This is a genomic window from Lacunisphaera limnophila (genome assembly GCF_001746835.1).
Classification (GTDB): domain Bacteria; phylum Verrucomicrobiota; class Verrucomicrobiia; order Opitutales; family Opitutaceae; genus Lacunisphaera; species Lacunisphaera limnophila.
The window spans coordinates 3,184,280-3,240,183 of sequence record NZ_CP016094.1; the positions used below are offsets into that span (position 1 = coordinate 3,184,280).

Sequence of the window (55,904 nt, forward strand, 5' to 3'; positions counted from 1 at the left end):
CAGGCCCGGATAAAGGCCGAGGGCCGGCTGCCCGTCACGTTTGTCACCTGGCGCGACGCCTCCGCCTATGCGCGCTGGGCGGGTAAGCGGCTGCCGACCGAGGCGGAATGGGAGAAAGCCGCGCGCGGCCCCGACCGTCGGGTCTATCCTTGGGGCAACGAGTGGGACCCCGCGCGGGCCCGGGCCGGGTTGGACGTGGATGCCGGTCCGGTGGCGGTCGGGCAATTTTCCCAGGGGGCCAGCCCCTACGGCTGTCTGGATATGGCCGGGAATGTCTGGGAATGGTGCGAGGACTGGTTTGGTGAATCCTATTATCAGGAATGTGCTGACGGTATCGTGAACCCGCGGGGGCCGGTCGGGCTGGCGAACGGCGAGCTGCCCGCGCCGGATCCCAAGGCGAATCACCTCCAGAACGCCCGCAAGCAGGGCCGCGAGCCCGACACGCGCAAGATTGTGCGCGGGGGCTGCTGGGCCGCCGGGGCCGGGATGATCGGTCAGACCGAATTCAACAACCGCAGCGCGCGCCGCCTGTGGTCCAATCCCGACTACTGGTCGCAGGACACGGGCTTTCGTTGCGCCCAGGACGCCCCATGAAGCCAACCCGCCAACCGCTCGTTGCCCTTGCCCTGTGGCTGATCCTGCAACTCGCCGGGACCGGCTGCGGCCAGTCCACGCAGGAAACCGCCTACCTGAACGCCGAGCAGCGCGAGCGGGAGGCCGCGGTGGAAGCCGCGCCCGAGGTCATCGCCGAGTACCGGCGCGTGATCGCCCTCGAGCCCGGTTCGCGCTGGGCGAAACAGGCCGCCACCCGCATTGCGGCGCTCGAGGCGCGGCATCAGGCGGAGGAAACCCGCAAATCCGTCTTTCAGGAACACGGCGTGGACTGAATCACGCCAGACCCGCGCCCTCGCTTTACCCCCAACGACACCATGAAAACGAACCTCACTCCCGCCGGCACCTGCCGGCTTGAGATCCGCGTCTCTGAACGCGAAACCTTCACGGAATACCACGTGACGGCTTCCCCTGAATCCCCCGTGGCGGCCGGACCGGCGGCGGAGCAACTGTTCGCGGCCGTGGCGGCCGCGCTGGTCGAGCACCGCATCCAGCCGGTGCAGGAAAAAATCTACGGCCTGACCGCCGTGCGCGAGGAAGTGCTGCGCCAGCGGGACAGCATCTACCGGCTGCGCGGCCTTGACCGCACGATGCCGGTCACCTGGATCGAAGGCACCCCGCTCCATGCGGGTGGCTTTGCCGGGGTGCAGATCTGGGGCGTGGCCTCCCGCGATGGGCAGGCCTGTGTCAGCACGGTCGAGAATGACGTGACGGGTCGGGCCCGGCTGTGGACGGGCGCCGGCTTTCGCATGCTGCACCTGCCCGCGGTCCGCGGCACGCGGCCGGGCGGCGCGCTCGCTCCGTCGCGGTTGGAGCAGGCTGCGCAGATGTTTGCCAATGTTGGCGCCGGGCTGGCCGCCCATGGCATGAAATACACGCAGGTGAAACGCACGTGGATCTACCTGGCGCAGCTGCTGGAGTGGTACCTCGACATGAATCGCGTGCGGACCGACCATTACCGCCGGCACGGCCTCGGGTGGAAGGCGGGCCGGACTTTCCGGCCAGCACCGGCATCATGGGCCGGAGCGATGGGGAAGAATGTGTGATGGACGTGCTCGCCGTGGAGAATCTCCTCCCGGGCGCCGTGGTGACCACCGCCCTGAACCGCAGCGCGAAGCAGCATTCCTCCTTCAACTACGGCTCGTCCTTCTCGCGGGCGATGGCCTTCGAAATCGAGGGTCGGCAGACCATCCATGTTTCCGGCACCGCCAGCATCAACACGGCGGGCCTCAGCACGCATATCGGCGATGCCGAGCACCAGTGCATCGATACCCTGCTGAGCATTTCGGCGCTGCTGGCCGAGCAGGGCGGGGGATTGGGGCATATCACGTCGGCGACCTTGTTCTGCAAGGACCGCGCGGCGTGGGAGGCCTGGGAGCGGACCACCCAGTTGCTCGGGTTGCCGAAGATTCCGAAGATCTGTCTGCTCGCCGACGTTTGCCGCGACGACCTGTTGGTCGAAATGGAGGCGGTGGCGGTGATCTGAGCCCAAGCGACGACAGCTTTTGTGCTGAAGGGCGGGGTCTCCGAACCCCGCCTCGAACACGTTATCACAATCGAATAAGGCGGGATCAGCGATTCCGCCATACAGCACAGAACGACATCGCTGCGGTGCCTCCACTCAACCCGTCCGGAGGCCGGGTTCCACCCCGAGGCACTGGTGCCAGCGGGGGAACATTACGCTAACATCACCGGCGGCAACCAGGGCGGTATGACCGCCGAGGTTGGATCGCGATCAACAAAAAGCTCCGGCAACTCGTTGAATTGCCGGAGCTTGAAAGTGGTGCGGGCATAGGGAGTCGAACCCCAAACCTTCAGATTCGTAGTCTGACGCTCTATCCAGTTGAGCTATGCCCGCACGAAGGAAGGGCGAATAAGCGAATTTCCCGGAGCAACAGCAAGCAGAATTTTAATGGGAAAACCCCGGTCGAAATTTTCGCGATGGGCGTAGGCAAAGGTCAGTCCGGCAGGCGCTTGACGCGGATGTGGCGGTAGCGGACGACGCTCTTGGGGTCGTGCGCCTGCAGGGCGAAGGTACCGGTGCCGAGTTTCCGCTCGAAGGCGGCGCCGGCCTGGGCGCCGGCGGGTTCCTTGTACTGCATCACGATCGTGTCATTCACCTTCACGGTCACCGTGTTGCCCTCAACGATGATGTGCTGGGTCCACCAGACGTTGTCCTGGGCGGCGACGAAGCCGACGCTGGCGAGGTCGTAGAGGCTGCCGGTTTTCTTCCAGTCGGACTGGGTGTTGTTGACCTGCGTTTCGAAGCCGGCCTGGGGCCAGTTGGTTTCCTGGTAGCGGGTGTGGAAGTAGATGCCGCCGTTCGCGCCGGGCTCGGTCATGACCTCGACCTTGAGCTCAAAATTTTTGAAGGGGACGGGATCGCCGGTATAAAACAGGTGGCAGCGCGGGCCGCGGGTGACGAAGGCGCCGTCCTCGATTTTCCAAGTGGCGGTGTTTTCGGTGGCGGGGGTCCAGCCGGCGAAGCTGGAGCCGTCCATGAGGCTGGTGAAGCCCTCCTCCGCCGCGGCGGCGAAGGCGGGGACGCTGACGAGCAGGGCGAGGGCGAACCGGAGGGGTAGGGGGCGCATGGCCGCAGTGAAGACAGTCGAAGGGAGCGGGGCAAACGGAAACAAAAAAAGGCCCGCGTTGCCGCGGGCCGGAAAAATCGAGGCAGACGAGGCTCAGATCGCCTTCGGCAGTTCCACGCCGTCGAATTCGATCGGGCGCGGGTGGTTGCGTTTGTCCTTATGCTGGCCGTGGCGCTTGTGGAGGACGTGGTCGACCTTGTCGATCAGCAGGTCCACGGACTTGTGCATCTCCTCGGACTCGGCCGAGCAGTTGATGTCGGGGCCCCGGACTTGGACGTGGGCCTTGGCGACGAACTTGTGCGCGTGGTCATGCTGGCGGTCGCACTCGAGTTCGACGCGGATCCTCACGATGTGCGTGTCGTGGCGAAACAGTCGCTCCATCTTCTCCTGCACAAAGGCTTTCAGCGAGGGAGTCAGATCGAGGTGGATGCCGGTCACGATGACGTCGTGGGAGTTGTTGGTTTTGTTCATGGTTATTCCTTCGGTTGGACTGAAACAAAGGGCGTGGAGCGGGAGGGGGCTCCCGGCGTTCCTTGAGGGGGTTCCGATAGTGCGGGCCGTTGACCAACCGGGCCGAGCGACACTGGGAACAAGCACTTCATTCGACAAAGAGGATTACTAGGCGGCATGGGCGGATTGGCAAATCTTCTCGGCTGCATATTCCGGGAAAATTATTGAACATGGGAGCATGACCCATGCCGACGAGCCCCTGCCGCCGACGATTCCGCCCCTGGTGAACCCGGCGGACCTGCCGGGTTGGGTCCTGCTCAGTGATGAGCGGCTGCTGGTGTTGGACAAGCCGGGCTGGCTGGTGGTGCATCCCTCGAAGAACGGCCCGTGGTCGAGCCTGGCCGGGGCGGTGCGCGAAGGCTTGGGTATCGAAACCATCCGCTTTGTCTATCGGCTCGATCGGGAGACATCTGGAGTGGTACTTCTGGCGAAGGACGAGGCGACCGGCCGCCGGCTGGGCAAGGCGGTGCTGGCGCGCCGGATCGGCAAGGCGTACGTCACGATCCTGGAAGGGGAACTGCCAGGGCCGGTCACGGTGGACCAGTGGCTGGGGCCCGACCTGACCGCCGGGGTGTCGGTCAAACAACAGGTGGTCCCGGCCGGCACGGCCGGGGCGCAGGCGGCGACGACGGTCTTTCATCCGTTGGTGGTGCGCGGAGGCTGCACGCTGGCGGGGGTGGAGTTGGTGACGGGCCGCAAGCACCAGATCCGGGCGCATGCCGCCTGGCTCGGCCATCGAGTGGTGGGGGACAAGCTCTACGGGCCGGATCCGCGGCTCTACCTGGAGTTCGCCGAGCAGGGCTGGACCGCGCGGCATTCGGCGCTGCTGCGATTCACGCGTCAGGCGTTGCATTGCGCGGCGATCGACCTGCGGCCGGCGCGGATGGATTACCTGCTGCGGGCGCCCTGGCCGGCGGACCTGGCGCGGTTTGCGGCGCGGGAGATGAGCCTGCCGGCGGTGGAGGCGGAGGCACTGATCGACGCGTTTATCGCGGAAAAGCTGCCCGCGCCGCCCGCAGGACAGCCGATAGAGTGGTGAGGCGCTCCGCGAACGGCCGGGCGGAGGGCGTCTCGAGCGTGTAGTGCAACGGCCCGTGGTGATGCCGCAGGTAGATGGCCTCGGGCCAGGTATCGCGCAGGAGCGGATCGTTGATGGGCCGGATGATGCCGGGCTCGGCGGCCTCCCGCCCATCAATCACGGCGGCCGACTCGATCGGGCCGTGGAGCCGGGCGGTCTCGATCATGACCGGGGCGAGGGACGGCTGGTTGAGGGCATTGAGTTCGTAGAGGTAGAAACCCTGCGCCTCCCAATCCTCGTGCAGGCAAATCACGAGGTCGAACTCGGGTTGGCGCTGTAACCAGCCGACATGGGCGCGGACCTCGGGGGACTGAGGTTCCTTGTAATCGCGGTTCAGGTCGGTGCCGGCGGCGTTCTCGCGGGTCTGCCGGAGGAATCCGGTGGGGTTGATGAGCGGGCACACGAACCAGGTGGCCGTGTCGTCGAAGAAGCCTGCTTCCATCAGGCTCAGCAAGGCCCAGGGCGGAGCCGGTTCGTCGCCGTGGATGCCGGCGGAAACGTAGATCCGGGGGCGGGTCGCCGCGGTGTGTTTGGTGTAGGCGATCAGCGGGTGGCCGTCGATCTCGCCAAAGGTCGTGGCCTCGAAACCGGCGCGGCGGGCCGCGGCGGCGAAACGCGGGGTGAAGACGGTGGGATCGAGCGGCAGGGGCGGGGCCATGGGCTGGGGGCAGCTTGCGCGGCCGGGCACGGAGCACAAGCCAAGCAACGGAAGGGTTGGCCACAAAGAGGCACAAAAAAGAGTTCTGCGCTGCGACGGGAATTAACCGCGCGCCTGTAGACGCATCGAGTGCTGCACTCGCTCCCTGTTTCTCGTGACTTTTTGTAGCCATGCCTGCGTTGGGACAGGGCGATAGCCGTATCGCATGGGGCGCTGGCTCAGGTTTTGACACGGCCCGGCGCTTCGGCCTAGCTGACCGTTCTCCCATGTCCAACGTCCGCGTCCGTTTCGCCCCCAGTCCCACCGGGTTCTTCCACATCGGCAGCGCCCGCACGGCCCTGTTCAACTGGCTTTATGCCCGGCACACGGGGGGCACGTTCGTCCTGCGGATCGAGGACACGGACCAGGCGCGCAACAGCGAGCAGTTCCTAAAGCTCATCTACGACAGCCTGACCTGGTTGGGCATGGATTGGGACGAGGGTCCGAACCCGGACGGGGTGGGCGAGCGCGGCGCGTTCGGTCCCTACCGCCAGAGCCAGCGCGGCGCCGTGTATGAGAAATACAAGCAGCAGCTTCTTGCCAGCGGCCGCGCCTACGAGAAGGACGGGGCGATCTGGTTCAAGCTGCTGGGCGAGCGCTACACGATCTTCGACGACCACCGGAAAAAAGAAGTCGAGAAGGTGAAGACCGCCCCCGTGTTGATCGACGACAAGATCCGCGGCCAGGTCGAGCGGCAGGAGGACGAGGATTTCGTGATATTCCGCTCGGACGGCAACCCGGTGTTTCATTTCGTGAACGTAGTCGACGACATCGAGATGAAGATCTCGCACGTCATCCGCGGCGAGGACCACCTGTCCAACACGAGCAAGCACGTGCGGCTGTACGAGGGTTTCGGCGTGGCCGCGCCGGTGTTCGCGCACATCCCGCTGATCCTGAAGTCGCCCGAGATGGGGCAGGGCAAGATGTCGAAGCGGGACAAGGGGGCGCTGATCGAGGAATACCAGCAGCGTTATTTCCTGCCCGAGGCGCTGGTGAACTACCTCTCCCTGCTCGGCTGGAACCCGGGCGACGACCGGGAGAAAATGCCGATCGCCGACATCATCCGCTTGTTCGACCTGCCGGCGGTGAACCAGAGCAATGCGAAGTTCGACGGGAAGAAGCTGGCGAACATGAACATGGTTTACCTGCTGGAGCAGCCGGCCGACCGGTTCGTGGCCTTGGCGAAGGATTGCTTCACGAAGCAGCCCGCCGGGACGTCGGTCATGGCGGACGAGACTTACTTCCGGACGATCATGCTGCTGGCGCAGCCGAAGATCAAATCGGTGGACGAGCTGGGAGCGTACACGGTCTATTTCTTCACGGAAGATTTCCCGGTCGATGCCAAGGTGAAGGACAAGGTCATGGCCAAGGGGGAGCCGAAGGTGCGCCTGGCGGAGTTGATCGCGGCGATACCGGGCATGGATTTCGCCAGCGACGCCACGGTGGAGGCCGGCATCAAGGCGCTCGCCGAGGGCAAGGGCCTGGGCTTCGGTGATTATCAGGCCGTCGCGCGCCTGGCGGTCACCGGCACCAACGCCGGCCCGAGCATCACGGCGATCTTCCGCGTGCTGGGGAAGGACAAGGTGCTGGCGCGCCTGAGCCGTTTCGCGGCGACGGCGTGAAATTATGTAGGGCGGGGTCGCCGAACCCCGCCTTCGTTCGAACGTGATATCGCCTTCGAGGCGGGGTTCGGCGACCCCGCCCTACACCCAGCAGATCTCGCTCAGGGATTTCACGGCATGGCGCTCCGTGGTCGAGGCGAACCGTGCGCTCAGAAGCCGACGGCGGACTTCGGGGGCGTCGCCTGGTAGCAGGTGGTGCGCTCGTGCGTCACCGGCGTGAAGATGTCGGTGACGGTCAGGGCGGACTCGGCGCCGCCGAGGAAGAAGTAGCCGTCGGGGGCGAGGTTCTTGAGCGCGTTCTGCATGATCTGGCGCTTGGTCTCGACCGTGAAATAGATCAGGACATAGCGCATGAAGATCAGGTCGAACTTGGAGAAGAAGGACCAGGGCCGGATCAGATTCAGTTCGCGAAACTCCACCTTGGCCTTGATGGCATCGGCCAGGTGCCAGCCATCGCTTTTTTGGCGGAAGTATTTGACGAGGTAGGACGCAGGCAGCCCGCGATTGACCTCGATCTGCGAGTAGATGCCGCGGCGGGCCTTGTTCACGACGGTGGGGGAAAGGTCGGTGCCGATGATCCGCACCTGCCAGTCCTGGAGCTGCGGGAAATGCTCGGTGAGGAGCATGGCGAGGCTGTAGGCCTCCTGACCGGTGGAGCTGGCGGCGGACCAGAGCGTGAGTTTCTTCTCGGCGGCGCGCGCGGCAATGAGTTTGGGCAGGACGTGCTTGCGCAGCGTCTCGAAGGGATGGATGTCGCGGAAGAAGAGCGTCTCGTTGGTCGTGAGGGCGTCGATGATCGCGGGCGTGACCAGGTGCGCGAAGCTTTGCTCGGACCGGATCTGTTCGACGAGGCCGTTGACACTCGCGTGATTGTGCCGGGTGGCGAGGCTGGCCAGGCGGGTCTCCACGAGGTATTCCTTGCCAGCCTCGAGGGAGATGGCGGCTTCACGCTGGAGCAGCTCGGCCACGAACCGGAAGTTGGAGGCACTCAGGGGGGTGGCGACGTCGGTGAGAAAATCTGCCATGGTTCAGGCGGGGACAAGGGTGAGCTGACGAGAGATCTGGGGGGCGATTTCCCCGAGGGGCAGGATGCAGCGGGTGAGGCCCGCGTGGGCGACGGCGCCGGGCATGCCCCAGACGATGGAGCTGGCTTCGTCCTGGAGGATGATGGAGCCGCCGGCCTCGTGGATGTGTTCACAGCCGCGCAGACCGTCATGGCCCATGCCGGTCATGACCACGGCGAGGACGTGGCCACCGGCGACCGCGGCGGCGGAGCGGAAAAGGACGTCGGCGGCCGGCCGGCAGGAGTTTTCCGGCGGGGTATCGAGCAGGCGGCAGACCAGGTCGCCGGCGGGTAGGCGTTCCAGCGCCAAATGGCGGCCGCCCGGGGCGAGGTAGGCGTGGCCGGCCTGCAGGATATCGCCTTCCGCGGCCTCCTTGCAGCGGAGATGCGGGGAGAGCGTGTCGAGCCGGTGGGCGAGGGTCTCGGTGAAGAGGGGGGGCATGTGCTGCACGATGGCGACCGGAACCGGGACGGGCCGGGTCAGGCCGGAGAAGACCTTGCACAGGGCGTTCGGGCCGCCGGTCGAAGTCGCGATCACCAGCAGTTCGGCCCCGCCCGCGGGACCATGCGGGCAGGCGGCGCCCGGACGGGTGCTGGCGGCGTGGCCGGGGGTGGCGGGGACCGGAGCCGGCGAGGCGATGCGGCAATGGGCGTGGATGCGCGGGAGCAGGTCGTGTTGGAGCAGCGCGATGCTCTGTTCGAGATTGGCGACGTCGGAGGGTTTCGTGACGTAGTCGCTGGCGCCGGCGGCGAGGGCATCGAGGGTGGCGACGGCGCCGCGGCGGGTGGCGAGCGAGAGCATGATGACCGGCAGCCGGGGATGGGTGCGGCGGATTTCACGCAGCGTGGCGAGGCCGTCGAGTTCGGGCATCTCCATGTCCAGGGTCACGAAGTCGGGATTCACCTGCGTGAGTTTCTGCAGCGCGATCCGCCCGTTGGCGGCGCTGCCGGCGACCTCGATGGCCGGGTCGGACTCGAGCACCGTGGCGACGAGCCGGCGCATGACGACGGCATCATCCACGACAAGGGCGCGCAGCTTGGGCATGGCCGGGCGGATTTAGAGGACCAAACCGAGGAGGCGCAGCTTGTCGGCGAACATTTCCCCATCAAGCGGCTTCATGAGGTAGTCGTCCGCGCCGGCGGAGAGGGCCTCGATGACGCCATCCTGGGTGCTGTTGGCCGTGACCATCATGATCTTCATGCCGTCGTACCGCGGCTCGGTGCGGATGGCCTTGAGGAGCTCGAGGCCGTTCATGCGGGGCATGTCCCAGTCGAGGAGGGCGGCGTCGAAGGGGGTCACCTGTTCCTCGAGCCGGGCCAGGGCTTCCAGGCCGTCGGCGGCCTCGACCGTCTCCCCCTGGATGTCCTGAGCATAGGAGCAGAGCAAGCTCCGCATGGTTTTTGAGTCGTCAACGATCAGGAGGCGCATGGGACGGTGGGTTGAGGGCGGGAGGAGGCGGTGGGAGCCGGGTCAGGCGGCGACGCGGTCGGGCGGGCGTTGGGTCGAACCGGAGCTGTGGCTGCGGTCCACGATGGCCTTGAGATCGGCGGCGAGCTTGGAGAGCTCCTGGGCGGCGCTGAGGGTGTTGCGGGCGCCCTCGGTGGTGGCGCGGGTGGCCTGGGAGATGCCCGTGATGTTCTTCGCCATATCGGCGCTGCCGGCGGCGGCCTCGCTGGCATTGCGGGCGATCTCGTTGGTCGTGGCGGATTGCTCCTCCACCGCGCTGGCGATGGTGGACTGGATATCGTTGATCTGGCCGATGATGCGGCTGATGTCACCGATGGCGGTGACGGCGCCCTTGGTGTCGGTCTGGATCGCCTCGATCTTGCGCGAGATGTCCTCGGTGGCGGCGGCCGTCTGGCGGGCGAGCTCCTTGACCTCGTTGGCCACGACGGCGAAGCCCTTGCCGGCCTCGCCGGCGCGGGCGGCCTCGATGGTGGCATTGAGGGCGAGCAGGTTGGTCTGCTGCGCGATGGAGGTGATGACCTTGATGACCTCGCCAATCTCGTTGGAGCTTTCGCCGAGCTTGGTGACGGTGGTGTTGGTGTCGGTGGCGGCCTTGACGGCGGCGGTGGCGACGCGGGCGGACTCGGCGGCGTTGCGGGCGATCTCCTTGATGGTGGCGTTCATCTCCTCGGCGGCGGTGGCGACGGTGCCGACGTTCTTGCTGACCTGCTCGGAGCCGGCGGCGACGACGTCGGACTGCTCGGAGGAGGCCGTGCTGGCCTCGGTCATCTGCTTGGCGGTGGCGGAGAGTTCCTCCGCGGCGGAGGCGACGGTCTGGGAGTGGGTGGTGACGGCCTCGAGGGTCTGCTTGAGGCTGGCTTCCGCGTGCTTGCGCGGCGTGATGTCGGACGCGAGCAACACGATGCGGGTGACCTTGCCGGTCACGTCCACGCGCGGGTTGTACGTGGCCTGGATCCAGACCTCGTGGCCGCCCTTGCCGACGGTGCGATACTCGGCGGTGATGAACTTGCCGGCGTTCAGGTCGTTCCAGAGCTGGCCATAGGCGGCGGACGCCGACTGGGCGGAGTCGAGCAGGATGCGGTGATGCTGGCCCTTGATCTCGCCGAGGGAGTACCCGTAGCTGCGGAGGAAGTTGTCATTCGCCGTAAGGATGGCGCCTTGGGCATCGAACTCGATGACCAGCTGGTTGCGATTGGTCTCGGCCAACTGGCGGTCGTTGTTGGTCGACTCCACCTTGGCGGCGGTGATGTCCGTGGCGATCTTCACGATCTTCGTCACGCGACCCACCTCGTCGAGCACGGGGGCGTAGACCGCCTGGATCCAGACTTCTTTGCCCTCCTTGTTGATCCGCTTGAACACATCGGAATTGCTTTTGCCGGCGTTCAGATCCGCCCAGAACTGGGCGTAGGTCGGTGTGCCACTGATGGCCGGGTCGACAAAGATGCGATGGTGGCGGCCCTTGATCTCATCCAAGGTGTAACCCAAGGTCTTGAGGAAGTTGTCGTTGGCGAGTTGCACGATGCCCTTGGTGTCGAACTCGATGTAGGCGTAGTTGGTGTTGATGGCGTCGAGGATGGCCTTGGCGTTCTGACGCTCGACCTCGCTGGCGGTGATGTCGTAGCGGATGCCGATGTATTTCACCGGCTTGCCATTGTCGCCGAGCACCGGGGCGATGACGGCATCGACGTAGTAGGGGGTGCCGTCCTTCTTGCGGTTCTTGACCACGCCGCGGAAGGTCTGGCCGCGACCGATGGTCGACCAGAGTTCCTTGAAGACCTCCTTGGCCATGTCGGGGTGGCGCACCTTGCTGTGGGGTTTGCCGATGAGCTCCTCGCGGCTGTATTGGGAGACCTCGGTGAACTTGTCGTTGCACCAGACGATGTCGCCCTTGAGGTCGGAGACGGAGATGATGCTGGTCTGGTTGACCATCTCGGACTGGACGCGCAGCTCGGAAATCTGGATCCAGTCGACCTGGTCGGCCTTGAAGTGCCGCTTGAGGCCCTCGCTGGTGGCGTTGCAGGCGCGGGCCATTTCGGCGACCTCGTCGCGGCCGCTGACCTGGATGGCCTGGCTGAGATTGCCCTGAGAAAGCGCGACGATGGCGGCCTTGACGTGGTTGACCGACCGCACGAGGTGACGGACGAGGAAGTACATGAGCGCCATGGCGAGGGCGAGGGCCACGACGCCGACGATCAAGACGGTGTTCTTCAAAGTGTGGGCAACGCGGAAGGCCTCGGCGGGTTCGGCGCGGACAAAGGTGGTGAAGCCGGAGCCGACGTAGCCGAGGGTCGGGACGCTGCGGGCGTAGCCGCCCACCTGGATGAAGTCGGTGCCGGCACTCCGGGACATGCGCTCGTTGCGACCGCTGACGACGGCGCTGTAGGGACTGCCGGGCTTGGCCGCGGCGATCGCGGCGCTCTCGTTCGTGCTGAGGAAGTTGACCTTGAACAGGTCGTCCGGACGCGTGTGCTCGTAGCCGGTCTCCGTGGGGTCCACGTCGATGACGAGGTTGCCGTGGCGGTCGATCACGCTGAGCTCCGCGGAGCCGAGCTCCTGGTTCTTGATCGTGCGGTAGGTCGAGGCGACGATCTCCTCGAGCATGGAGGCATTGAAGGCGTTGTGCCAGTAGCCCACGAGGTTGCCGCGGTTGTCGCGGATCGGGGCGGTGAATGTCATGGTCCAGGCGGGGGCCTTGGCGCCGTAGAGCGCATTGGCGAGTTCGTCGACGGCCGGGTCGGTCACCACGGTGCCGCTGAGCAGGGCGGAGCCATCCGCCGCCTTGCCGGTCGTGAACTGGCCGGAGGACACGGCGCGGAACCAGGGGGTGGTGGCGACGGAGCGGCCCAGCTGGTCGGTGATGCCGGCGAGGGGCCGGTCGGTGGCGTCAACCGTGTTGATGGCGACGATGCGGCCGCCGGGTTCGGTGATGAAGCTGTAGACGTAGCAGCCGTAGGCCTTGACGTAGTTGTTGATCACCGTGGTGAGCTCGGCCCGCTCGGCCTCACCGAGGTTGGTGAGGTCGCGGTGCGCCACGGTGTTGAGCCCGAAGGCCTGGACGTCGCCGTAACGCTCGAAGAGGTTGCGGTCCATGGTCGCCTGGATGTTGCTGGCGGCGGCGAGCAGGGCGTAGGAGCGCTCGCGCTCCAGGCTGGCGCCCATGCGGAGGACGGTGAGGTAAATGGCCCCGATGCTGGCGACGATGAGCAGCGTGACGGGGACGAGGATCTTGTGGCTTAGTTTCATGGCGGGCGGGGGTGAAAGGGGGGCGGTGGGCTCAGGCGGCGACATCGGCGCAGCGGGCGGCGTCAAGGATATGGAGGAGGCGCTGGGGGAGTTTCTGGACGCCAATAATCAAGTGCTGGGCGGCCGGGGACAGGGTTTCGGGGGGCAGTTCGAAACTGGCGGTATCGACCTCGAGCACATCGCCGATATCATCGGCGATGAGGGCGGCCACTTCGGCGCCGAGGCGGACCACGATCAGCATGGTCGGGGCTTCCGGGGCGCGACCGGGCAGCGCCAGTCGGCGGCGCAAATCCACGGCGGTCACGATCTGGCCGCGCAGGTTGATGAGCCCGTGCACGGCGTCCGGGGCCAGCGGCACCGGGGTGAGCGGGCGGCCGCGGATGACCTCCTGAACCTCCAGGACATCAATCCCCATCAGCAGATGGTTGATCAGGAAAGTGCAGTACTGGCGGCTGGTGGACATGGGGAATCAGGCGGCACGGTCGGCGGCGCGCAGGATGGCCGGGACGTCGACGAGGTCGGTGATGGTGCCCTGAATGATGGCGGAGCCGGAGATGCCCGGGGCCGCGGTGCCTTCCTGGAGCTGGATGCGGTCCTCGACGATGTCGCGGATCTCGTGGACGACGAGGCCCACGGTCTTGCCGGGGCCCTGCTGGTAGACGATGACCGGCAGGCGGGCCTGGGCGGTGACCGCGCGGGCGCCGGGCAGGACCCGGTCGAGACGCACGAGCGGCAGGATCCCGTCGCGATACTGGACCGCCTCACGGGTGCCGGAGCGTTCGAGCTTGCTGGCGGCGAATTCCTCGAGCCGGGCGGTCTTGTCGAGGGGCAGGGCGAGGTGGTCGCGGCCGGGCACGGAGAACAGCAGCAGGCGGGTCATGAGGCCGGCGCCGGCGGCGGCGAGGGCCGGATCGGCCACGGCGGTGGTAGGTTGCTCCCCGGTGATGCGGGCGTGGTTGGCCAGGCCCAGCACGTCGAGGATGAGGGCGACACAGCCGTCGCCAAGGATGGTTGCGCCCGCGAACATGGGCAGGCCCTTGAGCTGGCGGGAGAGGGGTTTGACCACGATTTCCTGGGTGTCGCACACCTCGGAGACGACGAGGCCGAAGCGGCGGCCGTCGGCCTGCAGCACGACGATCTGGAGGTCGGAGGGGGCCTGGTCGAGTGGGCCGGCGGGCAATTTGAGTTCCCGGTCGAGGAAGACGAGCGGCATGAGCTGGCCGCGGAGGCGGAAGACCGGCGAATCGTAGACGTGCTCGAGCGCGGCGCGGGCGGCGGCGCCCTCGAGCCGGACCAGTTCCAGCAGGTTGACCTGCGGGATGGCATACCGCTGCCGGGCGACCTCCACGAGCAGCGCCGGGATGATGGCGAGCGTCAGGGGGATCTTGATCTTGAGGGTGGTGCCCTGGCCGGGGGTGCTGTGGACGTCGACCGAGCCGCCAATCTTCTCGATGTTGGTGCGGACGACATCCATGCCGACGCCGCGGCCGGAAATGTTGGTGACCGTTTCCGCGGTGGAAAAGCCGGGGGCGAAGATCAGGTTGACCGCGTCGCGGTCGGAGAGGCGGGCGGCCTGCTCGGGCGTGAGGAGGTTCTTCTCGAGAGCCTTGGCCTTGACGCGGGCGATATTCACACCGGCGCCGTCGTCGATGATCTCGATGATGACCTGGCCACCCTCGTGAAACGCGCGCATGATCAGCGACCCCTCCGGCGACTTGCCGGCGGCGGTGCGGACCGCGGGGGATTCCAGGCCATGGTCGACGGCGTTGCGGACGATATGGGTCAGCGGGTCGCGGATGGCCTCGATAATCGTGCGGTCCAGTTCGGTGTCGGCGCCAAAGGTATCGAGCCGGATCTGCTTGCCCAGTTCCTGGGCGATGTCGCGGACGATCCGCGGGAACTTGCCCCAGACTGTCTCGATCGGCTGCATGCGGGTCTTCATCATGTTTTCCTGCAGTTCGCCGGTGATGAGATTGATGCGCTGGGAGATCTCGCCGACCTGCTCGGGCCGGTGCTGCCGGCTGAGCGAAACCTGGCCGAGCTGGTTGCGTGCGAGCACCAGTTCCCCGACGAGGTTCATGAGCTTGTCGAGCAGGGTGATGTCGACGCGCACGGTGGAGCCGGCGGCGGCCGGGCCGGAAGCCGCCCGCGCCTCCCGGGGCGCCGCGCTGGGAGAGGGGAGATCGGCCGAGGGGAGATCGGCTGGTGCCGCGGCGGCGGGAGCGGCGGCATCGTCGAAGAGGCCCCAGTTCGCGGCGTCGGCGGCGGGGGCGGCCGGGGTCGCGGCCGCGGGTTCGTCATCGAAGAGGCCCCAGGTGGCGTTGGGGGTGGCCGCGGTCTCAGAGGCGGCGACCGGTGCCGGCGGAGGGAGAGGGCTCGGGACGGGGGTGGCCGCGGGGATCGGCGGCAGCGCCGCCGCCTTGCCGTCGCGCAGGTCCTGCAGCGTCTGGGTGAGGGCTTCGTGATCGGTGGTGCTCTCCACGCCGGTGGTGTCGATCGACTGCAGGATCTCGCGCAGGGCGTCGGAGAGGCGGAGGAGGGAGGAGCTGATCGCCGGGTTGATCTGCAGCCGGCCGGCGCGCAGGTGGTCGAGGAGTCCCTCGCCGACATGGGCGATCTTTTGGATGCGGCCGAAGCCGAGGCAGCCGGCCGTGCCCTTCAGGGTGTGGATGGCGCGGAAGATCTCGTTGAGCCGGTCGCCGGGGGCCGCGCCTTGCTCAAGTTCCAGGATGACCTGTTCATACCGGTCCAGTCCCTCATAACTTTCGGTCAGCATGTCCCGCACGAACTGCTGCTGGAGGTCGTTGTTCATGCAGACAGAAACGGGCGGCGGGTCAGGCGACGGTGGCGGCCGCAATCGAACCGGGCAGCACCTTGCCGACGACCCCGAGGAGTTGGGCCTGCTGGAAAGGCTTGACGATCCAGCCGGTGGCGCCGGCGGCGCGGGCGAGGTTTTTCTTTTCCAGCTCCGACTCGGTGGTGAGAATGAGGATGGGCACGGGGCGGCCGCGGAGGGCGGCGCGGGCCTCGCGGGTGAACGTGATGCCGTCCATCTGCGGCATGTTGACGTCGGTGATGATCAGATCGACGTGGTTGGCGGCCAGTTTCTGCAGGGCCTCGACACCGTTGGCGGCTTCCAGCGTTTCAAAGCCGGCCGTGCGCAACGTGAATACCACCATCTTACGCATGGTCAGCGCATCGTCCACGGCCAGCACGGTTTTTTTCATAGGAGTCGGTAGGGAGTGATCGGCCGACGGCCCAACAACTTGAGTAAAAAAACACCCGCCTCAGAAGAGATCCACGTTGTGGCCAAGGCTGGCCACCGGCTCGCCGGCGGGGATCAGGGGTGCAGGCGTGGCCTTGGGGCGGGCGGGCTCCGGGACCGGTGGGGTCACGGGTTCGGCGCCCGCCGGCATCTCTACAAACAAATCCACATCCGGGGCCGCCAGTAGGGGGCCCGTCGGACCCATCTGGGCGGTCTGGCCCTGGTGGGTCAGGCGCTCGGACGCCATGGTGTAGCGTTTGGCGTGCTGGCGCAGTTTTTCCTTGGTCTTGAGGCACGGGTCCTGGTCCGTGCGGCCGACCCGTTCGAGCAGGGTCGACAGACTCTGGCGGGTGCCTTGGATCGCCTCGATCAGCCCGGGCATGCCGGTGATGGTGGCATGGGCTTGCTGGGCGGCGTGATGGATGGCAGCGGCGGTCTCGCCGATGCTGCCCATGACGGCGATCGCGTGGTCGCGCAGCTCGTGGAGCCGGCCCTCGCTTTCCGGGCTCCGGGCGACGAGCTGGTCGTGCTGCGCGGTGCCCCGTTGCTCGAACTCGGCCAGGAGTTCGAGGCATTCGCGCGTATCGTCGCGCAACTCGCCGAGGTCACGGGCGACCTGTTCGCTGACGTCGGAGATTTCGGCGGAGATGCCGGCCGTGCGGGCGGCCAGCAGTTCCAGCCCGGTGCCCTGGTCGATCTGGAGCGAGCGCACCTGGGCGTTCAGCGCGATGAGCCGCATGTTGATCGACAGGTCCCCCAGGGTGGTCGAGAGACTGCTGGCAATGTTGCTGGCGGGACGGGCGGCGGCGTTGGCCTCCCTGGTCAGTTCCAGGGTCGAGACCACGATGCCCCGCACGCCGGTGAACGCATCGAGCAACTGCTGCACCATGCCGTCGGCGGACGCGGTCATCTGGGTGAATTCGTCCAGGGTCAGGGCGTTGCGGTCGATCTCGTCGGCCTGGGTCACGATGTGGCCGAGGTTGTCGATGATCTCCGTCTGGGCGCGCTGGAAGTCCTGCTCGATCTGGTCCAGCTGGGAGATCTGCACCTCCAGCAGGTGACCGAGGCCGGTGGCGTCGGTCTTCATCTCAGCCAGCGAGTCGAGCACGTGACCGCTTTTCTGGCTCACGATATCCTGGGTCTGGATGGCCGTGACGATGGCGCTGACCCGGCGGGTCAGTTCCCGGCTGAAGACCTGGATTTTCACGTCGCGCCGGGAATCGTTGCTCAGCTGCTCGTCGAGGGAGGCAATCGCCCCCTCGATCTGCGTGCGCCGGGCGCCGGTATGGCGGGAGTGCTCGTCGAAGTCGCGCACGAGCTTCGCCCGCACCCGGGAAATGGTGGCGTGGGTCTGGGCCAGCAGCGCGGTGTTCTGCTCGAAGGTTTCGCTGACCAGGGTGTGCAAGCGTTCGATTTCCGACACCACGGTGATGAAGGTGTCGCGTTGTTCCTGCTCGAGGGTGGCGGACTCGATCTTGATCAGCACCTCGATGTAGGTGAGCGGGGCCAGCATCGATTCCATCTGATGCTGGAAGTCGAGCATGGCCTTCGTGCGTTGCTCAGTGCGGGCGAACAGCTCGAGCAGGCGGGCGTGGTGGCCGATGCAATAGTCGATGTACTCGATCGGGCCGTGGAGGACCTGGACGGCCTCTTGAAACAGGGTCATGCCGTCGCGCTTGCCGCTGGCGATAGCCACGAGGTTCTCGCAGTGCTTGAACAGTTGCTCGATGCGGCCGTGCAGGGGGATGAAGGTCTCGCCGAGGGTGGTGAAGACCTGCTCCATCTGGCCATTGGTCGTGCGGAGCTGCGCACTGGCGTGGTCGATCACGTCGTGGCGCTCGGGCCGGGCGATCGCCTTGGTCCGGCGTTTGAGGGATTGGAGCCACCGGTTGATCAGGCGAATGATCCTGGGGCGCTGACTGCGGGAAGGAGGGTTCACGACTCAGGCACCGGCCGATTCCCGCACGATGTCGGCATACTGGCCCAAGCGGGTGAAGGTCAGGATCCTGTGCAGGTTGGGATGGGCGACGAGCAGCCGGATTTTGATACCGCGGGTGCGGCACTGTTTGATGGTGGAGACGATGAGGTTCAATCCGACGGAGTCGACGAGACGGCAGGCGCGCAAATCGATCGTGAGGATCGAGTTATCGGATACCTGGGCAGCGATGCGGCCCAAATCCGCGCGAATGCCCTCGGCATTGGTGCTCAAGATGTCGCTCGCGGCGACATAGTTGGCGGCGGTTACGGGCGGGTGCATAGCTATTTAGATGAAGAAATCCATCGTCACAATACTGCCGTTGCCGGAGAAATATGTTTGGGCGGGCAGGTTATTGATCATCACCAAGCCGCGATGTTCGGTCAGGAGTTCATCGGCCGCCGCCTCTTCATGGCGTTTGTGGTCAAAATCATGGCCGGGGCCGCTGTCGGACACCCGGAGGCGGAGGCAACCGGTGGACGGGTGATACGAGGCCTGGACCCGGGCCCATTCATCCGGGGCCCCCTTGCAGCCGTGCTTCAGGGCGTTGATCAGCGACTCGCGCAGGCACACGAGAATTTCCGAAAGCTTGTCCTCCGGCACCCCGGGCAGTGCGGTCAGCACGCTGTTCTCGATGAAGGTCTGGTGTTCGTTTATTTCCGGGAGTTGGTCGCCGCGATAGGTTTGGGCAAGGATGGCAAAGGGCTGGTCGGCCACCGACTGCTCGATGCCGAAACTGGCCCGGACCACGACAATGTCATCGGCGGCGTGCATGGTCAGCTTGGACTTGTCCTCGCCGGGCTGACACAGCCGGAAAACCAGGCTCAGGGGATCGAGTTGCAGCCGGTCCGCGAGGTCGTCGAGCCCGTCGGACCAGAAGGCGATGTGGCCTACGGGTTGGGTTTGCTGGGAAGCGTGCGGCAGGTCGGGAAACCAGCCCAGGGGGTTGCTGGGTTCTTCACTCAGCGGGCTGGCCATGCCCTCGCCGTCGATGAGGTAGGGCTGGGGGAATCCGGTGTTGAGGCACCGAATGCTCATGGTTTCCAGGTTTGCCTGGAACGCGATCGCGGCCAGCGAGATGTCGATCTCATCGGCGTTGACCGATTCGAGGAGCATCCTGTTGGTGTGGCGGAAGACCTCCTCAATGGTGCCCCCGCATTGCAGCATGCCGCGCGCGAGGCCGTGAAAATACGAGGATTGGTAGGCGGACTTCATGTCATGGCCCGAGGTGTCGGAGGCGATCATGACAAAGTTCTGTTCGTCCATCGGGAAGATGCTGAGGAAGTCACCGCTCACCGCGCCGAACGGCTGGTAGTGGGCTTGCAGGCGGCGGCCCAGCTTGGCGATCTGGTGCCGCAGCAGTTTCAGCTGGTTGCGGCCGACCTCCTGGGCAATCTGAGTGGCCTCGCGCAATTCGCGCTGCTGGCGGGTCGAGGCGACGGCGCGGGTCACATGGTCGGCCAGCACGCGGGGCACGATCGGCTTCTCCATGAAACCGTGCACGCCGTCCCGCAAGGCGCCGGCGATGAGGTCCTTGTCGCCGCACATGGTGAGGATGATGACGGCCAGGGTCGGGTCCTCGGCGCGCAGGATGCGCAGCAGATCGAGGCCCGTGCCGCCCGGCATCCAGTAGTCGGTGACAACGCAGACGTATTCGAGGGTGGAGCTGGATTTCAGCCAGGCGCTGGCCTCGTGGACCGAGTGCAAGGCGGTTGTAGCGTAGCCGAGATTTCGCAGGTGGGCCTCCAGCACCATCAGCTGGGACCGATCGTCATCGACGATCAAGATACGGCCATGGGCGACCGGAGTGAGAGACACCATGAAGCCCTATCGGACGTTCGCGGCGTTTCTTTAGGTCATCCGCGTGATCGAGCCGCGGCGGTTACGGGGGGCCGGCCGAGGCGCGGTTCTGCCTTCGCCGAGGCTATGGCCGGCGCAGCCGGAGACCCCGCCCGACAGGACAACGGGGTCACTTGGCCCAGGTGTCCTTCAGCGAGATCGTGCGGTTGAAGACGAGCTTGGAGTCGGGGGCGGAATCCTTGTCCAGGGCGAAGTAACCGAGGCGTTCGAACTGGTAGCGGTCGGCGGGTTTCGCGGTGGCGAGGGAGGTCTCGAGCTTGGCGGTGACGATCTCGAGGGATTTCGGGTTCACGACCTTGAGGAAATCGTCCTGGGCGCCGGGCTCGGCGACGGTGAAGAGGCGGTCGTAGAGGCGCACCTCGGCGTCGATGCAATGCGAGGCGCTGACCCAGTGGATGGTGCCCTTGACCTTCTTGTCGGCGTTGGGCTGCCCGTGACGGGTGTCGAGCTGGGCCGTGCAGCGGAGTTCGCTGATGGCACCGGCGTCCTTCACGATCTCATCGAGCTTGATGATGCAGGCGTATTTCAGGCGCACCTCGCCGCCGGGTTTCAGACGGAAATACTTCGGGGGCGGCACCTCGGCAAAGTCGTCGGACTCGATGTAGACCTCGCGAGTGAGGGCGACCTTGCGCGTCGTGGGCTGCTCGGCCTGCGGATTGTTGGTGGCGTCGCACTCAATGACCTCGCCCGGGGCGAGGTTGGTGAGGATGAGCTTGATGGGCTTGAGCACGGCGAGGCGGCGGGCGGCGAGGCCGTTGAGCTCGGTGCGCACGGCGTTCTCGAAGACGGCGACCTCGGTGACGGAGTCGAACTTGGTGACGCCGACGCCGGTGACAAAGGTGCGGAGCGCGCTAGCGGGGATGCCGCGCCGGCGCAGGCCGGAGAGCGTGGGCATGCGCGGGTCGTCCCAGCCGTGCACGACCTTCTCGTTCACGAGGGTGAGGAGCTTGCGCTTCGAGACGAGGGTGTAGCCGAGGTGGAGCTTGGCGAACTCGTACTGGTGCGGCAGGGCGCGGGGCAGGTCGAGGTTCTCGAGGATCCAGTCGTAGAGCGGGCGGTGGTCCACGAACTCGAGCGTGCAGATGGAGTGCGTGACGCCCTCGAGGTAGTCGCTGAGGCAGTGGGCGTAGTCGTAGAGCGGGTAGATGCACCACTTGTCTCCGGCATGGTGGTGGGCGACGTGGCGGATGCGGTAGAGGAGCGGGTCGCGCAGCCACATGTTGGGCGCGCTCATGTCGATCTTGCTGCGCAGGGAGCGGGCGCCGTCGGGGAACTCGCCGGCGCGCATGCGCTGGAACAGGTCGAGGTTCTCGGCGACGGTGCGGTTCCGGAACGGGCTGTCCTGGCCGGGGCGGTCGGGCGCGCCGCGGTATTTCTCGGTGTCCTCGGGGCTCAGGTCACAGACGTAGGCCTTGCCACGCTTGATGAGCTCGAGGGCGTAGGCGTAAAGCTGGTCGAAGTAGTCGGAGGCGAAAAATGCTTCGCTGGCCGGGCCGGGTTTCACCGGGGCGAGGTAGTGGTCGGGCCGCCCGTTGCTCGTGATCGCGGCGGGATGCGTGCCCTTGGGCTTGAAGCCGAGGCAGTGGTCGGCCCAGCCGGCGATGAGCCACTGGACGTCGGTCGTGATGGAGTCGACGTATTCGATGTCCTCCTTGACGGGGTTGGTGTCGTCAAAGCGCAGGTTGCACTGGCCCTGGTGCTCGCGGGCGATGCCGAAGTTCAGGCAGATGGACTTCGCGTGGCCGATGTGCAGGTAGCCGTTGGGCTCGGGCGGGAAGCGGGTGACGATCTTGGCGTAGCGGTTTTCCGCGACGTGGCCGGCGACGATATCGCGGATGAAGTCGGTGGGGGCGGTAGGCGGAGTGGGAGCGGGCTGTTCGGACATTCCGCCCAAGAAAGGGGATTCCCAGCCCGGGAGGCAATGTCGCAATTGACGGCGCGGGCCGGCGGTCAATTCGCGGGGGGCAGCTCGGCGAGCAGGGCCTCGAAGCGGGCGCGTTGCGTCTCGTCCTGGGGATAACGCAGGGCCAGTTGGGCGATGGCCCGGGTATTGGCCGGCACCCCGGCCTGACGGTAGAGCACGGCGGCCTGGTAGAGCAGGGCGCTGTGGCGGGGGAACAGGCGGATCCCTTCATCGAGGACCTTGAGATGCTCCGGCTTGGGGGAGACGGCGCTGAGGGACCAGGCCTCGGCGATCGTCGCATAGACCTCGGGCAGCGGCGGCGGGAGGGTGCGGGCCTTGAACAGGGGGGCGAGGACCCCGGCCATCTGGGCGTTGGTGAGGCGACCGTCCGTGCCCTGCTCGGCCTTGAACCCGTCGAGCCGCAGGCGGGCGAGCGCGGCGTGGGCGGTGGGACTGGGGAGACCTTCCTTGGTGGCGACGTTGAGGTATTTCAGGGCGTTCTCGGGCTCGGGATCCACCTGGCCGAGGCCGGCCAGCAGCGCGGGCTCGCGACTGCCCCGACGGTAGGCGAGGCGGTATTCCTGGTGGGCTGCGGCGGGCTGTAGCGCGAGGCGCAGGGCGTCGCCCTTGATCAGGCCGATCTGGGCCGGGCTCGCGGTGGCCAGGGCGATATCGGCCGGGGCGAGCAGATCGCTGTCCTGCAGCTCATACTTCTGGTATTGGTGCCGGGTGTAGCGCAGGTAGGCGCGCAGTTGTTTTTCCATGTCGGCGTAACCGACCTTGAAGCAGTCGCGGAAGAGTTCCTCCGACAGCGGCTCGCGCGCGAGGCGGCCGACAAACTGCACGAGCGCCTCCTTGTATTTCAGTTTCTCGCCGAAGAGGCAGTAATGCACGAACGCGTAGGCCTGCTTGGCCCAGAGGTTGTTGCCAAGCGGGGAGACGGCCTCGGGGTCGTCGTGGGTGATGGCGAGGAACCGGGCGAAGGGGATGAAGCGCCGGTTTTGCAGCACGATGTTGAACGGTTGCTCGCCGACGATGGCACCGGCCACCGTGGCGTCGTCGGCCGCGGCCTCGAGCGGCGAGCCGCCGGAGGCGCTGCCCTTGTAAGAATCGATCTTGCCGAAGATCAGGGTCTTCCTCGTGAGCTCGATGTCCATGATCGTCTGGGCGAGGCCTTCCTCCATCCACGCCGGGGGACGGACCTCGCTCTGGCTGAGCAGGAAGTGGACGTATTCGCGGTAGAGCTGGCGGTAATGGTCGACCTGATATTCGGCCGCCGCGCCGCCGGTCGCGAGGAGCGCGGCCGGGTCGTTGATGGCCACGAGCTGCGTCTGGAGATCGACCACGATCGCGATCTGCTCGCGGTTGCGCAGGAGCAGGCTCGGCACCAGCTGGTCGCCGCGCGCGGGGCCGGCGGGCAGGAAGGGATCGAAGCTGTTTTTCCCGCCGCAGAGGATGAGGGAGGCGGAGACGACGCGCTGGGCCGAGACCGGCCACACGAGCCGCACGGCCTGCCGGAACTTGTGGAAATCGGCGAGGAGGCGGCGCGTCTCCCGCTCGGAGGCGTTGGTCAGGACCTCGAAATCCGCGATCCGGGTGTGCTGCCAGGACTCGACGGGCGGCAGGTCCTGCTGCTCGGTCACGGTCAGCGTGGGCAGCTCGAGGGTTTCGCCGGCGGTCACCACGTCATCCGCCCCGACGAGGGGGCGGGCCAGGCAACTGAGCAGGATGAGCCCACCTGTCAGGCGGGCGGTCATGGAGCGAGAAGGGGTAATCATGAAGGGGAAGGTCGCCGGTGATCACCCGCGGTGGGCGTCCCGACCCGCCCGGCCGGATGAACGTCAGCGGATGAACGGAGAACCGGTGAGGCCGCGGTTGCTCGGCACGACGCCCTCGCTGTGCATGGCCTTGAGCAGGTCGGTGAGGTAGGGGATGAGCTGCTTCTTGCGGCTGACGACCCCGGGGAGATCGAAGACCTCGTCCTGCTCCACCTGCGAGTAGGAGATGCGGTGGATGAAGTCGGCGTCGCCCTTCACGAGCATGAGCGAGTTCTGGGTGTTGATGTCGGTGATGAGGAGCACGGCGAAGGCGAGGCGCTCGGTGGCGCGCAGTTCGGCCAGCGCGACCGCGAGGGGCTTGGCGTGCTGCCAGAAATTGTCGAAGCCGAGTTCCTCGACCTGGGAGACAGCGAAGCGGACCTCCTCCTCCTCGTAGACCTTGAAATCGGAGCGCACGACCTTGTCGGCCGGGTTGCCGAGGATGACGGAGCCGGAGCTGAAGATCAGGCGGGCAAGTTCCTCGGCCTTGATGCCGGCGTGGGCCTGGAGCCAGTTGAGCACGTCGGCGTCCTTGCTGGTGGAGGTCGGGCTCTGGAGGAGGAGGGTGTCGGAGATGAGGCCGGACATCATGATGCCGGCGAGATCGGCCGTGGGGGTCAGGCCGTGGCGGCGGAACTGGTCGGCGACGATCGTGCAGGTGGAGCCGACGGGCTCGTTGACGAAGAGGATCGGCTGGGGCGTGGTCATCGGCCCAAGGCGGTGGTGATCGAGGATCTCGGTGATGGTGACCTCGTCGGCGCCGGGCACGGCCTGGGTGAGCTCGTTGTGGTCGACCAGCACGAGGCGGGTGGGCACGGGCTTGAGCAGGTCGGACTTCGTGAGGATGCCGAGGAGGGTGTGGTCCTCGCTCGTGACCATCATGGCGTGGGGGGCGTTTTGGCCGAAACGCTTGCGGATGTCCGTGATCCGGGCGTCGGGATTGAGCGACGCGAAGTTGCGCTCGGTGAGCTGCTCGATGGTGGAGGCGGTGCGGACGAACCAGCCGGTGGTGGCGGTGTCCTGGGCGCTGACGAGGATGCTGACGCCGCGCTCGCGGGCGAGGCTCGTGATGGCGGGGTCGACGGGGAAGTTGCCGCTGACGATCAGGGCGCGGATGCCGAGCTCGATGGCGCGGCGCTGGATGTCAGCGCGATCGCCCACGATGATGATCGATTGGTCGGCGGGAATGCCGTCCTTCTCGGAGATGCTCCAGAACGTGCTGATGTCCATCGCGCCGATGCGGACGAACAGTTCCTCGAGGCGGTCGCCGTCGACCAGGTTCAGGACGGTGGCCTGGAGGGACTCGACGATGCGGGCGAGGCTGGTGCGCACCAGGCGCATGGCGCGGGGCTCGTCGAGCCGCGGGATGAAGAAGTGGCCGAGCTGCGCGAGCGTGAGCGTGCCGGTGGCGCGGTTGTCGGCGGTGACGACCGGCAGGACGTTGAGGCGGTGGCGGTCGATCATCCGCAGGGCTTCGGCGCAGGTGGCGCCCAGGGTGACGGAGTACGGGTTGACCGTCATGAGGTCGCGCACGCGCGGGGAGACGTCGCTGAGGTAGAGGGGCAGGGGCGTGTGGAAGCGCTCGAGGATGGCGTCGATGCGGGCGTTGGAGTTGCCGCAGCGGGCGGCGACATAGCCGGATTCCCCGCGTGCTTCCTTGAAGGCGGCGTAGGCGATCGCGGAGCAGATGGAGTCGGCGTCGGGATTGCGGTGGCCGATGACGTAGATGGGGTGGGCGGGAACCATGTGGGCGAGGTCAGCGTAGGGGGACGCCGGTCGGGGGAAAGTAAAAAGGCCCGGGGCGGCCGAACCCACTTGGGGGTGGGCCGGCCGGTCAGGGGGTCTGGCCGGCGGTCCCGGTCAGTGAACCCACGGTCTGGCCACCCGGCGGCGGGGTGCCGTAGATGCGGGCGGAGGCGGGTATGGCCTGGCGCACGGACACGCCCTTGGTGCCATTACTGAGGGTCAGGCGGTTTTCGGTCTCGGTGAGGTTGGGGAAGAACTGCACGTTGCCACCCAAAAAGGCGATGTGGCCGCCGGTGTCCTTGTAGGTCCCGCTGACCGGGTCCCACAGGCCGGACACCTGCAGGCCGCGGGTGAAGGCGACGGGCGTGGCGGGTACGTCGCCGAGGCGCAGGCCGCCGACAAACTCGAAGCTCAGGATGCGGCCGGCGAATTCGGCCGACAGGGTGGTGCGGTTCGTGGGGTCCACGATGGCGGCGGGGGTGTTGCCGTTGAAGGTGGGGTCGTTCTTGGCGAAGTAGAATTGCGCGTCGGTGATGAGGCCGCGCTGCGCGAGGATGCCGGCCCAGGCATAGGGACCGGTGCCGAGGCCGGGATACTGCGCGGCGAGCGCGGTGGGGTCGGGGAGCCGGTCGTTGTTGTCGGCGGCATAGAGGCTGGCTGCCTTCACGATCTCGCGCAGGTTGTTGGCGTCGGCGGTGCGTTGGGCGTTTTCCCGGACCTTGCTGACGGTGGGGAAGATCAGGGCGGCCAGGATGCCGATGATGGCGATGACGGTCAGCAGCTCGATGAGCGTGAAGCCGCGGCAGGAGACGGAAGGGCGCATTGGAGAAGGCATGGTGGGAGGAATGCGGCCCGCTTTTCCAGCACAGTTTGCGGGCAGGTTGCCAAATACAAGCGCATTCTGGATTCCCGGACTGGACATGGGCGGCGGGTTGCCGTCAGATGCCCGCACCATGGTCGTATATTTTGACGGCAACTATGTTGATGCCAATGACGCGAAGGTCTCGGTCTTTGATCACGGGCTGCTTTATGGTGACGGCATCTTTGAGGGCATCCGCATTTACGGCGGTAATGTCTTCCGGCTCGACGAGCATCTTGCCCGGCTTGAGCTGTCCGCCCGGGCCCTCATGCTCGCGATCCCGCAGTCCCGGGCCGAGTTGGCCGCGGCCGTGTGTGAGACCTGCCGTCGCAATAACCTGCAGGATGGATACATCCGGCTCGTGGTCACCCGCGGGGTGGGCGACCTGGGCCTGGCCCCGTGGTCGTGTGCGAATCCCACCACGTTCATCATCGCCAGCAAGATCTCGCTTTATCCGCAGGAGTTTTACGACAACGGCCTGAGCATTGTCACGGTGCCGACGCGCCGCATCGCGCCGGACGCGCTGCCCCCGACCATCAAGTCGCTCAACTACCTCAACAACATCCTCGCCAAGATCGAGGCGAAGCAGGCGGGCGCGCTCGAAGCCATCATGCTCAACGCGCAGGGCCACATCGCGGAGTGCACGGCGGACAATGTCTTCATCGTCCACCAGGGTGAAATCATCACGCCCGCCTCGTCCTCCGGCGCGCTCAAGGGCATCACGCGGGGCACGATCTTTGATGTGGCCCGGGACATCGGCGTGCCGATCCGCGAGGCCGACCTTACCCGGTATGACGTGTGGTGTTCCGACGAGTGTTTCCTGACCGGGACCGGCGCCGAGGTCATCCCCGTGGTGAAGCTCGACGGCCGCGTCATCGGGAGCGGCAAGCCCGGCCCGATCACGGCCCGGGTGCTGGCCGGTTTTCGCCAGCGCGTGCTGGTCGAGGGCACCCGGATCTGACGGGCTCCGCGCTTGCCACGGCCGGCGCGGGCGGCACAGTATTTGCAACAGGACAGGGACCGGTCCGGGCCATTTGCGTTTCCCGGGCGGGGCGCTATCCTGCCTTACACAATTTTCCATGGCTAATCCACTGAAGTGCGACCTCTGCTCCAAGCCCGCCACCGTCCATCTTACCCAGATCGTTAACAGCAAGATACACAAGGTGGACCTTTGCGAGGCGTGCGCGCAGGCCAAGGGGGTCACCGACCCGAGCGGCTTCTCGCTGGCTGATCTCCTGCTGAAGGCCTCGCTCAACCCGGAACCCACGGGGGACGTCAAGTGCACCGCCTGCGGCTTCACCGCCCAGGATTTCAAGAAGACCGGCCGCTTCGGTTGCTCGGATTGCTACACGCATTTCACCCGCCTGCTCGAGCCCATGCTCGAAACCATGCACAAGGGTAGCGCGCATTCCGGCAAGGTCCCGCAGCGCGCCTTGGACCGGCGCTCGCTGTACGAGCGCCTGACCCGGCTTGAGACTGACCTCGACCAGGCCATCAAGGCCGAGCGGTATGAGGACGCGGCGCGCTACCGGGACGAGATCACGCAGGTCCGCCAGTCGGCCGGGCCGCAGGAGAACGCCGGCAAATGAAGATCAACGAACTCATTGATTCGCCGTCCGAGCTGACCGACACCGCCGCCAGCAAGAGCGCCGTGGTGCTCATGACGCGCATCCGCCTGGCCCGCAACCTGGCCGGTCACCCGTTCCCGGGCTGGGCCCGCGACACGCAGAAGCGTGACATCCGCGACCAGTGCATGCAGGCCGTCGCCGCCCTCCCGCAGATGAAGCGCGGGCTGGCCATCCCGGTCGAGACGCTGGACGAACTCCAGAAGCAGATCCTGGTCGAGCGCCACCTGATCAGCCGCGAGCTCTGCCACGCGAAGGCCGGCTCGGGCATCGTCATCAGCAAGGACCAGTCCTGCGTCGTGATGGTCAACGAGGAGGATCACCTGCGCATCCAGGTCCTGCGCGCCGGGTTCCAGTTCAAGAAGGTCTGGAACACGATCAACGCCCTCGACACCGACCTCGAGGAGCACATGGACTTCGCCTTTTCGCCGACGCTCGGCTACCTCTCGGCCTGCCCGACGAACCTCGGCACTGCGATCCGCGCCTCGGCGATGATGCACCTGCCGGCGCTCGTCATCTCCGCCCAGATGGAGAAGGTCGTGCGCGCGGTGAACCAGCTCGGCATGGCCGTGCGCGGCCTGTTCGGCGAGGGGTCCGACGCCAGCGGCAGCATCTTCCAGATTTCCAACCAGACCACGCTCGGCGAGAGCGAGGAGGAGATCATCAAGCACCTGCACGGCGTGCTGAACACCATCATCGAGCAGGAACTCAACGCCCGCGAGCGGCTCGTCGGCACGGAGCCGAACAAGCTGTTCGACAAGATCGGCCGCGCCTACGGCATCCTCCAGAACGGCCACCTGCTCAACTCCGGGGAGGCCATGAACCTGCTCTCGCTCATCCGCCTCGGCATCGACCTGGGGACCTTTGCCGACACCCAGCGCGCGCTGGTGGACCGCCTCTTCATCGAGTGCCAGCCCGGCCACGTCCAGCACGCCGCCAAGGGCGCCTTCGATCCCGCCCAGCGCGACGTCCTCCGGGCCGACCGCCTGCGCTCTGAATTTGCCAAAGTGCCCTCGCCGGACTTCACTCACGCCGCCAAGTAACCGATACCCAAGGCCTCCCTCATGGAACCAATGAACAATTTCACTCCCCGCGCCCAGCAGGTGCTGGCGCTCGCCCGCAAGGAAGCGGACCGCTTCCACCACAACTATGTTGGCACCGAGCACCTGCTGCTCGGCCTCATCAAGCTGGGGCAGGGCGTGGCGGTGAGCGTCCTCCAGAAGATGGGCCTCGATCTCGAGACCGTCCGCGCCGAGGTCGAGAAACAGGTTGGCATCGGCCAGGAGTCCAAGACCCCGGTCGGCAGCATCCCTTATACGCCCCGCGTCAAGAAGGTCCTCGCACTGGCGGGCAAGGAGGCGAAGGCCCTCAATCACAGCTATGTCGGCACCGAGCACATCCTGCTCGGCCTGCTCCGTGAGGGTGAGGGCGTGGCCGCCCGTGTGCTCAAGACCCTCGAGGTCGACATCGAGCGCACCCGCAACGAGATCCTGCGCGAGCTCGACCCGCAATTTTCCTCCGGCCAGGGCGAAGGCGGCCCGGGTGCTGGCGCCGGCGGCGAGGAAGTTTCCCCGCGCGGCACCGGCGACGAGAAGAAAGAGGTCAAGACCCCGGCCCTCAAGGCCTTCGGCCGCGACCTCACCGAGCTGGCCCGCAAGGGCGAGATGGACCCCGTCGTGGGCCGCAAGAACGAGATCAGCCGCGTCATCCAGATCCTCTGCCGCCGCACCAAGAACAACCCGGTGCTCGTCGGCGAGGCCGGCGTGGGCAAGACCGCCATCGTCGAGGGCCTCGCCCAGGAAATCGCCAAGGGCAACGTGCCCGAGATCCTGGCCGACAAGAAGGTCATCACCCTCGACCTCGCCCTCATGGTTGCCGGCACCAAGTACCGCGGCCAGTTCGAGGAACGCATCAAGGCCGTGATGGACGAGATCAAGCGCGCCAAGAACGTCATCATCTTTATCGACGAGATGCACACCATCGTCGGCGCCGGCGCCGCCGAGGGCGCGATGGACGCCTCCAACATCTTCAAGCCCGCCCTCAGCCGCGGCGAGCTGCAGTGCATCGGCGCGACCACCCTCAACGAGTACCGCAAGTACATCGAGAAGGACAGCGCCCTCGACCGCCGCTTCCAGATGGTCAAGGTCGAGCCGCCGTCCGTCGAGGACACCATCATCATCCTCAAGGGCATCCGCGGCAAATACGAGGAGCACCACAAGGCCACCTTCACGGACAAGGCGATCGAGTCCGCCGCCAAGCTGTCCGACCGCTACATCACGGGCCGCTTCCTGCCCGACAAGGCCATCGACGTGATGGACGAGGCCGGCTCGCGCGCCCGCATCACCACGCTCAACCGCCCGCCCGAGATCGAGGCGCTCAGCAAGGAGATCGAGGAGGTCTGCACCAAGAAGGAGCAGGCCATCGCCGCCCAGCACTTCGAGGAGGCCGCCAAGTTCCGCGACCAGGAAAAACAGCTCCGCACCAAGCAGGACGAGCTCATCGAATCCTGGAAGAAGACCCGCGACGAGCATCGCATCATCGTCGACGAGGAGCAGATGGTCCGCGTCGTCGCCGAGTGGACCGGCATCCCGCTGAACCGCCTGGAGCGCAAGGAGAGCGAGCGCCTGCTCGCCCTCGAGGCCGACCTCCAGAAGGCCATCGTCGGCCAGGATCCCGCCACCATCGCCATCGCCCGCGCCCTGCGTCGCTCGCGCGCCGACCTCAAGGACCCGCGCCGCCCGATCGGCTCGTTCATGTTCATGGGCCCGACCGGCGTCGGCAAGACCGAGCTGGCCAAGCAGCTCGCCGCGCAGATGTTCGGCAACCAGGACGCGCTCATCCAGATCGACATGTCGGAATACATGGAGAAGTTCGCCGTCTCCCGCCTCGTCGGCTCGCCTCCGGGCTACGTCGGCTACGAGGAGGGCGGCCAGCTCACCGAGGCCGTCCGCCGCCGGCCGTATTCTGTGATCCTCTTCGACGAGATCGAGAAGGCGCACCCCGACGCGCTGCAGCTGCTCCTGCAGATCATGGAGGACGGCCGCCTGACCGACTCGCTCGCCCGGACGGTGGATTTCCGGAATACGATCATCATCATGACGACCAACGTCGGCGCCTCGCTCATCCAGCGCCAGACGACGATGGGTTTCGCCGCCGCCAAGGCGTCGGACTTCCACGACATGGACAAGCTGAAGGAGAAGGTGCTCGAGGAGGCCAAGCGTGTCTTCAAGCCCGAGTTCCTGAACCGCATCAACGACCTCGTGGTGTTCCGTCCGCTCGACAAGAACGACCTGCTGAAGATCGTGGAGATCGAGACGGCCAAGGTCGTGAAGCGGCTCGCCGCGCGCAACCTGCAGATCGAGTTCTCCCCCGAGTCGAAGACCCTGCTCATCGAGAAGGGCTACGACGAGAAGTACGGCGCGCGTCCGCTGCGCCGCGCCGTGGAGCACTACCTGGAGGATCCGCTCGCCGAGGCCCTGCTGCGCGGCGAGGTCAAGGAGAACGAACCCATCGTCGTCGTCCGCAATGGCGACAAGCTGGAGTTCAAGGCGCAGTCGCCGACCGCCGAGAGCGAAGTCAAATCCTGACCCCGCCGCCCTGTTTTCCCGCCGCCGTCGACCTTGCGCGCCGGCGGCGTTTTGCTTTGCTGGCCGGGTGTTGATGCGACTTTTGCTCCCCGGCTTTTTGCTGCTCGTGCCGCTGATGGGACAGACCCCGGCGGAGCTGCCCGCCGAGGAACTGGCGCGGGCGCCCTCGGCGTGGCGGATTGCGACGCTGCTGGATGAGGCGACAGCGCAGGGCTGGGGGAGCATCACCCCGCTGCTGCGGACGGGCGCGCAGCAGGCCTATGAGGCGAACAGCGGCTATGCGGGGCAGTGGTACTACCTGTACCGCTGGGCGCGCCTGCTGGGCACGCCCAGCCAGAAGGCCACCACCGACTGGATCCAAGCCATCGACGCCGCCCGGGTGGCGCACCCGAACATGGCGACGAGTTACGCGCTCCGTCCCGGCTCGCTCGCGGGGGGGTTGAGTCGTGAACTGCTGTTGGCCCTGCTCGGTAACGCGGCGCTGTCTGAGGAGTTTTTCCAGCTGCTGTCCCCGGTTGACCAGCCCCAGGAGGTGCTGGCGATCCTGCAGAAGATCCATCAGGCGGACCCGGCCCGGTTCTCGGCCTATGGCAGCCTGGCCCTGGCGGTTGCGGTGGTCCATGATGTGCCGGTGTCGCCGTATTGGCCACATGGGCAGGTCGCCGCCGAGGTCCTGCGGCGCCAACCCCCGCCCCCGGAGGAGTTGTTCGCCTACCTGACGCGGCTGGACCGGTCCGGCCTGACCCTCCACCGGCTGGCGCGGCTGCCGGCCAGCGAACTCAAGTTCCTGGTCGATATCGTCGCGCCTTTCTCCGAACTCGACTGGGCCCGGCAGAATGCCTCCCCCGGCCTGGACGACCTGGGCCGGGCCTACGACCTGATCCGCTACCGGCAGGACCGGTTCGCCGCCAACCAGTACAACTGGCCCGGCCCGGTCTACACCCTGCCCGTGATCCTGCAACAGGGCGGCATCTGCGTGGACCAGGCCTATTTTGCCAGTACGACGGGCAAGGCGAAGGGCGTGCCGACGATCATGTTCCGCGGGGCGGGACTCGACGGCCGCCATGCGTGGTTCGGTTATCTCGGGGCGAACCAGCAGTGGCAGCTGGATTGCGGACGCTACGCCGAGCAAAAATACGTGACCGGCCTGGCCTTCGATCCGCAGACCTGGGGCAACATCAATGACCATGAGCTGCTGTTCATCGCCGAACGCTTCCGGGAACTGCCGACGTACAAGCTCTCGGTGCTGCATGCCGCGTTCGCGGTCGATTATCTCGGGGAGGGCAAGGTGGAGGCGGCGTGGAAGGCGGCGCGCGAGTCGGTCAACCGCGACCGCCGCAACGTGAACGGCTGGCAGATCCTGCTCGCGGCGCAGGGCGCCCGCAGCCCGGACCTGCGGGCCCGGGAGGCGCTGTTGCGCGAGGCCGTGCTGGCGTTCCAGAAATACCCGGACCTGGAGGTCGCGTTTTCGACGGCCTTGATCGACATCCTGCGCCAGCGGGGGGAGAGCAGCCTGGCCGACTTCGAGGAACAGCGGCTGGGCAAGAAATACCAGTCGGTCCGGCAGGATCTCAGCACCCGCCAGGCCGCCGCGACCCTCAAACGCAGCATGGCCAACGATGACATGGCCACGCAGATCAAGGTCTTTAACCGAATGCTGGAAACGGCCGGGCGCGGGGCCGGCCATGATTTTTACGATGTCGTGGTGTCCCCGTTTCTCCTTCACTTGGCCGGGCAGGGGCAGGTACCGGCGGCGTTGCGGTCCCTGGAACGGGTGCGGCGCACCCTGCGGGTCGAGCCGCGGTCGCAGCTCGACAGCGAGCTGACCGCACTGGCCGGCCGGCTCCGCTCGGGAAAATTTGAAAATAAAGCGCCCGGCGAATGAACCTTTTCCGCCTTGTAGGCGTCGTAGAGCCCGATTCACTTTCCCAAACCATCCCATGCTCGAAATCATCAAGGGCGCCGGCCTGCTCATCTATCCGCTTTCCCTGTGCTCTGTCATTGCCGTCTACATCATCATTGAACGCCTCTACGCGTTGCGGAAGGGGGCGGTCCTGCCCGACGACCTGGTGGATGCGATCATCGAGGGCAAGTCCCCGCAGGGCGGCCGCCACTCGGTGATGGCCCGCATCGTGGACTATGCCGGCCGGCACAAGGGTGACCCGGAGGCGATCAAGGCCTTCGCCCGGCTGGAGATCAACCGCATGGAGCGCGGGATCCCGTACCTCGACGTCATCTACATCGCGGCCCCGATGCTCGGCCTGACCGGCACGGTCATGGGCCTGCTGCGCGTGTTCGGCCAGATTTCGCCCGAGACGGGCCTGCCTGATCCCGCGGCCTTCACCAAGGGCGTGTCCCTGGCGCTGTCGGCGACGCTGATCGGCCTCGTGGTGGCGCTGGTGGCGATCGTGCCGGCGGGTTACCTCTCGCGGAAGATCGAGAACGACGCGGCCAAGATCGACCTGCTCCTCGAGCGCGTGCTGTCCACCCAGGCGAAGTCATGAGCGGGTTGATGCTCAAGAAACGCCGGCGGCCCGAGCTCAACCTGCTGCCGTTGATCGACGTGCTCGTGATGCTCGTGTTTTTCGCGTTCGTCACGATGCAGTTTCGCTCGATGACGACGATGAACCTGACCCTGCCCAAAGTGGAGACGGCGGGCAAAAGCGAGATCAAGGATTCGCTGACCATCAGCCTCACCAAGGAGGGCGGGGTGGAGGTCAACGGCCGGGTCGCCAGCTTTGAAGTGCTCGAACAACTCGCGCAGGAGATCGGCCGCGTCAGCAAGGATATCACCGTCGTGATCCGCTCCGACGAGAACACCCCGCTGCGGTACGTGACCCAGGCGATGGACACCTGCCGCAAGCAGGGGTTGAACAAGATCCGGCTGCAGTCGCGGTAGTTTCCCCCGGGGGTCGGGGCGGGCGTCTCCCCTCTTGCCTCGGCCGGGCCGGATGCTATCACGACTTCGCACCATGGATTTCCCGAAACCGATCGACAAGCGTCCCCAGCTGGCCCTTTCCAGCAAATCGGGGCTGATTACCAAGATCGAGGAGCGTGAAGCCCTGCTGAAACAACGCGCCGACGAGCTCGCGGAGCTGGAGCGGAACCTGTTGGAGCAGCGGGAGCATCTGGATGCCTCCCGGCACGAACTGGAGGACAAGAGCCGGGCGCTGATCGAGGCCGAGCTCCTCCTGAAGAACCAGAGGATGCTCCACCAGAAGCAGTTCGCCCGCCTCATGGAGCAGAATGACCTGGTGGAACTCCGCGCCGAGCTGGAGAAGAAGGAGGATGATTTCCGGAAGAAGGAGGATTTCTTCAACCAGACGCAGCAGCGCCTGAGCGAGCAGCTTTCGGCGCGCGAGGCGGATCTCAAGAAACGCGAGGCCTGGGTATCGGCCGAGCACGAGAAGGCCACCTCGAACCACAGCCGGCGGCTGCAGGCCATCGTCTTCACCGACGTGGTGAGCTACTCGGCCCTGATGCAGGCGAACGAGAGCCGCACGATCCAGAAGGTCCGCACGGATCTCCAGCGCATGCAGACCGAGGGGGCCGGCCAGGGCGGCATGCTCATCAACACCATGGGTGATGGCATGCTCATGATCTTCCCCAGCGCGATCCAGGCGGTGCGCTTCTCGCTGGCCATGCAGAACACCTTCAACCGCAACCCGGACCCGGACGCGCTTCGCCACCGCTTTGGCATCCACATCGCCGACGTTGCGCTGTTGCCCGACGGGGGCATCGCCGGCGATGGCGTGAACATCGCCGCCCGTCTCGAATCCAAGGCGCCCAACGGCGGCATCTGCCTCAGCGAGATCGTGTATTTCATCGTGAAGGGCAAACTCACGCTGCCGCCGAGCGAGGTGGAGGAGATCGCCCTGAAGAACATCGCCGAGCCGGTGGCCGTCTACAAATATTCCCCCGAGGTGATCCGTTCCATGCCGGATAGCACCGTTTCCACCCCGCCGCAGGCCGTGCTGACGGAGGAGGAGCGGACGGCCGTCCCGTTCCCGTTCAGTGCGCCGGCTGACGCGGGCAGGCCGGTCCAGTCCTGAGGGGATCGAGGTGTATTCGCGGGAGGCGGGGTGCCCTCACCCCGCGAGACAGACGCGGCGCGGGGATTTTGCGGGGTGGGGGCACCCCGCCTCCAAACTGCGGCGCGGCCCAGCTGGAGCTGGGCCCTCCTGATAAGCGTCAAAGCTTGGCCGCCGCGTGCCGGATTGCGCGTTGGTAGGCGCGGATGCCCGGGTCCTCGGCGGTGTCGCACAGGGCATCGAGGGCGACGCGCAGGGCTTCGCCGGATTGGCCCGCCGCGTGGAGCGTGAGGGCGAGGAAGGCGTCGAACTCGCGGTTGTCGGGGAACTGGAGCTGGGCTGAGCGCAGGACCGACGCGGACCGCTCGAACTGGCCGAGCTGGCGCAGGGTGGAGCCGAGGCCGAGCAGCGCGCCGGCCAGTTCATTCCCGGGCAGGCCGAGAGCCACGGCCTTTTCATACCAAGGCAGGGCCTCCGCGTCGCGGCCGAGCACGTCGCAAGTCCAGGCGAGCTGGTAGGCGATCTCAGCTACGTTCGGATGGCGGGCGTCGAGCTGCTGCAGGCGCGGCAGGATCGCGGCCAGCTGCCCGTGCGCGCGCGCGCCGACAATGGCGTCGAGCTCCTCCTTCCAGGCGGGGATCTCCGGTGGTTCGTTCATGGCATGTTTCTCACGCAAAGGCGCAAAGCCGCCAAGGGAGGGGAGGCTACCTTGCGTCTTGGCGGCTTGGCGTGAACTCAGGCCTTGGGCTGTGGGGGCACCGCCGCGGCCACCTTCTTTTCCGGGAGGGCGCGGGTGGCAACCTCCTGCTTGAAGCGGGTGATGATGTCGTCGACGCGGTGCACGCCCTCATCGCCCTTGGCGCGGGAGCGGACGGAGACGCTCTGGGCCTCCGCCTCCTTCTGGCCGAGCACGAGGACGTAGGGCACCTTGTCGATCTCGGCGCGGCGGATCTTGGCGCCGAGCTTGTCGGAGTGGGTGTCGAGCGTCACGCGCAGGTCGGCGCCCTGTAGCTGGGCGAGGACGGCCTGGGCGTAGTCCATCACCTTGTCGCTGATCGGCACGAGGCGGATCTGCTCGGGCGCGAGCCAGAGCGGGAAGTCGCCGCCGAAGTGCTCGATGAGCACGCCGCAGAAGCGTTCCATCGAGCCGAAGGGGGCGCGGTGGATCATGACGGGGCGGTGCGCGGCGTTGTCGGCGCCGATGTAGGTGAGGTCGAAGCGGACGGGCAGGTTGTAGTCCACCTGCACGGTGCCGAGCTGCCACTCGCGGCCGATGACGTCCTTGATGACGAAGTCGATCTTCGGGCCGTAGAAGGCGGCCTCGCCGGGCTCCTCGGTGAAGGGCACCCCGAGGGTCTGGGCGGCGGCGCGGCAGGCGGCCTCGGCCTTGTCCCAGTTCGCCGGGTCGCCGGTGTACTTGTTGGAGTCGGGGTCGCGCAGGCCGACGCGCACGCGGTAGTCGGACATGCCGAGCGTGGTGAGCACGGTCTTCACGAGCGAGAGGCAGCCGATGATTTCCTGCGGCACCTGTTCCTCGGTGCAGAAGAGGTGGGCGTCATCCTGGGTGAAGCCGCGGACGCGGGTCATGCCGTTGAGCTCGCCGGACTGTTCCCAGCGGTAAACGGTGCCAAACTCGGCGAAGCGCACGGGCAGGTCGCGGTAGCTGTGCGGCTGCGAGGCGAAGATCTTGATGTGGTGCGGGCAGTTCATCGGCTTCAGGAGGAAGCCGTCGATGAGCTGGTCGTCGGGTAGGATGCGATCCTTACCGATGGTCTCGGCGCCGGTGAGCTTATTGACCTTCTCGGCGAGGTGCACGGAGACGGCGTCGATGCGGTTCGACATCTCGGCGCAGGAGCAGCCGGAGGAGATGAGCTGGTCGAGGTTGTCGCGCTCGATGACGGGCGGGAACTGCGAGTCCTTGTAGTAGGGGAAGTGGCCGGAGGTCTTGTAGAGCGAGAGGCGGCCGATGTGCGGCGTGAAGACCTGCGAGTAGCCTTGCTTGCGGAGCTCGGCGGAGATGAAGTCCTGCAGCTGCTGGCGCAGGATCGAGCCGTTGGGCGTCCAGAGGATGAGGCCCTGGCCGACGTCCTCGTCGATGTGGAACAGCTTCAACTCGCGGCCGAGCTTGCGGTGATCGCGGAGCTTGGCTTGCTCGAGCTGGGTAAGGTAGGCGGCCAGTTCCTCCTTCGTCGCGAAGGCGGTGCCGTAGATGCGCTGGAGCTGCTGGTTGGTCTCGTCGCCGCGGTGGTAGGCGCCGGCGATGGAGAGGAGCTTGAAGGCCTTCAGCTTGGCCGTGTAGCGGATGTGGCTGCCGGCGCAGAGGTCGGTGAACTCGCCGTTGGTGTAGAAGGAGATTTTCTCGCCCTCGGGAATGTCGGCGAGGCGGCCCAGCTTGTAGCGTTCCTGGCCGCGGGCCTTGATGATCTCGACGGCTTCCTCGCGGGAGACCTCCTTGCGGTCGAAGCGCTGGTTCTCGTCGGCAATTTTCTTCATCTCGGCCTCGAGCTTCACGAGGTCGTCGGCGGTCAGCTTGTGCTCGAGGTCGATGTCGTAGTAGAACCCAGTGTCGGTCGGGGGACCGATGTCGAGTTTGGCGTCCGGAAACAGACGGAGGACGGCGGTCGCCAGCACGTGGGAGGCCGAGTGGCGGAGTTCTTCGAGCGGAGTCATCGACATGGTGAGTATGGGTTTGGTCCTGCCTACGATTGCAGGGCCGAAGGGGTATTTGGCGACAGGGAGGGGCGGGGTGTCAATGCCGAGTTGGACCGCGCACTCGGAGACGGATTTGTCACAGAGGCAGAGGAGGTAATACAGAGATCACGGAGACTCTAGGTCTCCGGCTGGGCTCGGTGTGGACACCGCGCCCGCTGCGACAAGGGCGGTCTACTTCTTCACCGGCTCGAGCTTGTAGCCGTCCTTGCCGTCCAGCATGGACCAGCCGGCGGCGGTGAGTTCCTTGCGGAGAACGTCGGCGGCGGCCCAGTCCTTGGCCTGTTTGGCGGCCCAGCGCCGGTCGGCGAGGGCGGTGATCTCCGCGGGTACGTCAGTCTTGGCGGCCTCGCTGGCGGCTAGATTGAGTCCCAAGGCGAGCATCACGCGGTCGAAGGCGGCCGCGTCCACCCCGGCCGGTCCGCGGTTGATGATCGTGAACAGGGCGCCGAGGGCGCCGGGGGTGTTCAGGTCATCGTGCAAGGCTGCGAACACGGGAGCGAAGGCCTGGGCGTCGCCGCCGGTGGCGGCGAGAGTCGTGCGGAAGGCCCGCAGGGATTTGAGGGCGCTTTCGGCCGCATGCAGGCCGTCGAGGGTGAAATTAAGCTGCTTGCGCGGGTGGCCCATAAGCAGGGCGTAACGCAGCGCCATCGGGCTGAAGCCCTTCGCCTTGAGGTCGTCGAGGGTGTAGAGATTGCCGAGGCTCTTGCTCATCTTCGCACCGTCCACCAGCAGGTGTTTGCTGTGGTACCAGTGGTGGGCGAAGAGTGTGTCGTTGCAGCATTCGCTCTGGGCGATTTCGTTTTCGTGGTGGGGGAAGAGCAGGTCCTCGCCGCCGGTGTGGAGGTCGATGGTGTCGCCGAGGTGTTTTTTGCTCATCGCGCTGCACTCGATGTGCCAGCCGGGGCGGCCGGGACCCCAGGGGCTGTCCCAGGAATTGGTGCCGTCATCCGCCTTGTGCGCCTTCCAAAGGGCGAAATCGGTGGCATCCTCCTTCTCGTCCGCGTCCACGGCCTGCGACTTGTGCGCGAGGGCGGAGCCCACCTGGAGCTCGCGCTCCTTCACGCGGGACAGGCGGCCGTAGCCGTCGAAGGAGGAGACCTTGAAATAAACGGAGCCGTCGGCGGCGCGGTAGGCGTTCCCCTTCTTCATCAATACGTCGATCATGTCGACCTGCTCCTGGATGTGGCCGGTGGCGGTGGGCTCGACGTGAGGCCGCAGGCAGTTCAGGGCGGCGCAGTCGGCGTGGAATTTGTCGGTCCACTGCTGTGTGACCTCGGCGAGCGGACGGCCCTCGTCGCGCGCGCGCTTGATGGTCTTGTCGTCGACGTCGGTGAGGTTGCGGACATGTTTCACGCGGCCGGGGAACTCGAGTTCGAGCAGGCGGCGGATGACGTCGTTGACGACGAAGGTGCGGAAATTGCCGATGTGGGCGGCGGCGTAGACGGTCGGACCGCAGTTGTAGAAACGGTAGGTGCCATCCGGATGGGTGGGGGCGAGGGGCTTCAGCTTCCGCTCGAGGGAATCGTACAGGTGGATGGGCATGGGGGCGGCCCCAAAAGGCGCAAAAAGCGCCAAGGTTTCAACACTGGATTAGGCCCCAGGGTAACCAACGCCCGTGAATCGGGATAAGGGCGAGATTCGGGGCGATTAGCGGTTTAACTCGGGCGGTCCCGGGCCGAAAGTTTGGCGTGAAATACCCGGAATCTGTGGTTTAATGACGGTTTCCCCACCATGGCCAAGACTCCCAAGCTCTCGCTCCTGCAACGTCCCCGCCGGCTGCGCCGCCAGCCCAGCCGCCGCGCCCTGGTCGCCGAGACCGTCCTCCGGGTGGAGGACCTGATCGCCCCGTTGTTCGTGGTCGAGGGCAAGGCCCGGCCCGACCCGATCGCCTCCATGCCCGGCGTGTTTCGCCTCGGCATCGACGATCTCGTGAAGGAGTGCCGCGAGTTGCACCAGCTCGGCGTGCCCGCTGTGGCGCTGTTCCCGAAACTTTCGCCCAAGCTCAAGAACGAGGAGGGGACCGAGGCCCTGAATCCCGAGACCCTCGTGCTGCGGGCGGTGCGCGCCGTGCGCAAGGCGGTGCCCGAGCTCACCATCATCACGGATGTCGCCCTCGATCCCTACACCACCCACGGGCACGACGGCGTGCTCAACGAGGCCGGGGACGACGTGGACAACGACCGCACCGTGGCGATCCTCAGCCGCATGGCGGTGCTGCAGGCGGAGGCGGGCGTGGATTTTGTGGCCCCCTCGGACATGATGGACGGCCGCGTCGGCGCCATCCGGCTCGCCCTGGAGACCGCGGGTTTCAGCGATACCGGCATCCTGGCTTATTCCGCGAAGTACAACTCGGCCTATTACGGCCCGTTCCGGGACGCGGTGGGCAGCGCCCAGGCCGCGGGCACCCGCCTCCTGAGCAAGGCGACGTATCAGATGAATCCCGCCAACCGCCGCGAGGCCCTGCGCGAGGTAGAACTCGATGTGGCGGAAGGCGCCGACATCGTGATGGTCAAGCCGGCAGGCGCCTACCTCGATATCATCCGCGAGGTACGCAACGCCACCGGCACGCCCGTGGCGGCCTACCAGGTATCGGGCGAGTACGCGCAGATCCACGCCGCGGCGCGGCTGGGCTGGCTCGACCTGGCCCGTTGCCGCGATGAATCCCTGCTCGCGATCAAGCGTGCGGGGGCCGACATGATCCTGACTTATTTTGCCAAGGAAGTTGCGAAAGCCCTGCGCTGATATCCTCTGCCCTTACCCCATGTCCGTCCCCGTACCCCCCGGTCACGACTTCGCCTATCCTTCCCGCCGCCGTTTCCTTACTTCCGCCCTGGCGGCCGGGACCGCCCTGGCCCTGGCGCCCTCGCGCCTCGTGCGCGCAGCCGAGACGGCCCCGGCCGGCCGGAAGCTCAAGGTGGCCTTCGTGGGCATCGGCAACCGCGGACTCGACCTGGTCAAGACCTTCCGAGACACCGGCCTGATCGAGGCCGTGGCGATGTGTGACGTGGACCTGATGGCCGAGCACACCGCCGAGGCCCGCGGGATTTTTCCGGAAGCGCGTTTGTTTCAGGATTACCGCGAACTGTTCGCCCAGGCTGGCGACACCTTCGAGGCCGTGATCATCGCGACGCCGGATTTCACGCACTTCGTCGTCGCCATGCACGCCATGCGGGCGGGCAAGCACATCTACCTCGAGAAACCGCTGGCCCACACCTTCCAGGAGGCGGAGTTGCTCATGGCCCAGGCGGCGCGGAGCGGCGTGGTCACGCAGATGGGCAACCAAGGCCACTCGGGGAACAACTACCACCAGTTCAAGGCCTGGCAGGAGGCCGGCATCATCGCCGACGTGACGCGGGTCGACATGTTCATGAATTCGCCGCGGCGCTGGCATGGCTGGGACGTGAAAGGCTACGAGAGCCACGAAGCCGTGCCCGCCACGATCGACTGGGATCTGTGGCACGCCAACCGGCCGGTGCACCCCTTCAGCGCGCGACTGCACCCGGGCAACTGGCGGGGTTGGTTCGATTACGGCAACGGGGCATTCGGCGACTGGGGCCCGCACATCCTCGACACCTGCCATCGTTTCCTGGCGCTGGGCCTGCCGCACACCATCGAGGCTGTGAAGCGCGATGGCCCGAACGATTTCATCTTCCCGCAGGCCACGACCATCCGGTTCGACTTTCCCGCCCGGGGCGCCATGCCCCCGGTCGAGGTGTTCTGGTATGACGGGGTGGCGAACCTGCCGCCGCTGCCGCCGGAGATGGCGAACGCGGCCACGCCGTTCAAGCAGCGGAACGGCAAATTCATTTACAGCAAAAAGCTGACCTTCCTCGGCGGCACTCACGGCGAGACGCTGCGCATCGTCCCGGAGGAGAAGATGCGCGAGCTGGGGCCGACCCTGCCGCGGATCACGGGCGGGTTCTCGGATCATTTCCAGAATTTTGCCCTGGCCTGTCTGGGCCGCGAGGAGACGAAGTCGCCGTTCCACATCTCGGGTCCGCTTTCGCAGGTCTTCATCCTGGGCGTGATCGCCCAACGGATCGGCGGACGGCTGGAATTCGATCCGGTGGTGAAGCGTTTCACCAACAGCGACCGGGCGAACGAACTGCTGGTCCAGGAAGCGCCCCGCCCCGGCTGGGAGCATTACTTTCGGACCTGAGCCGGGCGCACGGCGGGTGGGCCGGAGACCGGCTCAACGCGCCAGGTGGCTGTGGCGGCGGCTGTAGCCGAAGTAGATCGCGAGCCCCAGCCCCATCCAGACGATGAGGTTGATCCAGGTCACGGCGGGCAGGGAAAACATCTGCAGGACGCAGATCACGACGCCCAGCACCGGCACCGCCGGCACCCACGGCGTGCGGAAGGGGCGGGGAAGGTCCGGCTGCGTCCGGCGCAGCACCAGCACGCCGGCACAGACCAGCGCGAAGGCGAGCAAGGTGCCGATTGAGACGAGCTCGCCCAGGACATTCAGCGGGAACAGGCCGGAGATGATGGCGCACGAGATGCCGGTGATCCAGGTGGTGATGTGCGGCGTGCCGTATTTCGGGTGGATCTTCGCGAAGTAGGCGGGGAGCAGGCCGTCCCGGGCCATCGAGTAGAAGATGCGCGGCTGCCCGAGCAGGGAGACCAGGATGACGGAGGTCAGGCCGGCGAGGGTCGCGGCCTCGATCAGGTAGCGGAAGTAGGCGGGGGCTTCGATCTGCTGCAGCGCAAAAATGAAGGGGGCGTCGACGTTGAGCTGGGCGTAGGGCACCACACCGGTGAGGACCAGGGACACGGCGATGAACAGGAAGGAGACCGCCGCCAGCGTGCCCAGCAGGCCGATGGGCAGGTCGCGTTGCGGGTTCTTGGTCTCCTGGGCGGCGGAGGACACGCAGTCGAATCCGACGTAGGCGAAGAAGATGGCGCCGGCTCCGCGGAAGATGCCGCTCCAGCCGAACTCCCCGAAGGTGCCGGTGTTGGCCGGCACGAAGGGCGTCCAATTGGCCAGGACGGCGGCCCGGTGGCCGAAGAAATACCAGATCCCGTAGCCGATGAGCGCGAGCAGCACGCCGACCTTCACGATCACCATCAGGTTGTTGAAGTTGGCGGACTCCTTGATGCCGATGTAGAGGATGTAGGTCAGGAGCAGCGAAATGAACACCGCGGGGAAGTTGATGAGCGCGCCCGTGGTCACGAGCCGGCCGTCGATGACGTCGAGGGGTGCCCGGGCGATGATGTCCGGCAGCGCGACGTTGAATTCACGCAGAATGTCGCGGGTTGCCCCGGACCAGCTCACCGCCACCGCCGCGCCGGAGAAGAGGTACTCGAGCACGAGGCACCAGCCGACGACCCAGGCGAAGAACTCGCCGAGGCTGCCGTAGGTGTAGGTGTAGGCGCTGCCGGAGACGGGGATCATGGCCGCCAGTTCGGCGTAGCAGAGGCCCGCGAAGAGGCAGGCGATGCCCGAGACGATGAACGAAAGGGCGATGGCGGGGCCGGCGTAGAGGGCGGCCGACTGACCGGCCTGGACAAAGATGCCCGCGCCGACGACGGAACCGATGCCCAGGCTGATGAGGCTGAGCGGACCGAGGGTGCGTTTATAGCCGTGTTCGGCGGACGCCTCGGCTTGGAGCGAGGCGATGGACTTGGTGCGGAGGAGGCTCATGAAGGGACGAAGCCGCCTCAAAAGGCGGAACGGGGCACCTGGATGGAGTCCCCCGGGAAAAGCAGCGGATCCTGCTCCGGCTGGCGCTGGGCGAGCCGCACGTCGAACTCGTAGGCCTTACGGTCGCGGGTCAGGGTGACCTTGGTTTCCTTGGCGTAGAGGGAGAAGCCGCCGGCCGACTGCACGGCCTTGGCCAGCGTGAGGTCGGGGGACCACGGGATGCGCCCGGGGCGCTGGACCTCGCCGCCGATGTAGATGTAGCGCTCGGTGACATTCACTGAGACATCGAGCGTCGTGAAGTACTGCTTGGCGATGTAGGTCTCGCGGATGCTCTGGGAGAGCTCGGCGGTGGTGAGACCGGAGGCGGTGACCGCGCCAATGTACTGGAGGCGGACGAAACCCTGTTCGTCGATCTGCACGCTCGTGGTCTGGGGCTCGGGGATACCGAGCAGCGAAATGGTCATCGTGTCGCCGGGCCGCAGCTGGGCGGACAGGGAGGGAGCCTCGATGCGGGGATTGGTGCCGCCCGCCGTGGTGTCGTCGGTCACGCAGGCGGTCAGGAGCAGACTCAGCAGCGTCAGCAGGAGGGCGGGCAGTCGGCGGGAAGTCATGCGGCGATTCATCCAGTGCAGGATTGTGCGCCGGCTGGCAACAAGGCTTTTAACGCCCGCGCTTGGAGCTGCGGGGCTTCTCGTCCTCTTCCTCGGCGTCGTCGCCATCCTCGTCCTCATCCTCGTCGTCCTCATCCTTGTCGCCGTCTTTCTTCTCCTTGTCCTCGTCGTCGCCATCCTCGTCGTCCTCGTCCCACTTCAGGGAGGCGTCGTTCTTCATCTTCTCGTCCTCCTCCTCCTCGACATCGGGGAGACCGTCCTCCTCGGCGGGAGCGGCCTTCTCGCCCTCCTCGTCGTCGTCGCCGTGGCCCTCGGGGGTGTAGTCGAGGATGGCGGTGATCTCGGTGAAGAGATGGACGGCCTTGCCCTCGATGAAATCGTTGTTCTGGGCCTCGCGGATCTGGTCCTCGACCTCATCCACGGTGAGCTTCTCCTCGAGGTCGAGAACCTCGTTGAGCATCTTGACGCGGAGGCGGGTGATATGGTCGAGGAAATCGGCGTAGGGCCCGTTTTCCTCGTCGATCACGTCGGGCAGCGCGAAGAGCTTCTCCTCGGACTCCAGCAGCGGCTGCTTGATGCGGGAGAGGCGGACCTTGCCCTTGCCGAGATCCTTGATGATGCGGAAGGGGATGAAGGCGCGCTCGAAGAGGTCCTGATCGAAACCATACTCGCGCAGGGGCTCGATGAGCTCGATGATGTGGTCAACCTGGCGCGGATCGATGATGCTGAGGCCGTCCACGTCCCAGTGGACGGGATCGCTGATCTCGTCCACCCACCAGTTGTGGTCCTCGCCGAGACGGACAATGCACCATTCGAGTTGGGGGGAGCCTTTCGCCATAAAATTTTTACTTAATTGGGCTGGACCAAAAAGGCTGGCAGAAGGCCTTGTCAAATACTGAAACGCAAAATGTTGGAATATTTGCGCGCAGTCGTTTTCCCCCCTGATCCAAGGGAGCGGAGGGTGGTCGGGGAAAACCGGATAACAAGGTAAAAAGGTTCGGGTGCGGGGCTTGAAAGTTGCCGGCCGGGTGCCACAGTCCGCGCCACATGGGCTGGCTCTATCAGAACGTCGCAAAACCCGCTTTCTTCCGGCTCGATCCCGAGCACGCGCACGAAGTGGCGGTTCACGGTCTCGCGCTGCTCGGGCGGGTGCGCCCGCTCTGCGCGGTCATCGAACGCCTGCACCGGCTGGCGCCGGCGCTCCACCGGCCGGTCGAGTGCTTCGGCCTCAAGTTTCCCAACGCCGTCGGTCTGGCCGCGGGTTTCGACAAGGAGGGCCGCGCCTGGCCCGCGGCGGCCGCGCTCGGGTTCGGCCACGTCGAGATTGGCACCGTCACGTTTCACGCCCAGCCGGGCAACCCCCGGCCGCGCTGTTTCCGCTACCCGGCGGAGCAGGCCGTGATCAACCGCATGGGTTTCAACAATGGAGGCGCGGCCGCGCTGGCCGCCCGCCTCGCGGGCCAACCGGGCCCGGGCCGGCGCACGATCCCGCTCGGCGTCAACCTCGGCAAGAGCAAGGTCACGCCGCTCGACGGCGCGCTGGAGGATTATCTCGGCAGCTTCCGGTTGCTGGCCGATCACGCGGACTACGTCGTGGTGAACGTCAGCAGTCCCAACACGCCCGGCCTGCGCGAGCTGCAGGATGCCGCGTGGCTCAAGCCGCTGCTGGCGGCCCTGGTGGATGAGAACAAGGCGCGCGTCGCGGCCGGCAAACCGCGCCGACCCGTGCTGCTGAAGATCGCGCCGGATCTTTCGTATCCGCAGATCGACGCGGCCCTCGGGGTGATCACCGATCTCGCCCTTGATGGCATCATCGCCACGAACACCACGCTGGCGCGACCGGGCTTTTTCGCCGGCGTGGACCAGGCCGGCGGCCTCAGCGGTGCGCCGGTGCGCCGGCGTTCGACGGAGATCATCAATTACATCGCCCGGGCGACGAACGGCCGGCTGCCGATCATCGGCGTGGGCGGCATCATGGACGAGGCCGGGGCGGGCGAGAAGCTCGATGCCGGCGCCACGCTGGTGCAGCTCTACACGGGCTTGGTCTACCGCGGGCCGTTCTTCGCCGCCGAGGTGGCCCGGGCGCTGGCACTGCGGCAGCGGATCTGAGCCGGACGAGTCAGGGCTGCGGCCGGGGATCGGTGCGGCCGATTGTGCGCGGCCAGCTCGCTGGCGCCACCGCCAAGGACGGAGTGGCGCGAGCAAGCTCGCCGCCCGCCCATCCCTGAATTCGCCGCAGGAGAAATTCCACCGGAAAGCCCGCGCCCGCGTGGGCCGACCTCAGATGTTCCAATCCGCACCGTCGACCAGGATCTCGTGCGCCTTGCGCGGGCGGACGACGAGGCTCGTCTCCTTGTAGTGGGCGACACTGTGGGGCGGGATGGAGTCGCGGACCCACACGTTGGCACCGATCACGGAGTGCGCGCCGATGCGGGTGTCGCCGCCGAGGATGGTGGCGTGCGCGTAGATGGTGACATGGTCCTCGATGTCGGGGTGGCGTTTCACGCCCTTGACCGGGTTGTTCTTGCCGTCGGTCTCGAAGGATTTGGCCCCGAGGGTGACGCCCTGGTAGATCTTCACGTGCGTGCCGATCGTGGCGGTCTCGCCGATGACCACACCGGTGCCGTGGTCGATGAAGAAGTGGGAGCCGATGTGGGCGCCGGGGTGCAGGTCGATGCCGGTGCGCTCGTGGGCGTACTCGGTGAGCATGCGCGGCAGGAGCGGGACCTGGAGCGCGTAGAGGACATGGGCCAGGCGTTGCAGCGAAATCGCCAGCACGCAGGGGTAGGCGAGGATGATCTCGTCGGTGCTGCGTGCGGCCGGATCGCCCGAGTAGGCGGCGGCCACGTCGGTCTGCACGAGGCGCCGGACCTCGGGCAGGCAGCCCAGGAATTGCTGGGTCAGGTGCTGCGCCGCGGTGGCGGCATCGGCGGTGCCGGCATAGCGCAGGCTTTTTTCCACCTCGGTGGTGAGGCGGGTGGCGATCTTCGCCAGCAGGCGGTCGAGCCAGACGGCCGCCTCGGCCTGGGTCAGGCCGCTGTCCTCGAAGAAGCCGGGGAAGAGCAGGTGCATCAGGTCGCGCGCCAGCTCGGTGACGCGGTCCTGCGAAGGCAGGTTCGCGCCGTCGAGGTGGTTGATGCCGCCACCCTGGGCGTAGGATTCGAGCAGGGCCTGCTTGATGGCGTTGGGCGTCATGGAGCCGACAGCTTCGTCAAAAAGGCCGGGTGGTCAAATGTGTTGGCGCGCGGGGGGAGTCATAGGGGCCGGGGGCTCACGTTTTGAGCGCCCTGAAGAAGTGTCTTTTCAGGAAGGTCTTTCCTGATCCGCTTTTGAGGTACTTCTCGAAGGCACGGGCGGTGGGTTCGTCGGCGAACCCGATGTAGGCAACAAGGTTCCAAGGCTTGAATTTGCGCGTATGGGGCGACTTGCCTTCGTTGTGATCGGCCAAGCGTTGCTTCAGGTCATGGCTTATCCCGACATAGTGTTGTTCCCGCTGGTGGACGCTCTCGATGAGGTAAACGTAAACCATGCCGACAGCTTGAGCGTAACGCCGTCCTCCGCCAAGCCTACGGACGGCAGCCTTCGCTGCTGTCTTTCGGCGGTCTGACCCGCGCCCATCGCGCCCTTTACCTAGGCTGGCCTGCCAGCCGTAGGCTTGGCGAAGGCTGGTGCTCGGGACAGGACTCGAACCTGCACGCCTTACGGCACACGCACCTCAAACGTGTGTGTCTACCAATTCCACCACCCGAGCGTTCCAACGATGGGAAAGCGGACTTAGGTAAATCTGTCCCGGCTTGTAAAGCACCGAAATGCGCTTGCGTCATGGTTTCTTCGTAAGGCACACTGCCTTTCCCGCGGGCCTGACCGGACGCGAGGAACACCAAGCACAACCAAGATCCACACCGGGTAGCCACGCCCGTTTTTCCGCCCTTCATGGACGACAATACGCCTGCCAACGAACCCAACGAACCGGGGTTGAACAAAATCGACCTCAGCCAGTTGCAGTCCTTCAACTTCGGGACCCAATGGACCGAGGTAAAACCGGTTTCTCCGGGTCGCCGTGAACGCGATTTCGATCGCGGTGACCGCCGTGACCGGCGGGACGGCCCCGGCGCCCCGGGCGCCCAGCCCCGCGACCGGCGGGCCTTCCGCAAGCCGGCCGGTCCCGGCACGGGCGCGCCCAGTGGCGCCCCGGCGAGCCCGGGTCCCGACGGTGGCCAGGCCCCCGGCGGCGAGCCGCGTCGCTTCGATCGCGGCCCCGGTGGCCCGCGCCGTGAGTTCCGCGGCGAGCCGCGCGGTGAATTCCGTGGTGAATTCCGCGGTGACCGCCGCGACGGCGGCGGCCAGTCGTTCGACCGTGCGCCGTACATCAGCCCGTATTTCGTCGCGACCTGCTACCCGGAAGACACCGGCTTTGCCGCCATCGTGAAAGCCGTGCGCGCCTCGTGCCGCACCTTCCAGCTCTTCGAAATCACCAAGGCGGTCCTCGAGAAGAACGACCGTTTCGTCATCGTCCTCCAGCGCGCCAAGGCCGTCGGTGGCGAGGGCCAGCCGGCTGCGAAGCCCGGCCCGCTCTACATGTCTATGCCCGACCACCTCCCGTTCGACACGGAGGACGCCGCGGTCCAGCACGCCCTGAGCAACAATCTCGGCGCGTTCTTCGACATGCAGGAGGTTGAGGTCGATCCGCCGAAGGGCAGCTACCCCATTATCAACAAGTGCGGTGTCACCGGCGAGTTGCTCGGGCCGCCGAATTACCACCGCTACCAGCAGATTCTGCAGCAGCATTACGCGGCGAAGATCAAGGGCATGTCCTTTGACCGGTTCCGCGACAGCATCGTGTCCGTCCGCGAGCCCGAGGTCGCCGCCGCGTGGCTGGAAAAGATGAAGAAGGCCGTGCGCTACACCTGGAAGCCCCCGGTCGCCCGCACGCCCAAGCCGACGGATGCTTCCGGTGCCGCCGAGGTCGCTCCCGCGGCCGAAGTTCCCGTTGAGGCCGCCGCTCCCGCGGTCGAGCCGGCCGCCGTTCCGGCGGCCGACGCCCCCGCCGAGAGCCCGGCGCCCGCCGAGGCCGCGCCGGTCATCGCCTTCGACAGCATCGAGGAGGCGCGCCTGCACCTGCTCACCAACGCCCGCGACCGGGTGGTGCGCACCGTCGAGTCCGTCCGTTTTCACGGCAAAAACATCGAGAAGCTGCCGCCGGGTGAAATCCAGCGCGCCCTCGAGGGTCACGTGGAGCGTCAGCGCCGTTTCCCCCTCGACACCGCCAACGCGCTGCGCGGCCGCCTGCGCCGCGAGGGCTTCACCATCTTCAAGAAGGGTTCGCGCGGCGTCTCCTATGTGTGCGCCGTCAAGCGCCGCTTCCGCGTGCCGGGCCAGGTTTTCTCCGAGAGCATCTCGGCGCTGATCGACTTCATCGAGAAGCACCCGATGGCTCACGTGAAGGACCTGCCCAAGCATTACCTCGGGTTCGACCTCACGGCTCCGGCCGCTCCGGCCGCCCCCGTCACCGCCGAGCCGGCCACCGGGTCCACCCCGTCGCAGGCTCCGTTCGCCGCCCTCACGCCCGAACAGGCCGAGAAGCTGCGCAAGATGAGCAACGACCTGCGCTGGCTCGTGATGGAGGGTTACGTGACCGAATTCTCCGACGGCAAGCTCTTCGCCCCGCCGGTCATGGCCCCCCAGGCCGCCAAAAAGGCCGAGTCGGGTGAGGATGAGCACGATCCGGTGGATTTCCCTGACGCCCCCGCTCCCATCGCCGCCCCGGCGGCGGCGGAGGTTGCTCCTGCGGCCGAGTCCGCTCCGGTTGCCGAGGTTCCTGCCCCCGAGGAGCCCAAGCCCGAAGCCCAGGCCTGATCAAACTTCAAAAGCCCGCTCGAACAGAGCGGGCTTTTTTTTGCGCCGCCACGGCGAGGTCGCCGTGTCTCCATGCTTGGAGTGCGGGCGACCTCGCCCGCGCGTAAGCATCACTGCAGGCACACCCGGTGCCGGTCGCCGTCGACGATGGCGAGGGTCACATGCCACGCTTCCGCCGGCAGCCACGTGCCGGTTTTCTCCGGCCATTCGACGGCCAGGCACCAGGGGCTGGTCAGGAATTCCTCCAGCAGCAGGTCATCGAGCTGGCGCCCGTGCTCCAGCCGGTAGGCGTCGAGATGGATGAGCTTCATCCGCTGCCCGGCATAGACCGCGTAGATCGCGAAGGTCGGACTCGTCACCTGGGCCGTCACACCCAAGCCCTGCGCCAGGCCCTGCACGAAGGTCGTCTTGCCCACGCCGAGATCACCATGCAGCGCGAGGACAGTGTCGGGGGGCAGTGCGGCGGCCAGTTCGGCCGCCAGAGCGCGGGTTTGCTCCGCGGATTCGGTCACCACGCCGGCCCGGAGTTTAGCGCAGATGTTCATAACCGCGGTAGGCTGCGAGGTTGAGCGCGCCGGCGGGCCGCCGGCCCGTGGGCACGAAGACGCCGAGGCGCGTGAGCCCGAGGGCGGGGAAGCGGCGCGACCAGGCGCGGGCCAGCGGGGTCGTTGCGGCCGTGGGCCGCACGACCACGAGCAGTTCATAATCCTCACCGTCACCGAGGGCGTGCGCGAGCGGTTGAGCGCCGGTCTGGCGCGCCCGCCGGCGGGCGGCGGGACTGATGGGGATGGCCGTGGCGTCGAGAGCGGCGGTCAGGCCCCGTGGGGTCAGCGCGGCGAGGTCGTTGGCCAGGCCATCGCTCACATCCATCATGGCCACGACCTCCGGGCGACCCGCGAGCCAGGCACCCTCGGCAATGCGGGGGACAAAACGAAAATGATGGCCGAGCCGCGATCCACCCAACCGGCCGCTCACATACAGCTGATCACCCACACGCGCACCCCTACGCGTGATCAGGCGGCCGGAGGCTTCGCCATGCAGGGTGAGGAAGGCCCCGAAGAATCCCCGCGGGGCCTGCGTGATGTCCCCGCCGACGATCTTCACATGGTAACGCCGGGCGGTGGCGGCGAGTCCCAGGTAAAAGGACCGGAGCCACGCGGTGCCGGTCTCCGGGGCAAGGGCGAGCGAGACCACGGCGGCCACTGGGCGTCCGCCCATGGCGGCGATGTCGCTCAGATTGCGCTTGAGCAGCTTGGCCCCGACGGCCCGGGCGGAAACCGAGTCGTCAAAGTGCCGGCCATGGATCACGGGATCGGTGGTCACGAGCTGGGCCCGGCGCGTCGCCGGGATCACGGCGCAGTCGTCGCCGATGCCGAAGGGCGCGGCGGGCGAGACATCGCCCAGCCACCGGCGGATCCGGCGGATGAGCTCGCGTTCACCCAGTGCGGCCACGGAGCGGGAGCGGGTGGTGGTGAACGGGCTCATGGGCTGGCCTGGGGCAGGCCGGAGAGGACGATCAGCACGGTGTTCAGGTTGAACAGGCTGTGGGCCACGATCGCCACGCGGATCGAGCCGGTCGCCTCGTAAGCGAGGGCGAGGATCATGCCCAGCACGGCCAGCGGCAGGAAGCCCGCCCAGTTGCCGTGCAGTGCGCCGAAGCAAACCCCGCTGACGAGGAGCGCGGGCGTGCGGCCGAGCCGCTGGCGCAGGTAGCGGTAGAGTCCGGCGCGAAAGATCAGCTCCTCGCTCAGCGGCGCCAGGCCGCAGGCGACGAGCAGCATGCCGGCGATGATCACCGGCGATTGGGTGGCGGAGAAGATCCCGATGAGGTCCTGCGGCTCATCCGGCAGCCCGGCCGCGCGCAACAGCCCGGTCCAGCCGAGACTCAACACCGTCAGCACCGGCAGGGCGACCAGCACCGTCCCGGCGGCGTAGCGGGTAATGTCGGTCCAGGGGAGGGTCGGGCCGGGGCGGAAGGGCGCGGGCTGGCTGCCGTAGTCCGAGTAGAGCCGGCGGCGCAGGACCGGGAAGAGCGCGCAGCCGCCCAGGATGCCAAGGTGGAAAGCCGCCCCGTAGACAAAGAGCTCCAGACCGGTCCGGTCCGTGGCCCCCGCGATGCGGGCGCCGGCGAGCGTTTGCACGAGGGTCTGGCCCAGGAAGCCGCCCGCGAAGACGAGCAGACCGGCGAACAGGAACTCGGGCACCGTCACCGGCCAGTGGGGCAGGGGTTGGTGACTGAGCCAGCGCTGGCGCCGTCGGGGCTCGCCGAGCAGCCAGAGCAACAACCCCGCGCCGCTGAAAAGCAGCGCGAGCTCAACGACCAGCAGGGCGATTTGGGCGGGGGAATCGGGCATGGACCGCCCTCATGCTTGGCAGGGCCAGGCTGGAAAAACCACCATGAAACACGCGCGGACCACGTCGGGGCCCCAACTTTCCCCTTGAACCGGTCCGCCCCCGCGTGAACGCTGCGGACGTGACCACCGCGTACCTGCCATTTCTCATCCAGATCCTGCTCGCCGGCGTGATCACGGTCGTCGTGATCGCCCTGAGCCACCTGCTCGGCCAGCGGGCGCGTGGCAGCAAGATCAAGGACGCCGCCTACGAGTGCGGCATCCACTCCGACGGCAGCACGCACACGCGCTTCTCGGTGAAGTTCTACGTCACGGCGATGCTGTTCATCCTCTTCGACATCGAGGTCGTGTTCCTCATTCCCTGGACGTTCGTGTACCGCGATTTCCTGGCCAACCACATCTCGATCCTGGCCCCGATGATGTTCTTCCTCGGCGTGCTGGTGCTCGGCCTCTTCTACGAGGTCAAGAAAGGCGCGCTCGAGTGGGAGAAGTGACCCGCGCCCCGCGCGGCCAATCCCAACCGCCCCAAGTCCCGGCTCCCCCCATGGCGCGCACTATCCCCCATCGGCCGGTCGGTTTGTCTGGCACCCGGACTTTCTAGCCCATGCGGCTCGACAAATACATCTCCCGCAGCCGCGTGGCCGACATCGGCAGCGCCGATCTGGAGGGCGCGCTGGTCGAGCTGCTCAACCTGACGGTCGACCGCTTTCCCGACCTGAACAAGGACACGCTGCTCAAGGGCCTGCTGCGCCGCGAGAGCACGATGACGACCTACCTCGGCCTCGGCGTGGCCATGCCGCACGTGCGCATGAAGATGGGCCGGCGCTACATCCTCGCCGTCGGCCGCAGCCACTACGGCATCCGCTACGACAGCACGATTGAGAGCGAGCCGGTGCACTTGGTGATCATGCTGATCGCCGACGACAAAACGCGCGACTACCTGCAGTTGCTCGCCGCCCTGGCGCAGCTGCTGAAGGAACCCGATTTTGTCACGAGCCTGGTCAAGGCCCCCGACCTCGACACGCTGTACGAGCGCCTCTACGCCGGCTTCGGCGGGGTGGCGGAGAAAGCCCTGCCGGCCGCCCAGACGCGGCTCAACCGCGTGGTGTTGCACGAGGCCGGCAAGATCGCCGCCGGCGGCGGCTGCCAGGCCCTGATGGTTTTTGGCGACGTGTTTTCCGGCCGCATCCGCGCCCCCAAGACCGAGGGAGCGATCAAGACGATCCTCGTCACGCGCAACCTGGCGGAGGGCGAGGCCCGGCCCGGGCGCTTCGATGAGAGCATCCAGGTGCGCTCGTTCTCCAACCAGCGCCTCGCCCAGCTCCGCAGCGCCGTCCTCGTGGGGCTGACGCGCGGCTTCATCACCTTCAAGGACCGCCTGTGCTGTATCGGCGGCATCGCCAACTCCAACCAGTTCGACTCGATCGTCATCGTGGATGTGGAGAAGGAGTTTTCCAGTCTGCTCACGGGTCATGCCGACCTGCTCCCGGCCGACGTCAAACCCGAGGTGTTGGAACGCGTGATCGCCGTGGCGACCGAACTCGCCGTCGAGGGTCGCGAGGGTCGCCCGGTGGGATGCCTGTTCGTCGTCGGCGACAGTGAAAAGGTCGGCAAGCTCACCAAGCCGCTCGTCCTTAATCCCTTTTTCGGGTACAAGGACGAGGACCGCAACATCCTCAATCCCTTCATGGATGAGACCGTCAAGGAGTTCTCCTCGATCGATGGGGCCTTCGTGATCCGCGGGGACGGGGTGGTGGAGGCCGCCGGCGCCCTGATTCAGGCAGCCGACTACAATCACACGCTGCCCAGCGGCCTAGGCTCGCGCCACGCTGCGGCCGCCGCGATCTCGGTAGCCGCCGATTGCATCGCCCTGGTGGTTTCGTCGAGCAGCGGGCAGGTGACGCTGTTCCGTCGCGGTGTGATGATGCCGTTGACAGAAAACAAGGTAAGCGCCTGATCATAAGCTGGATGGGATCGAGCTAAACCCGCGCCCAAGCGCTGCGGCCGAAGACTGACCGGCTGGATCGAGCCGATATTGGGCGGATACAAGTTTTAGGTTGCACGGGCGGGGGGCGCGGCTTTGCTCTCGACCTTTCCAACCCATTTAAAGCCATGCAAGAAACCGTCACCCTGGAATGCACCGAAGCCCGTAAAGAGGGAAAGCCGCCCTCGCGCTATCTCACGAAGCGCAACAAGAAGACCGTCACGGAGCGCATTGAGAAGAAGAAGTACAATCCCTTCCTCAAGCGCCACACGCTCCACAAGGAGATCAAGTAAGGCTTCGCTGCGACCTCGGACGGCGGTCATAGACCGCCCCTGTAGGTAAAAATTTAAGGCCGGTTCCTCACGGGACCGGCCTTTTGCTTGACACCTTGACTGCGGCGGTTTCGCCGCGGCTCTTTCCGTTACTTCTTGTTCGCCTCGACCGGCACCGGCGGGGAGCCGGCGGCGAGTTGGGCCCGGCGGGCCGCCCGCCAGCTGTCCCGGTGCTTCCGGATCCAGTCGAGCAGGGCGCGTTCAAAACCGATGTCGTAGCCGAGCCGCTCGGACTCGATCCACTTGTGCTTCAGGATCTCCTCCCGCTCCGCCAAAAACTCCTGGTAAAGGCTCGAATGCTTTACGAATTCGCGGCTGTCGCTGCTCTCGGTGGGATGGGGGGGAGCGGATGACATGAGGAACTCAGCTACAATACAGAGGGTTCCAGACTGGTCTGGTCGGCAGTGAATGGCCCGGCTTCTGCGTCATGTGGGCGTACGGTAGAGGTCTCGTCTCGCGCGTGTCAACTCGCGTGCGGCACTTTCAAACGGGTCAGCAACGCCGCGGCGATTTCGCGGAAGACGGCCGCGGGCCGTCCGCCGGGTGCGCTCACCGTCACCGGCTGGCCGCTGTCGCCGCCGGCGCGGATGTCCGCATAAAGCGGCACCTGTCCGAGGAGCACCGTGCCGAGTTGCTCGGCGATGGTGGCGCCGCCGCCCTCGCCAAAGAGTGCCTGGCGCTGCCCGTTGGCATCCTCGAACCAGCTCATGTTCTCGGCCACGCCGAGCAGGGGGACGTTGACCTTCTGGAACATCAGACCGCCCTTGCGCGCCACGTTGGTGGCAGCCGGCTGCGGGGTCGTGACGAGGATGGCGCCGTCCAGCGGCAGGGTCTGGACCAGGGAAAGCTGGGCATCGCCCGT

Annotated in this window: 51 protein-coding genes and 2 tRNA genes (2 of these 53 running past the window's edge); 21 read left to right on the forward strand and 32 right to left on the reverse strand. The window is 66.5% G+C overall.

Going from position 1 to position 55,904, the window contains the following annotated elements; translation table 11 throughout:
- The 4 genes in view from Verru16B_RS13275 to Verru16B_RS13290 are tightly spaced (at most 42 nt apart) and all read left to right on the forward strand, a layout consistent with a single transcriptional unit that may run on beyond the window.
- Positions 1-594, forward strand: the 3' portion of a protein-coding gene (locus Verru16B_RS13275) for a formylglycine-generating enzyme family protein (protein ID WP_069962731.1). 489 nt of this gene lie to the left of the window's left edge; the window shows 594 of its 1,083 coding nt (coding positions 490-1,083); its start codon lies beyond the left edge, outside the window; the stop codon is at positions 592-594.
- Positions 591-887 carry a hypothetical protein gene (locus tag Verru16B_RS13280; RefSeq protein WP_069962732.1) on the forward strand — a complete coding sequence of 99 codons (297 nt, stop codon included), beginning with the start codon at positions 591-593 and terminating at the stop codon, positions 885-887. Before Verru16B_RS13275 ends, Verru16B_RS13280 begins: the two co-directional genes overlap by 4 nt.
- A gap of 42 nt (positions 888-929) precedes the next feature.
- Positions 930-1,658: a hypothetical protein gene (locus Verru16B_RS13285; RefSeq protein WP_069962733.1), complete on the forward strand. Its 729-nt coding sequence runs from the start codon at positions 930-932 to the stop codon at positions 1,656-1,658.
- The gene (locus Verru16B_RS13290) at positions 1,658-2,098 is read left to right on the forward strand and encodes a Rid family hydrolase (RefSeq protein ID WP_069962734.1); all 441 of its coding nucleotides are present in this window, start codon (positions 1,658-1,660) and stop codon (positions 2,096-2,098) included. Before Verru16B_RS13285 ends, Verru16B_RS13290 begins: the two co-directional genes overlap by 1 nt.
- A gap of 295 nt (positions 2,099-2,393) precedes the next feature.
- Here Verru16B_RS13290 and Verru16B_RS13295 read toward each other — a convergent pair.
- The 3 genes from Verru16B_RS13295 to hpf form a co-directional block, all read right to left on the reverse strand.
- A tRNA-Arg gene (locus tag Verru16B_RS13295) sits at positions 2,394-2,470 on the reverse strand.
- A gap of 100 nt (positions 2,471-2,570) precedes the next feature.
- The gene (locus Verru16B_RS13300; protein ID WP_069962735.1) at positions 2,571-3,203 is read right to left on the reverse strand and encodes a 3-keto-disaccharide hydrolase; all 633 of its coding nucleotides are present in this window, start codon (positions 3,201-3,203) and stop codon (positions 2,571-2,573) included.
- 93 nt (positions 3,204-3,296) lie between these two features.
- Positions 3,297-3,674, reverse strand: coding sequence for a ribosome hibernation-promoting factor, HPF/YfiA family (gene hpf / locus Verru16B_RS13305; protein WP_069962736.1), 378 nt, complete (start codon positions 3,672-3,674; stop codon positions 3,297-3,299).
- Between the two features lie 217 nt (positions 3,675-3,891).
- On the opposite strand from hpf, the gene Verru16B_RS13310 reads away from it, so the two are divergent.
- Positions 3,892-4,752, forward strand: a complete 861-nt coding sequence (locus Verru16B_RS13310; RefSeq protein ID WP_069962737.1) for an RluA family pseudouridine synthase — start codon at positions 3,892-3,894, stop codon at positions 4,750-4,752.
- Here the strand turns inward: Verru16B_RS13310 and Verru16B_RS13315 are convergent.
- Complete coding sequence (locus Verru16B_RS13315; RefSeq protein ID WP_069962738.1) at positions 4,700-5,449, reverse strand: M14 family metallopeptidase; 750 nt, start codon at positions 5,447-5,449, stop codon at positions 4,700-4,702. The two genes, Verru16B_RS13310 and Verru16B_RS13315, sit on opposite strands and share 53 nt — an antisense overlap.
- A 266-nt stretch (positions 5,450-5,715) precedes the next feature.
- Here Verru16B_RS13315 and Verru16B_RS13320 point away from each other — a divergent pair, with 266 nt between their 5' ends.
- Positions 5,716-7,110: a glutamate--tRNA ligase gene (locus Verru16B_RS13320; RefSeq protein ID WP_069962739.1), complete on the forward strand. Its 1,395-nt coding sequence runs from the start codon at positions 5,716-5,718 to the stop codon at positions 7,108-7,110.
- Between the two features lie 149 nt (positions 7,111-7,259).
- Here Verru16B_RS13320 and Verru16B_RS13325 read toward each other — a convergent pair whose 3' ends face one another.
- The 14 genes from Verru16B_RS13325 to Verru16B_RS13390 all read right to left on the reverse strand — a co-directional run bounded on the left by Verru16B_RS13325 (position 7,260) and on the right by Verru16B_RS13390 (position 26,285).
- Positions 7,260-8,135 (reverse strand): CheR family methyltransferase, encoded by an 876-nt coding sequence (locus Verru16B_RS13325; RefSeq protein ID WP_069962740.1) that lies wholly within the window; start codon positions 8,133-8,135, stop codon positions 7,260-7,262.
- A gap of 3 nt (positions 8,136-8,138) precedes the next feature.
- Positions 8,139-9,218: a protein-glutamate methylesterase/protein-glutamine glutaminase gene (locus Verru16B_RS13330; RefSeq protein WP_069962741.1), complete on the reverse strand. Its 1,080-nt coding sequence runs from the start codon at positions 9,216-9,218 to the stop codon at positions 8,139-8,141.
- 12 nt (positions 9,219-9,230) lie between these two features.
- Entirely contained in the window at positions 9,231-9,602 is a 372-nt protein-coding gene (locus Verru16B_RS13335) for a response regulator (protein WP_069962742.1), read from the reverse strand.
- Positions 9,603-9,644: 42 nt separating this feature from the next.
- Entirely contained in the window at positions 9,645-12,884 is a 3,240-nt protein-coding gene (locus Verru16B_RS13340; protein ID WP_069962743.1) for a PAS domain-containing protein, read from the reverse strand.
- Positions 12,885-12,915: 31 nt separating this feature from the next.
- A complete protein-coding gene (locus tag Verru16B_RS13345; RefSeq protein ID WP_069962744.1) occupies positions 12,916-13,347 on the reverse strand; it encodes a chemotaxis protein CheW in 432 nt (143 codons plus the stop codon).
- Positions 13,348-13,353: 6 nt separating this feature from the next.
- Positions 13,354-15,696 (reverse strand): chemotaxis protein CheA, encoded by a 2,343-nt coding sequence (locus Verru16B_RS13350; protein WP_069962745.1) that lies wholly within the window; start codon positions 15,694-15,696, stop codon positions 13,354-13,356.
- A gap of 22 nt (positions 15,697-15,718) precedes the next feature.
- The gene (locus Verru16B_RS13355; RefSeq protein WP_069962746.1) at positions 15,719-16,111 is read right to left on the reverse strand and encodes a response regulator; all 393 of its coding nucleotides are present in this window, start codon (positions 16,109-16,111) and stop codon (positions 15,719-15,721) included.
- Between the two features lie 60 nt (positions 16,112-16,171).
- Positions 16,172-18,088, reverse strand: coding sequence for a hypothetical protein (locus Verru16B_RS13360; protein WP_069962747.1), 1,917 nt, complete (start codon positions 18,086-18,088; stop codon positions 16,172-16,174).
- A 3-nt stretch (positions 18,089-18,091) separates the two neighbouring features.
- Positions 18,092-18,406 (reverse strand): STAS domain-containing protein, encoded by a 315-nt coding sequence (locus tag Verru16B_RS13365; protein WP_069962748.1) that lies wholly within the window; start codon positions 18,404-18,406, stop codon positions 18,092-18,094.
- A gap of 6 nt (positions 18,407-18,412) precedes the next feature.
- Positions 18,413-19,945 (reverse strand): response regulator, encoded by a 1,533-nt coding sequence (locus Verru16B_RS13370; RefSeq protein ID WP_069962749.1) that lies wholly within the window; start codon positions 19,943-19,945, stop codon positions 18,413-18,415.
- A gap of 148 nt (positions 19,946-20,093) precedes the next feature.
- A complete protein-coding gene (glnS, locus tag Verru16B_RS13375; protein WP_069962750.1) occupies positions 20,094-21,869 on the reverse strand; it encodes a glutamine--tRNA ligase in 1,776 nt (591 codons plus the stop codon).
- 65 nt (positions 21,870-21,934) lie between these two features.
- Positions 21,935-23,665, reverse strand: coding sequence for a hypothetical protein (locus tag Verru16B_RS13380; protein WP_157772412.1), 1,731 nt, complete (start codon positions 23,663-23,665; stop codon positions 21,935-21,937).
- 63 nt (positions 23,666-23,728) lie between these two features.
- Positions 23,729-25,450, reverse strand: a complete 1,722-nt coding sequence (locus tag Verru16B_RS13385; protein WP_069962752.1) for a putative manganese-dependent inorganic diphosphatase — start codon at positions 25,448-25,450, stop codon at positions 23,729-23,731.
- A gap of 88 nt (positions 25,451-25,538) precedes the next feature.
- The gene (locus Verru16B_RS13390; protein WP_169829294.1) at positions 25,539-26,285 is read right to left on the reverse strand and encodes a type II secretion system protein; all 747 of its coding nucleotides are present in this window, start codon (positions 26,283-26,285) and stop codon (positions 25,539-25,541) included.
- A gap of 118 nt (positions 26,286-26,403) precedes the next feature.
- Between Verru16B_RS13390 and ilvE the strand changes: the two genes are divergently transcribed.
- The 8 genes from ilvE (at position 26,404) to Verru16B_RS13430 (ending at position 35,573) form a co-directional block, all read left to right on the forward strand.
- Positions 26,404-27,270: a branched-chain-amino-acid transaminase gene (gene ilvE, locus Verru16B_RS13395; protein ID WP_069963751.1), complete on the forward strand. Its 867-nt coding sequence runs from the start codon at positions 26,404-26,406 to the stop codon at positions 27,268-27,270.
- A gap of 118 nt (positions 27,271-27,388) precedes the next feature.
- Complete coding sequence (locus Verru16B_RS13400; RefSeq protein WP_069962754.1) at positions 27,389-27,898, forward strand: UvrB/UvrC motif-containing protein; 510 nt, start codon at positions 27,389-27,391, stop codon at positions 27,896-27,898.
- Entirely contained in the window at positions 27,895-28,977 is a 1,083-nt protein-coding gene (locus Verru16B_RS13405) for a protein arginine kinase (RefSeq protein WP_069962755.1), read from the forward strand. Before Verru16B_RS13400 ends, Verru16B_RS13405 begins: the two co-directional genes overlap by 4 nt.
- Positions 28,978-28,998: 21 nt before the next feature.
- Positions 28,999-31,521 carry an ATP-dependent Clp protease ATP-binding subunit gene (locus Verru16B_RS13410; protein ID WP_069962756.1) on the forward strand — a complete coding sequence of 841 codons (2,523 nt, stop codon included), beginning with the start codon at positions 28,999-29,001 and terminating at the stop codon, positions 31,519-31,521.
- A 73-nt stretch (positions 31,522-31,594) separates the two neighbouring features.
- Positions 31,595-33,406 carry a hypothetical protein gene (locus Verru16B_RS13415; RefSeq protein WP_157772413.1) on the forward strand — a complete coding sequence of 604 codons (1,812 nt, stop codon included), beginning with the start codon at positions 31,595-31,597 and terminating at the stop codon, positions 33,404-33,406.
- 55 nt (positions 33,407-33,461) lie between these two features.
- Entirely contained in the window at positions 33,462-34,025 is a 564-nt protein-coding gene (locus Verru16B_RS13420) for a MotA/TolQ/ExbB proton channel family protein (protein ID WP_069962758.1), read from the forward strand.
- An 8-nt stretch (positions 34,026-34,033) separates the two neighbouring features.
- Positions 34,034-34,420, forward strand: coding sequence for an ExbD/TolR family protein (locus Verru16B_RS13425; RefSeq protein ID WP_237023418.1), 387 nt, complete (start codon positions 34,034-34,036; stop codon positions 34,418-34,420).
- A 73-nt stretch (positions 34,421-34,493) separates the two neighbouring features.
- Entirely contained in the window at positions 34,494-35,573 is a 1,080-nt protein-coding gene (locus Verru16B_RS13430) for an adenylate/guanylate cyclase domain-containing protein (protein ID WP_069962760.1), read from the forward strand.
- Between the two features lie 139 nt (positions 35,574-35,712).
- Here the strand turns inward: Verru16B_RS13430 and Verru16B_RS13435 are convergent, their stop codons facing one another.
- The 3 genes from Verru16B_RS13435 to cysS form a co-directional block, all read right to left on the reverse strand.
- Positions 35,713-36,210 carry a tetratricopeptide repeat protein gene (locus Verru16B_RS13435; RefSeq protein ID WP_069962761.1) on the reverse strand — a complete coding sequence of 166 codons (498 nt, stop codon included), beginning with the start codon at positions 36,208-36,210 and terminating at the stop codon, positions 35,713-35,715.
- 77 nt (positions 36,211-36,287) lie between these two features.
- Complete coding sequence (gene thrS / locus Verru16B_RS13440; RefSeq protein WP_069962762.1) at positions 36,288-38,228, reverse strand: threonine--tRNA ligase; 1,941 nt, start codon at positions 38,226-38,228, stop codon at positions 36,288-36,290.
- A 207-nt stretch (positions 38,229-38,435) separates the two neighbouring features.
- Entirely contained in the window at positions 38,436-39,806 is a 1,371-nt protein-coding gene (gene cysS, locus Verru16B_RS13445; protein WP_069962763.1) for a cysteine--tRNA ligase, read from the reverse strand.
- Positions 39,807-39,995: 189 nt separating this feature from the next.
- Here cysS and hemB point away from each other — a divergent pair, with 189 nt between their 5' ends.
- Entirely contained in the window at positions 39,996-41,006 is a 1,011-nt protein-coding gene (hemB, locus tag Verru16B_RS13450) for a porphobilinogen synthase (RefSeq protein WP_069962764.1), read from the forward strand.
- 19 nt (positions 41,007-41,025) lie between these two features.
- Positions 41,026-42,423, forward strand: a complete 1,398-nt coding sequence (locus Verru16B_RS13455; RefSeq protein ID WP_069962765.1) for a Gfo/Idh/MocA family oxidoreductase — start codon at positions 41,026-41,028, stop codon at positions 42,421-42,423.
- A gap of 33 nt (positions 42,424-42,456) precedes the next feature.
- On the opposite strand, the gene Verru16B_RS13460 is transcribed toward Verru16B_RS13455, so the two are convergent.
- Genes Verru16B_RS13460 through Verru16B_RS13470 form a run of 3 tightly spaced genes read right to left on the reverse strand, consistent with a single transcriptional unit; the run spans position 42,457 to position 45,357 of the window.
- Positions 42,457-43,908, reverse strand: a complete 1,452-nt coding sequence (locus Verru16B_RS13460) for an amino acid permease (RefSeq protein ID WP_069962766.1) — start codon at positions 43,906-43,908, stop codon at positions 42,457-42,459.
- Positions 43,909-43,925: 17 nt separating this feature from the next.
- On the reverse strand, positions 43,926-44,519 hold the full coding sequence (locus tag Verru16B_RS13465; RefSeq protein ID WP_069962767.1) for a polysaccharide biosynthesis/export family protein: 594 nt from the start codon (positions 44,517-44,519) through the stop codon (positions 43,926-43,928).
- A gap of 49 nt (positions 44,520-44,568) precedes the next feature.
- Positions 44,569-45,357, reverse strand: a complete 789-nt coding sequence (locus Verru16B_RS13470) for a hypothetical protein (protein ID WP_069962768.1) — start codon at positions 45,355-45,357, stop codon at positions 44,569-44,571.
- 209 nt (positions 45,358-45,566) lie between these two features.
- Between Verru16B_RS13470 and Verru16B_RS13475 the strand changes: the two genes are divergently transcribed.
- Positions 45,567-46,628, forward strand: coding sequence for a quinone-dependent dihydroorotate dehydrogenase (locus tag Verru16B_RS13475; RefSeq protein WP_069962769.1), 1,062 nt, complete (start codon positions 45,567-45,569; stop codon positions 46,626-46,628).
- Between the two features lie 171 nt (positions 46,629-46,799).
- On the opposite strand, the gene epsC is transcribed toward Verru16B_RS13475, so the two are convergent.
- The 3 genes from epsC to Verru16B_RS13490 form a co-directional block, all read right to left on the reverse strand.
- Complete coding sequence (epsC, locus tag Verru16B_RS13480) at positions 46,800-47,714, reverse strand: serine O-acetyltransferase EpsC (RefSeq protein WP_069962770.1); 915 nt, start codon at positions 47,712-47,714, stop codon at positions 46,800-46,802.
- A 76-nt stretch (positions 47,715-47,790) separates the two neighbouring features.
- Entirely contained in the window at positions 47,791-48,048 is a 258-nt protein-coding gene (locus Verru16B_RS13485; protein WP_069962771.1) for a GIY-YIG nuclease family protein, read from the reverse strand.
- A gap of 137 nt (positions 48,049-48,185) precedes the next feature.
- Positions 48,186-48,270: transfer RNA gene (locus tag Verru16B_RS13490), tRNA-Leu, on the reverse strand.
- A 182-nt stretch (positions 48,271-48,452) separates the two neighbouring features.
- On the opposite strand from Verru16B_RS13490, the gene Verru16B_RS13495 reads away from it, so the two are divergent.
- The gene (locus Verru16B_RS13495; protein WP_069962772.1) at positions 48,453-50,375 is read left to right on the forward strand and encodes a hypothetical protein; all 1,923 of its coding nucleotides are present in this window, start codon (positions 48,453-48,455) and stop codon (positions 50,373-50,375) included.
- Positions 50,376-50,485: 110 nt separating this feature from the next.
- Here Verru16B_RS13495 and tsaE read toward each other — a convergent pair whose 3' ends face one another.
- The 3 genes from tsaE to Verru16B_RS13510 are packed head-to-tail and all read right to left on the reverse strand — an operon-like array spanning position 50,486 to position 52,729.
- Positions 50,486-50,920, reverse strand: coding sequence for a tRNA (adenosine(37)-N6)-threonylcarbamoyltransferase complex ATPase subunit type 1 TsaE (gene tsaE / locus Verru16B_RS13500; protein ID WP_069962773.1), 435 nt, complete (start codon positions 50,918-50,920; stop codon positions 50,486-50,488).
- Positions 50,904-51,860, reverse strand: a complete 957-nt coding sequence (locus tag Verru16B_RS13505) for a thiamine-phosphate kinase (RefSeq protein WP_069962774.1) — start codon at positions 51,858-51,860, stop codon at positions 50,904-50,906. Before Verru16B_RS13505 ends, tsaE begins: the two co-directional genes overlap by 17 nt.
- A complete protein-coding gene (locus Verru16B_RS13510) occupies positions 51,857-52,729 on the reverse strand; it encodes a CPBP family intramembrane glutamic endopeptidase (protein WP_069962775.1) in 873 nt (290 codons plus the stop codon). Before Verru16B_RS13510 ends, Verru16B_RS13505 begins: the two co-directional genes overlap by 4 nt.
- 119 nt (positions 52,730-52,848) lie before the next feature.
- On the opposite strand from Verru16B_RS13510, the gene Verru16B_RS13515 reads away from it, so the two are divergent.
- From Verru16B_RS13515 to rpmG, 3 genes are all read left to right on the forward strand, one after another.
- Complete coding sequence (locus Verru16B_RS13515; RefSeq protein ID WP_069963752.1) at positions 52,849-53,220, forward strand: NADH-quinone oxidoreductase subunit A; 372 nt, start codon at positions 52,849-52,851, stop codon at positions 53,218-53,220.
- Between the two features lie 110 nt (positions 53,221-53,330).
- Positions 53,331-54,683, forward strand: a complete 1,353-nt coding sequence (locus Verru16B_RS13520; protein ID WP_069962776.1) for a PTS sugar transporter subunit IIA — start codon at positions 53,331-53,333, stop codon at positions 54,681-54,683.
- A gap of 155 nt (positions 54,684-54,838) precedes the next feature.
- On the forward strand, positions 54,839-55,003 hold the full coding sequence (gene rpmG / locus Verru16B_RS13525) for a 50S ribosomal protein L33 (protein ID WP_069962777.1): 165 nt from the start codon (positions 54,839-54,841) through the stop codon (positions 55,001-55,003).
- 128 nt (positions 55,004-55,131) lie between these two features.
- Here rpmG and Verru16B_RS13530 read toward each other — a convergent pair whose 3' ends face one another.
- Entirely contained in the window at positions 55,132-55,398 is a 267-nt protein-coding gene (locus Verru16B_RS13530) for a hypothetical protein (protein ID WP_069962778.1), read from the reverse strand.
- A gap of 107 nt (positions 55,399-55,505) precedes the next feature.
- A protein-coding gene (locus Verru16B_RS13535) for an Mrp/NBP35 family ATP-binding protein (RefSeq protein WP_069962779.1) crosses the window boundary here: on the reverse strand, positions 55,506-55,904 show its end. 678 nt of this gene lie beyond the right edge of the window; 399 of the gene's 1,077 nt are visible here — the last part of the coding sequence; its start codon lies beyond the right edge, outside the window; its stop codon occupies positions 55,506-55,508.

Coding starts and splice junctions, on each gene's coding strand:
- Verru16B_RS13310 (WP_069962737.1), top strand. CDS start 3,892: ATGACCCATGCCGACGAGCCCCTGCCGCCGACGATTCCGCCCCTGGTG.
- Verru16B_RS13520 (WP_069962776.1), top strand. CDS start 53,331: ATGCGGCTCGACAAATACATCTCCCGCAGCCGCGTGGCCGACATCGGC.
- Verru16B_RS13400 (WP_069962754.1), top strand. CDS start 27,389: ATGGCTAATCCACTGAAGTGCGACCTCTGCTCCAAGCCCGCCACCGTC.
- rpmG (WP_069962777.1), top strand. CDS start 54,839: ATGCAAGAAACCGTCACCCTGGAATGCACCGAAGCCCGTAAAGAGGGA.
- glnS (WP_069962750.1), bottom strand. CDS start 21,869: ATGTCCGAACAGCCCGCTCCCACTCCGCCTACCGCCCCCACCGACTTC.
- Verru16B_RS13430 (WP_069962760.1), top strand. CDS start 34,494: ATGGATTTCCCGAAACCGATCGACAAGCGTCCCCAGCTGGCCCTTTCC.
- Verru16B_RS13355 (WP_069962746.1), bottom strand. CDS start 16,111: ATGAAAAAAACCGTGCTGGCCGTGGACGATGCGCTGACCATGCGTAAG.
- thrS (WP_069962762.1), bottom strand. CDS start 38,228: ATGTCGATGACTCCGCTCGAAGAACTCCGCCACTCGGCCTCCCACGTG.
- Verru16B_RS13415 (WP_157772413.1), top strand. CDS start 31,595: ATGCGACTTTTGCTCCCCGGCTTTTTGCTGCTCGTGCCGCTGATGGGA.
- Verru16B_RS13470 (WP_069962768.1), bottom strand. CDS start 45,357: ATGGCGAAAGGCTCCCCCCAACTCGAATGGTGCATTGTCCGTCTCGGC.
- Verru16B_RS13410 (WP_069962756.1), top strand. CDS start 28,999: ATGGAACCAATGAACAATTTCACTCCCCGCGCCCAGCAGGTGCTGGCG.
- Verru16B_RS13345 (WP_069962744.1), bottom strand. CDS start 13,347: ATGTCCACCAGCCGCCAGTACTGCACTTTCCTGATCAACCATCTGCTG.
- Verru16B_RS13510 (WP_069962775.1), bottom strand. CDS start 52,729: ATGCCCGATTCCCCCGCCCAAATCGCCCTGCTGGTCGTTGAGCTCGCG.
- epsC (WP_069962770.1), bottom strand. CDS start 47,714: ATGACGCCCAACGCCATCAAGCAGGCCCTGCTCGAATCCTACGCCCAG.
- Verru16B_RS13390 (WP_169829294.1), bottom strand. CDS start 26,285: ATGCCTTCTCCAATGCGCCCTTCCGTCTCCTGCCGCGGCTTCACGCTC.
- Verru16B_RS13420 (WP_069962758.1), top strand. CDS start 33,462: ATGCTCGAAATCATCAAGGGCGCCGGCCTGCTCATCTATCCGCTTTCC.
- Verru16B_RS13365 (WP_069962748.1), bottom strand. CDS start 18,406: ATGCACCCGCCCGTAACCGCCGCCAACTATGTCGCCGCGAGCGACATC.
- Verru16B_RS13285 (WP_069962733.1), top strand. CDS start 930: ATGAAAACGAACCTCACTCCCGCCGGCACCTGCCGGCTTGAGATCCGC.
- Verru16B_RS13485 (WP_069962771.1), bottom strand. CDS start 48,048: ATGGTTTACGTTTACCTCATCGAGAGCGTCCACCAGCGGGAACAACAC.
- Verru16B_RS13340 (WP_069962743.1), bottom strand. CDS start 12,884: ATGAAACTAAGCCACAAGATCCTCGTCCCCGTCACGCTGCTCATCGTC.
- Verru16B_RS13315 (WP_069962738.1), bottom strand. CDS start 5,449: ATGGCCCCGCCCCTGCCGCTCGATCCCACCGTCTTCACCCCGCGTTTC.
- Verru16B_RS13530 (WP_069962778.1), bottom strand. CDS start 55,398: ATGTCATCCGCTCCCCCCCATCCCACCGAGAGCAGCGACAGCCGCGAA.
- Verru16B_RS13505 (WP_069962774.1), bottom strand. CDS start 51,860: ATGAGCCCGTTCACCACCACCCGCTCCCGCTCCGTGGCCGCACTGGGT.
- Verru16B_RS13425 (WP_237023418.1), top strand. CDS start 34,034: ATGCTCAAGAAACGCCGGCGGCCCGAGCTCAACCTGCTGCCGTTGATC.
- hpf (WP_069962736.1), bottom strand. CDS start 3,674: ATGAACAAAACCAACAACTCCCACGACGTCATCGTGACCGGCATCCAC.
- Verru16B_RS13325 (WP_069962740.1), bottom strand. CDS start 8,135: ATGGCAGATTTTCTCACCGACGTCGCCACCCCCCTGAGTGCCTCCAAC.
- Verru16B_RS13465 (WP_069962767.1), bottom strand. CDS start 44,519: ATGACTTCCCGCCGACTGCCCGCCCTCCTGCTGACGCTGCTGAGTCTG.
- Verru16B_RS13280 (WP_069962732.1), top strand. CDS start 591: ATGAAGCCAACCCGCCAACCGCTCGTTGCCCTTGCCCTGTGGCTGATC.
- tsaE (WP_069962773.1), bottom strand. CDS start 50,920: ATGAACATCTGCGCTAAACTCCGGGCCGGCGTGGTGACCGAATCCGCG.
- Verru16B_RS13435 (WP_069962761.1), bottom strand. CDS start 36,210: ATGAACGAACCACCGGAGATCCCCGCCTGGAAGGAGGAGCTCGACGCC.
- hemB (WP_069962764.1), top strand. CDS start 39,996: ATGGCCAAGACTCCCAAGCTCTCGCTCCTGCAACGTCCCCGCCGGCTG.
- Verru16B_RS13495 (WP_069962772.1), top strand. CDS start 48,453: ATGGACGACAATACGCCTGCCAACGAACCCAACGAACCGGGGTTGAAC.
- Verru16B_RS13385 (WP_069962752.1), bottom strand. CDS start 25,450: ATGGTTCCCGCCCACCCCATCTACGTCATCGGCCACCGCAATCCCGAC.
- Verru16B_RS13300 (WP_069962735.1), bottom strand. CDS start 3,203: ATGCGCCCCCTACCCCTCCGGTTCGCCCTCGCCCTGCTCGTCAGCGTC.
- Verru16B_RS13370 (WP_069962749.1), bottom strand. CDS start 19,945: ATGGTGTCTCTCACTCCGGTCGCCCATGGCCGTATCTTGATCGTCGAT.
- Verru16B_RS13350 (WP_069962745.1), bottom strand. CDS start 15,696: ATGAACAACGACCTCCAGCAGCAGTTCGTGCGGGACATGCTGACCGAA.
- ilvE (WP_069963751.1), top strand. CDS start 26,404: ATGGTCGTATATTTTGACGGCAACTATGTTGATGCCAATGACGCGAAG.
- cysS (WP_069962763.1), bottom strand. CDS start 39,806: ATGCCCATCCACCTGTACGATTCCCTCGAGCGGAAGCTGAAGCCCCTC.
- Verru16B_RS13405 (WP_069962755.1), top strand. CDS start 27,895: ATGAAGATCAACGAACTCATTGATTCGCCGTCCGAGCTGACCGACACC.
- Verru16B_RS13380 (WP_157772412.1), bottom strand. CDS start 23,665: ATGATTACCCCTTCTCGCTCCATGACCGCCCGCCTGACAGGTGGGCTC.
- Verru16B_RS13290 (WP_069962734.1), top strand. CDS start 1,658: ATGGACGTGCTCGCCGTGGAGAATCTCCTCCCGGGCGCCGTGGTGACC.
- Verru16B_RS13475 (WP_069962769.1), top strand. CDS start 45,567: ATGGGCTGGCTCTATCAGAACGTCGCAAAACCCGCTTTCTTCCGGCTC.
- Verru16B_RS13330 (WP_069962741.1), bottom strand. CDS start 9,218: ATGCCCAAGCTGCGCGCCCTTGTCGTGGATGATGCCGTCGTCATGCGC.
- Verru16B_RS13320 (WP_069962739.1), top strand. CDS start 5,716: ATGTCCAACGTCCGCGTCCGTTTCGCCCCCAGTCCCACCGGGTTCTTC.
- Verru16B_RS13335 (WP_069962742.1), bottom strand. CDS start 9,602: ATGCGCCTCCTGATCGTTGACGACTCAAAAACCATGCGGAGCTTGCTC.
- Verru16B_RS13460 (WP_069962766.1), bottom strand. CDS start 43,908: ATGAGCCTCCTCCGCACCAAGTCCATCGCCTCGCTCCAAGCCGAGGCG.
- Verru16B_RS13455 (WP_069962765.1), top strand. CDS start 41,026: ATGTCCGTCCCCGTACCCCCCGGTCACGACTTCGCCTATCCTTCCCGC.